Here is a 57,671-nt window from a genome sequence, read left to right on the forward strand (position 1 = left end):
TTGCGTTCAAGCGAATGATTTGATCAACAACGCCATTTCAAAGCCTAGTCAAGGCTTTGCGAAACATCAAAAAGATATGGCTGTCCTGTATTCCTTGCGTTGATTGCCTTGTTATAAGTATTTATCCACGATCTAACGTTACATTATTTGAGAAATGTGTGTACCTGTGAATTTGGTCAAGGATCAAAAAGCCTACAATTGAAGAGCTCAGCGTTAAAGCCGACTCTCCAACAGAACCATGAGAAAGCGAATTTCTACTAACAAAGTCACTCTCGACATCAGGGTCAAAATCTTTGAAATATGACTTGAGAATATACTCACTAAATTTCTCAGGAAAATAACGACTTAGTTGATGCGAGTAACCAGTAATATTAGTTCCTATGTGGTTAGCTAGAATCTGTTGCTTTCTCCCTTGCATACCTGGGTTCTTCGAAATGAAGTCTTCTCGCAACAGAGCTTCTAGCCTTGGGTAAAGTATATGTATAGCCGAGTCATAGTCACCATTCACGTGATGGGTGAGCGCTTTGCTAACCAAGTTAAGATGTTTGCTAAGAGCTTCGTTGGCATTCAAAGCTGCCAGCCATTCGTCTTTACCACCAATAAAAGTATCGTTTATACCCTCAATAATAGCGCTCAAGTCCCAGTCATACTTTATGTGATTAATCAGGTTTTCTTGTTGTTCATATGTCATATATGAAAACGGAAACCAACCTGTATTAATAATTTTCTCCCACTCTGTTGACGACAAGTCAAACATTTCAAAGAATAGAGACGCTGATAAACCGAGCCCCAAAACTCTGTTTACATCATAATCTATTAGCTTCCGGTCATCAGAACCGATTGTAGGACCAAAATCATAGTAAAAAACCCTATCCCAACCATTAGTAAGTAAAACAATATAGGAGCAGTCATTGGGAAAGTTAATATCTGATAGGTTCACGCTATGAATGTGATAAAGGTCATTTTTGGTAACAGGATCGCCCTTGTTCACGCTTTTACTGACAACAGCACTCGCCATTACATCACACTCGTTTATATAAACGTCAGCCTCTAAATTCTGTTTTATGATAACAACCAACGTTTTGACATCATTAGGACTTATAGACACTGGCAATTTGCTAAGTATTCTATTAACAACACCCTCGGCTTTTCTTATAAACTCTCGTCCCTCAGATTGGAGGACAAAACCTCTATATTGAACAGAAACCAGTTCATCACCTTGAGATGTGCTCAAACTATAGCCAGCAAGAATTTCATCTAATTTTATTTGATACATACATCTCCAAATACTTATAACAGCTGTATAGTGCGCATGCGCGTTTTAGTCCTCGGAGGAGTGTAAACACGCATAGCTATCTATTTGTATTGGCTGGATATAATACCATTTAGTCCAAATATCCCTTGCAGCTAAACGCGCATGCGCGGTTTCCAAACCTATTATCTACCAGCTGTATTTTTTAACTTTATGAATTTAAATCTATTTTCTAAAATGTTACAGAAATAACGCGCAAGCTTAGCTGCAAATTCCCGGCATTTTGTCGAGAAGAACAATAATACTGTATAAAAAATCAGTTCTGAGGTGTTTGTCATGAGCGCGCCAAGCCGTACAACCGAGAGCCCTACAACCCAGGCCTTACAAAAAAAAGTTAAGTAAAGCCATGGCTACCGCACGGGTCCAAACTCTGTTCATCCCAGAGTTCCGCTGAAAACAAAAAAGTGTTACTGCTTCCAGCCTTAAGCTTAAGGAAGCGCTAAAGCTAAGCGATTGAATTAGTTATACAATACCCAGTACTGAATGTTAAAACAATTAGCCAAAGGTCAAGTTTTTGACAAAGGCCACAAAACCCTGATTTGGCTGATTTTTGCAATAGAATTGACTGGCTTTGAAATCTAAAGCGATTTTCCCTGTTAATGGGCCTGATTCAGTCACGCTGGCTGGTGTCGAGCACACTGGTATTATGGCCTGGAACTTTAGCCTTTGAGCCCGATACGGGCGAAATAGATGGCGGTTTTGCCCTCATGGCTTGAGTAATACACCAGCTTGAGTTCATCGCCGTCCAGCTCGATACCGGCGTAGCTGGTATCGCCGCCGGATGGCAGGGTTAAAAGCTCGGTGACCTTGGCTGTGGCGCTATCGATTTCCACCAGCGAGGTGCGCACCTTATTATCATAGAGGCGCACCACGGCCAGCAGGCGGTCGTTATAGAAAAAGGCCACCGGACCACCGATACGGCAACTGAGCTGCTGCCATTGCCAGGTTTTGAAAGGAGCCTTGGCCTTGCCGAGCAACCCGGTTTCTTGTGCGTCCCACACAGGATCGCGCCTTAGTAGGCAAAGCGCTTCTGTGTTTGAAGAGGATTGATTAGAGCGAGTATGCTCGCCGCCCCAAAACAACAGTGATGATTCATTGACATAACCGTCATTTTGCAAGGGGGCGACCCAGGGCGTAAATTGCAGTTTACCGGTTTGTGATGCTTGCAGGCGCTCACTACGATAGAGCCTGACATCACCATCGGCGCCTGGGCGATAACCCACGCCGTAGAGGCCATCTTCAGCCTCGGTCACCCGCCAGAGCCAGTATCCGGTATCGGCGACTTTTTCGGGGGCCGACCAGTTGATGCCATCCAGCGAGTGCCACATCAAGGACTGCAGCGGCGCCTTGCCATGTTTGGAGGCTGCGCCAAAAAGCCATAAACGGCCAGCATGGGCGAGCAGTTTGCCGTCGCGCAGATCGCCAAGCTCGCTTTGAATAAGCGCCTCGGCCTGCCAACTTTGACCGTCGTCGCTGGATTTAAGCACTCTCAGTGCACCATCATCAGACACATGGGCCTGGCCCTCCCGAAAGACGCAGTAGAGCGCCCCCTGCCAGCGGCATAGATCGCAAAAGGCGTTGTGTTCGCCTTGGTCCCAAATTTTTGTGTGTGAGATCAGCTGCATGCCTTGGCTCCCTGAGTTGCTGTTCCTTTATCTTATACCATTACTGAACTGCGCCAAGGTAAGTGGACTTTCTTATGGTAAAAAGTGATGGTAAAAAACTTTGGTAAAAAGCTATGGCAAAAACAACGACAAAAACTATGCAAAAGCAGCGAGAAACAGTGCAAAAAAGCTTAGAAAAACAGCAACAAAAAAGGCCGCCGCGGCGACCTTTCATTGCATTGGAATCACATCTTTAGATGGGATTAGATAGGCTATCGACAAGCTGTAACACACTGCCGATAAGGCCTTGGCGGCATCAGCTGCGCTGCCGGGTTGGCTTGGGCTTGCCCGCCGCCGTCTTGTGTTTACGCACGGCGCGGCGCACCTTGGCACTGCGTACCTTGTTACGGGCCACGCTGTGTTTGTCGGCGCCCAGCATGGAGCGGGTTTCCGGATCCATGCCCGCCAATTGGCGCAGGTAGTTGACCTGCTCCAGCGGCAGTTCGACCCAGCCGCCACGAGGCAGGCTCTTGGGCAGTTCTATCATGCCGTAACGCACCCGAATAAGGCGGCTCACCTGCACTTCCTGGGATTCCCACAGACGACGCACTTCACGGTTACGCCCTTCACGCAGGGTAACGTGCCACCATTGGTTGATGCCTTCGCCACCGGCGGCCTTGATGTGGTCAAACTGGGCCGGGCCATCTTCCAGCATAACGCCGCTGCGCAGACGCTGCAGCGCCGCTTCCGGCACTTCACCGAAGGTACGCACGGCGTATTCACGCTCCACTTCATTGGAGGGGTGCATCAGGCGGTTGGCCAGCTCACCGTCCGAGGTGAACAGCAACAAACCCGAGGTGTTGATATCCAAACGTCCCACTGCAACCCAGCGGCTGTCACGGGTGCGGGGCAGACGATCGAATACTGTGGGCCGGCCTTCGGGATCTTTGCGCGAGCAGATCTCCCCTTCCGGCTTGTGGTAGGCCAGTACCCGGCAGATCACCTCATCGGCAGATTTCAGCGATACCGCACGGCCATCGATACGTACCTTGGCGTCGGCTTCGATGCGATCACCCAGTTTGGCGATTTCTCCGTCAATACTCACGCGACCTGCAGCAATCCATGCCTCCATCTCACGACGGGAGCCATGGCCTGCACGGGCCAAGACTTTCTGCAATTTTTCGCTCATTCAAGTTGACTCTTCTAAGGGTTCCGGCGGTGTTTTCATCCCCGAAAATACCGCCTCTAATGATTCGGCGTCAGACAGAGGCGGCAGATCCGCTATGCTGTCCAGACCGAAGTAAGCCAGAAACTCTGTAGTGGTGGCGTATAACGAAGGCCTTCCCGGCACCTCTTTGTGCCCCACAACGCGGATCCAGCGTCTGTCTGTTAAATTCTTGATAATCTGGCTGCCGACAGCCACCCCTCTGACCAGCTCAATTTCGCCGCGGGTCACAGGCTGACGGTAGGCGATAACCGCCAGGGTTTCCAATGTTGCCCTGGAATACTTGGGCGCCTGCTCCTGCCACAGAGGTTGCAGCAAGGGGCTGAGGCTATCGCGGGTCTGAAACCGATAACCACCGGCGACCTTGACCAGCTGTACTCCGCGCTCCTGATAATCCAGGGTCAATTCATCCACCGCGGCGCGAATACGCTCGCGGGAGACACTGAAATCGGCCAGCACGGTTTCTCTCAGCGCCTTCAAGGTCATGGGCTTGGCCAGCACAAACAGACTGGCCTCGATCAGTTGTTTCAGCTGAAGGTCGTTAATCTTCGCCAAGTCGGCTCCCGTCAGTACGCCTTGAGATAAATTCGCGATAAAGGTTCGGCCTGGATCAGTTCCACCAGCAGTTCCTTTACCAATTCCATCAATGCCAGAAAGCTGACCACCACTCCGGCGCGCCCCTCTTCCACCTTGAACAGAGCTTCAAAAGGGGTGTAATGCTCACTGGAGAGCATGGCCAGAATTTGGCTCATCCGCTCCCGGGTAGAAAGCTGCTCGCGCTGCACCTGGTGAGAAGTGCCGGCTTCCACCCGCTTGAGCACTTCGCCAAAGGCCCGGGCCAGTTCGGCCAAAGACACATCCGGCGGCACCAGCAAGGGCTTGATATCCGGTGCCTTGCCCGCCTTGGCCTGGAATACATCCCGCTCGAGCCTTGGCAGTTCATCCAGCCGCACCGCCGCCTCTTTGATGGCTTCATAAGCCTTGAGTTGGCGGATCAGCACGGCTCTGGGGTCTTCCTCTTCCTCGGCTTCCAGCTCCGGCCTTGGCAACAACAAGCGCGACTTGATTTCCGCCAATGTTGCCGCCATCACCAGATAGTCGGCCGCCAGCTCTACCCTGGCGCCCTGCAGCAGCTCGATATACTCAAGATACTGGGCGGTGATCCTGTGGATGGGCAGATCTACCACATCCATTTTTTGCTTGCGGATCAGGTACAAAAGCAAGTCGAGCGGCCCTTCAAACGCCTCAAGAAACACCTCAAGCGCCTCGGGAGGAATAAAGAGATCGGCAGGCAGCTCTCTAAGCGCCTCACCCCGCACTACGGCAAGCGGCAGACTCTGTTGAACGCCTTCACTCAAGCCGTTTTCTCTCCTCTGGCAGCATCTTTAAGGCGGCATAGGCCGACCAAACGCGCGATTATACCTTTATTGAGCGGTTAAAGAAATGGGCTGATATCGCCACTGCCTTCACGGACTATGACCATTTCGCCTTCAGACATGTCTATCACTGTGGTGGGCTTTTCGCCCAGGTAACCGCCGTGGAGAATGGCATCTACCTGATGTTCGAGAATATCGCGGATATGCTCGGGATCCGACTCGGTAAAGTCGTTGCCGGGCAAAATAAGACTGGTGGACATCAAGGGTTCACCCAGAGCTTCCAGCAGCGCCAGGGCGATAACATTGTTCGGTACCCGAATACCTATGGTGCGTTTCTTTTCGTTCTGCAGTCTTCTTGGCACCTCTTTGGTGGCCTTAAAGATGAAGGTGTAACAACCCGGCGTGTTGTTCTTCAGAATGCGAAACGCCTGGTTATCGACTCTGGCATAGGTCGACAGCTCAGATAAGTCGCGGCACATCAGCGAAAAGTTATGATCATTGTCTATCTGGCGAATTCTGGCGATACGGCTCATGGCGTCTTTATCGCCAATCATACAACCCAGCGCATAGCCGGAATCTGTGGGATAAACTATGACCCCGCCGCTTTTCAGAATGCTCACCGCCTGGCTTATCAGACGGGTTTGAGGATTCACCTCATGTACGTAGAAAAATTGACTCATTTAGTTATTGTCCATTGCTTGCATTGCCAGACCCAGTTCAATCCCTGGGGCCGATACAGATTCTTGCCCAGTTCCAGCCAGCGGCCGGGAAAGTGGAAATCGGATCCCACCGAGGCGTAGAGGCCGTTGAGAGTGGCCAGCGCCCCTAAATTATTTCTGTCGTCTGTGGTTTGCTGCCCGAGCACCACCTCCATGGCATCGCCACCGGCGGCCTTGAATTCGCGTACCAGGCGTTTGAGCCACTTGGCCGACAGTTGATAGCCACTGGGGTGGGCCAACACGGCCACTCCACCTGCGTTGTGGATCACCTCTATGGCCGTCGCCATCTCACCCCAGTTGTTGGGCACATAGCCCGTCTTGCCGCGGCCAAGAAACTTCTTGAACACGCTGGCGCTGTCCGGCGCGTGCCCCTGCTCGGCCAGGAAACGGGCATAATGGCCACGGCTCAGCGCCGCATCACGGGCGAGCGCCCTGGCGCCTTCATAAGCCCCGGGAATACCGGCCTTTTCAAGTCTTGCGCCTATTTCGCGAGCCCGCTCTTCCCTGAGCTCACGTTGACGCTCGAGAAAGGCAAGCAGGTTTTCGTCATGGCGGTCGATATCCAGCGCCACGATATGAATATCATAGGCGTGCCAACGGGTAGAGATCTCAACCCCATCCACCAAAGTCAAAGGCGCGCTCTGCCCGGCATTGAAAGCATGGGCCTCATCCAGCCCGGCGACTGTGTCATGATCGGTAATCGCCAGCAGCTCAACCCCCTTTTCCAAGGCGCGCTCGAGCAGCTGAGATGGTGTCAGTTGGCCATCTGAGGCTGTAGTATGGCTGTGAAGATCGGCCAAAGTATTTTCAGTTATCATAACGCTATTGTACTTGGTTTTGTTGGTAAAATGCGATTTATCTCCGCTGGGCGACGGCAAATTGGCATAAATTTGCATAAATTAAAAATATTCAATTGACATTGGCGGGCAGCTGGGTTTCTCTATAGGTCAAACGTCGAGAGGACAAATTTTCAATGACACACTTCAACGCTTCACTCAACATCATCTGGTGGTGGCACTTCCCTTAACGCGGGTAGTGTGAAGCGCTGTGCACGATTGAAAATAACGCAGCCAAATTCAACAAAAAGCCCGCAAGAGATTGCGGGCTTTTTTGTGCTTAACGGTCAGGAAAACCCCGCAGCCAGGCTAAACAGCGGAACAACAGGAAGAACAGATGAACAGAATCGAGCCAATCGCCAGAGTACACCGCCAGACGCGGTCACTGCCCTATTACGACGATCCCCTGAAACTGTATCAGCAACTGACGCGGGACAAGCCTCACAGCATGTTGCTGGAGTCGGCCGAAATCGACAGCAAGGATCACCTGAAAAGCATTATCCTCAGCCACGCGGCGCTGGCCATTCGCTGTGACGGGTCGACCTTGAGCTTCGAGGCTTTAACAGACAACGGCGCCGGACTGCTGCCCGCGATTCACGACTTCTTTAACTCGCGCGGTGAAGTCAGCCTGGAGCAGCAGAGCCTCAAGGTCGTGCTGCGCCCGATCACTGCCGAGCTGGATGAAGATGCCAGACTCAAGGCAGGCTCGCCGCTCGATGGCCTGAGATTACTGCAGCAGGGTCTGGTTGATGAAAAAGAGAGCCAGTTTGAAACCGGATTTCTGGGCGGCGTTTTAGGGTACGACCTTATCGCCAGCACAGAGCCGCTGCCAAGCGTAAGCCAGGGCGCGAACCACTGCCCCGACTATCTGTTTTATCTGGCTGAAACCCTGATAACGGTAGATCACCAAAAGGGCTGCGCCGAAGCCGTGGTGATGGAGTTTAATGGCAACAGCAAGGTGCAGGCCGAGCTTGGTGCCAGACTGGATGCCATAGAAACCAACTGCCAGTTGCTGGAAGATGTTGCCCCTTTGAGCGGCGTACATGCCGAGGCCAGCGTCAATATCAGCGACGCCGATTTTTGCCGCCAGGTGAGCCGCCTCAAGGAGCATATCTGCGCCGGTGATATCTTTCAGGTTGTGCCATCACGCAGTTTCAGCCTGCCCTGCCCCAATACTCTGGGCGCCTATCGGGCACTGAGACTGACCAACCCCAGCCCCTATATGTTTTACCTGCGCAGTGCCGACTTCACCCTGTTTGGCGCCTCTCCGGAAAGCGCCCTCAAGTATGAAGCCAAGGGCAATCAGGTTGAGGTTTACCCCATCGCCGGTACCCGCAAACGCGGCAAGACCCCGGATGGCGAGATAGATTTCGATCTCGACAGCCGCATAGAGCTGGAGCTGAGACTCGATAAGAAAGAGCTGTCGGAGCACATCATGTTGGTGGACTTGGCCCGCAACGATATCGCCCGCATCAGCCAGAGTGGCAGTCGTAAAGTGGCCGAGCTGCTGAAGGTAGACAGATACTCCCATGTGATGCATCTGGTCAGCCGAGTAACCGGGCAGCTTAGGGAAGATCTCGACGCCCTGCACGCATATCAGGCCTGCATGAACATGGGCACCCTGGTGGGTGCCCCCAAGGTGCGCGCCGCCCAACTCATTCGTGAAACCGAGCAGCAGCGCCGCGGCAGCTATGGCGGCGCCGTAGGTTATCTCAACGCGCTTGGCGATATGGACACCTGCATAGTGATCCGCTCTGCCTTCGTCAGCGAAGGCATGGCGCACATCCAGGCCGGGGCCGGAGTGGTCTATGATTCAGATCCCCAGGCCGAGGCCGACGAAACCGCGCAAAAGGCGCAGGCAGTGATCAGTGCAATCAAGATGGGAGGTGGCCTGTGAAACTCTATCTATTGGATAACTTCGACTCCTTCACCTACAACCTGGTGGATCAGTTCCGCAGCCTGGGCTTTGAAGTGCTGGTGTACCGCAATAATGTCAGTGCCCAGTTGCTCGCCGAGCGGATGCTGGCGGAACCGGGTCAGGCAGCGCTTATTTTGTCTCCCGGCCCGGGTGCCCCCGGAGAAGCCGGTTGTATGATGGAGCTTATTGCGCTGCTGGCCGGCAAACTGCCGATTCTCGGTATCTGCCTTGGTCACCAGGCCCTGGTTGAACATTACGGCGGCAAGGTTGAGCGTGCCCCCCAAGTGGTACACGGTAAGGCCAGCCCGGTAGAGCACAACTGCGATGGCCTGTTTGCCAACCTACCATCCCCCTTGCCTGTGGCCCGCTACCATTCACTGGTGGCAACCAAGGTGCCCGACTGCCTGGAGGTGATTGCCACCACAGAAGGTATGCCTATGGCCATCAGCCATCGCTGTGATGCCGCCGTCGGTTTCCAGTTCCACCCCGAATCGATTCTCACCACCCTTGGCAGCACCTTGCTGGTGCAAACACTGCAATACCTGACCATGAGCCGCGAGGAAACCTGCCATGACTGAACTGCAACCTCTGTTTGACCGCCTGTACCGGGGCGAGTCTTTGAGCCGTAGCCAGGCCGCCAGCCTGTTTGCCGAGCTTATCGACGGCAAGCTCAGTGAAAGCCAGATGGCGGCCATGCTGATCGCGCTCAAGCTCAAGGGCGAAACCATAGACGAGATCAGCGGCGCCGCCGATGCCCTGCTGGCCGCCGCCAAGCCGTTTCCGCACCAATGTCAAAGGGTAGTGGATATTGTCGGCACCGGCGGTGACGGCCACAACACCATCAATATCTCTACCACGGCCGCCTTTGTTGCCGCCGCAGCCGGAGTCAATGTTGCCAAACATGGCAACCGCGGAGTGTCCAGTAAGTCGGGCTCTTCCGATCTGCTGGCACAGTTCGGCATAGACTTGACCATGTCGCCCGAGTGCGCCGCCAAACACTTGGCAGACAACGGCCTGTGTTTTCTGTTTGCACCCCATTATCACGGTGGAGTGCGGCACGCAGTGCCTGTGCGCCAGGCGCTCAAGACCCGCACCCTGTTCAATGTACTCGGCCCGCTGATTAATCCGGCTCGCCCCGACTATATGCTGCTCGGGGTCTACAGCCCGAGCTTGGTTCGCCCCATCGCCGAAGTGTTGCGGGCCCTTGGCGTCAAAGGCGCCATGGTCGTTCACGGCAGCGGCCTGGATGAAGTGGCACTGCACGGCGCAACCCAGGTGGCTGAACTCAAGGGTGAAGAGATAGTGGAATATCGCCTCACCCCTGCAGACTTTGGCGTGCCGCAGGCTACGCTGGCCGAGCTGGAAGGCGGTACCCCGGCAGAAAATGCCCTGATTACCCAAGCGCTGTTTGCCGGTAAAGGCAGCGCCGCCCAGCGTCACGCCGTGGCTATCAATGCCGCCTGCGTGCTCTATCTCGCCGGCAAGGCTGACAATCTCAAGCAGGCCACCCAACTGGCACTGGCCACCCTGGATGATGGCCGCGCCTGCGCCAAACTCAATGCCCTGGCGGACAAGGCCCACCAAACCCAAACTGAAAACAATGACGCCAACTCACCACAACCCAGCAAGGCAGGAGCCATATCATGAGTAACGTGCTTGAGCGTATCGTCGCCACCAAGCAGCAGCATATTGAAGCCCTAAAGCTGCGTTTTCCCGAAGATAACCTGACGCCCAAGACGTCGGATCGCAGCCTGTATCAGGCACTCAGTGCAAAAGGCGCCGGCTTTATTCTGGAATGCAAGAAGGCCAGCCCCTCCAAAGGGCTTATCCGCAAAGACTTCGATCCGGTTGCCATTGCCGATGTTTACAGCCGCTACGCCTCCGCGGTGTCGGTACTGACAGACGAGGCCTTCTTTCAGGGTGACTTTCGTTATTTGCCCAAGGTGCGGGCCAGAATCAAACAGCCGGTATTGTGCAAAGATTTTTTTGTTTCGCCTTATCAGGTTAAGTTGGCGGCCCATCAGGGTGCCGATGCCATCTTGCTAATGCTGTCGGTACTGAGCGATGAGCAGTATCGATTGCTGGCGAGCGAAGCCGAGCAATATGCCCTCGACACCCTCACGGAAGTTTCCAACGAGGAAGAACTCAAGCGGGCGCTGGCTCTGGGCGCGCCGATTATTGGCATCAACAACCGCAACCTCAGGAATCTGAGTACAGATCTGGCGATGACAGAATACTTAGCCCCCAAGATCCCCGAGGGGACACTGATCATCAGCGAATCCGGGATCTACAGCCGTGAGGATGTACGCCGCCTCAGCCCGCTGGTCGACGGCTTTTTGGTGGGCAGCTCGCTGATGGCCGAGGCCGATTTGGATCTGGCCTGTCGCCGCCTTATCTATGGCAACAACAAGGTGTGTGGCCTGACCCGGGAGCAGGATCTGCTGGATGCGGCAAAATCCGGCGCCGTCTATGGCGGCCTCATCTTCGCCGCCAAGTCCCCCCGTTGTGTCAGCCGTGCCCACGCCGCCGAGCTGTGCCGTTACAACGCCGAGCAGCCGCGTAAACTGGCGATGGTGGGGGTATTTGTCAATGAATCACCGGCGCAGATGGCCGAGCTGGCCAATGAACTGAAACTGAGCGCGCTGCAGCTTCATGGCAGTGAATCAAGCGAAGATATTGCCAAGCTCAAGCAGCTGCTTGAGCAAAATGGGCACCAGGCCGAGATCTGGAAGGCTGTTCCGGTCAATGTCGACGGCGGCGAGCTGCCGACCTTGCCGGAAGGCGCCGACCGCTATCTCTATGACAGTAAAAGCGGCGACAGCTTTGGTGGTACCGGCAAACATTTCGATTGGCAGCAAAGGCTTGCCCAGCGCGAGCGCGCCATGCTTGCCGGTGGCCTGGGTCCGGAAAACGCCGCCTTGGCTGCCACCCAGGGCTTTTTCGGGCTGGACTTTAACTCAGGGGTGGAAAGCGCCCCAGGCATCAAAGATAGAGCAGCACTGCAGGCGGTGTTTAAGCAACTCAAAGCCTGACAAGAACAACAGTATTCGCCTGTCAGACAGGCGCAACAAGTATCCTAAGGAAAGCAGTATGAGCGAGTTAAAACTCAACCCTTATTTCGGGGAATACGGCGGCATGTATGTGCCGCAGATTTTGATGCCGGCACTGAAGCAGTTGGAAAGTGCCTTTGTCGAGGCCCAGAATGATCCCGCCTTTCAGGCCGAGTTCACCGAGCTTTTGAAAAACTATGCCGGGCGTCCTACCGCCTTGACCCTGACCCGTAACCTGTCGCCCAATGACAAGGTGAAAATCTACCTCAAGCGGGAAGATCTGCTGCACGGCGGCGCCCACAAGACCAACCAGGTGCTGGGACAGGCGCTGCTGGCCAAGCGTATGGGTAAAAAAGAGATCATCGCCGAAACCGGCGCCGGTCAACACGGGGTGGCCACCGCCCTGGCCTGCGCCCTGCTGGGTCTTAAATGTAAAATCTACATGGGCGCCAAAGATGTGGAGCGCCAAAGCCCTAATGTGTTCCGCATGCGTTTGATGGGCGCCGAGGTCATTCCTGTCACCTCAGGCTCGGCCACTCTCAAAGATGCCTGCAACGAGGCGATGCGCGACTGGTCCGGCAGCTATGAAAAGGCGCACTACCTGCTGGGTACCGCCGCCGGGCCTCACCCCTTCCCCACCATAGTCAGGGAGTTCCAGCGCATGATAGGCGCCGAAACCAAGGCGCAGATCCTCGAGCGTGAAGGCCGACTGCCGGACGCCGTCATTGCCTGTGTTGGCGGCGGCTCCAACGCCATAGGTATGTTTGCCGACTTCATAGATGAAGCCTCGGTGCGCCTCATAGGGGTCGAGCCGGCCGGGAAAGGCATAGATACGCCGATGCACGGCGCGCCGCTGCGGCACGGCAAGACTGGCATCTTTTTTGGCATGAAGGCGCCCTTGATGCAGGACAGCAACGGCCAGATAGAAGAGTCTTACTCCATCTCTGCCGGGTTGGATTTCCCCTCTGTGGGCCCGCAACACGCCCACCTCAACGCCACCGGACGCGCCACCTATGAGTCGGCCACCGATGAAGAGGCGCTGGAGGCCTTCCAGTTACTGGCCCGCTGTGAAGGGATTATTCCGGCGCTGGAGTCGGCCCACGCGCTGGCCTATGCCATCAGGCTGGCCAAAGAGTGCCGCGAAGAAACCATACTGGTGGTTAACCTCTCCGGCCGCGGCGATAAAGACATATTTACCGTTTCCGATATCCTGGCAGAGCGCCAGGCTGCATCTGCGCAGTCAGATAAATCACAGGAGTCACAGGCATGAGTACACGTTATCAAACCACTTTTGCCCAGCTGCAGGCCGAAGGCCGCGGCGCCTTTGTTCCCTTTGTGACACTGGGCGATCCCGGCCCTGAGCTGTCGCTGCAGATTATCGACACCCTGATTGCCCACGGTGCCGACGCCCTCGAGCTGGGCTTCCCCTTTTCCGATCCGTTGGCCGATGGCCCGGTGATCCAGGGCGCCAACTTACGGGCGCTGGCGGCAGGTACCACGCCGGCCAAGTGCTTCGAGCTTATCGCCGAGGTACGCAGCCGTCATCCCGAGTTGCCCATCGGCCTGCTGTTGTACGCCAATCTGGTATACGCCAACGGCATCGACAACTTCTATCGCCGCGCCGCCGAGTCCGGGGTGGATTCAGTGCTGATAGCCGACGTGCCGGTTGAGGAAGCTGCGCCTTTTATAGAAGCCGCCAAGGCCCATGCCATAGCGCCTATCTTTATTGCGCCGCCCAATGCCGATGATGATACCCTCAAGGCGGTGAGTGAAGCCGCTGAAGGCTACACCTATCTGCTGTCCCGCGCCGGGGTAACTGGCGCCGACAATAAGGCAGGTATGCCGGTGGATGAGGTACTGGCCAAGCTTAAAGCCTTCGATGCACCGCCTCCACTGTTGGGGTTCGGTATCGCCGAGCCGGCTCAGGTCAGCGCCGCAATTGCCGCCGGCGCCGCCGGTGCCATCTCGGGCTCTGCCGTGGTCAGGATCATTGAGCAACACCAAGACGCACCCGATATGCTACTGAGCACTCTGGCCGACTTTACCCGTACCATGAAGGACGCCAGCTAAGGGAGGACTTATTCGCCCCTCCCTCTTTAATCCTCGAGCCAGGGTATTCCCTGGCTTTTTTATGTCACGCACAACCCAACACACTCATTTACACTTGATTTTCAATTGAGCAACGGGATATCTTCAAATATCATCTTTTGTAAGACAAGCAAAATAAAAGAGTCATTTTTTTAACACCTTAGGGTACTTGGTCTCACACTGTTTCTTAAAGTTATAGGTTAAGCACTCTATTAATGCTCCCAAACCTTGGGAAGGTGCAGGGCCAAAGTATCAATATAAAATGTGAACATTAGCCCACAAAAAAAATATTCACATTAAATAAACTTACGTTGCAAAATGTAACCAATAGATTAAGGAACCCAAAAATGAAACGCAGTTTATTTACTGCCGGTACACTCGCTTTAGCTCTAGGTGGATGCGCAACCCAATCTCCACAAGTTGAGTCCCAGGAAAGCCCTCACTCTCAACAAGCTCAAATTGAAGCACAAAAAGCAGCCATGGAGGCATCGGTTACTAATCCTATCCTAAAACGTAAATTAGCTCTTGGCCGAATTACTAATGAAACCATCTACGGCAAAAGTCTTTTGCGAGATGACAAAGGCGATGTACTTGGGAAGCAAGTAACCGACATGTTATCAAAAGCTCTGACAGAGTCAGGCCAATATCTCGTGTTTGAGCGTCCAGATATTGAGCGCCTTAAAGATGAGGCAAAGCTCACTGGACAAAAGCTAAATCTAGTAGGTGTTGATACTTTAATAATCGGCTCTCTCACTGAATTTGGCCGTAAAACAGAAGGGAAAAGTGGATTCCTTTCTTCCACTAAAAAACAAGTCGCCTTTGCTAAAGTTGACTTACGCTTAGTCGACAGCAAAACTGGACTGGTTTACCACTCTCTATCAGGAGCTGGGGAAAGTAGTTCTGAGGCCGCTTCGGTTGCAGGCTTTGGTTCTAAAGCTGCCTACGATGGAACACTCAATGATGCTGCGATATCTAACGCGATATCCGATGCTATCAGCAAATTGACCGCCGAAATGCAAACCCGTCCTTGGCAAACCGATATTCTAGCTGTTGAAGATGGGATGATTTACATCAGTGGCGGTAAGTCACAAGGAATAAAGCAAGGAATGAGTTTTAATATCGAAACTCAGGGAAAAGTCATAAAGTCAAAACAAACTGGTTTCGATATTACATTACCAGGAAAGAAAGTCGCTACTGTTTCAGTAATACAGCTTTTTGGTGACAATGAAACAAATGAAGGCTCAATAACCAGTATTTCCAGCGGTTCAATTGATGGTCTTAAATACACAGAACTTAATGTGGTGGAGGCGAAACAATGAAGTTGAAATTAGCCCTGATACTGAGTGTGTTATCCCTCAATGTAGGTTGTGTACAAATGCCAACCACTACTAGTTCAACTGTAGACAATCGTCCTCAAATTGTATTTAAAGTAAGCGATACTTCTGATGTAGAAGGAATGCGTGTAATCGTTGACGGACTCGACAATGGCCCTGTCGCACCATTCACTAATGGTACTCAAGCTTTGCGTATTCTTCCTGGTACTCACATTATTAAAATCCTGAATGGTGATACTGTTATTTCATCGCAGAAAATCTATGTATCCGATGGCGTGACAAAAGAGGTCTTGATCAAATGAACCGTATCAAACTTGGCCTATGTGTATTGGTAATGCTTGGCTTAGCTGGCTGTAAATCGACAACTTTATATAACTGGGGAGTTTATGATGAAGGCCTGTACGAATACTATCACGATCCCGTCGCAGCTAAGGAGTTCCCTATAGCACTTGAAGATCACCTGAAACAAATTGAAGATAATAAACAACGACCAGCACCTGGGTTATATGCTGAAGTCGGAACTTTCAAGCTCAAATCAGGTGATATAACCGGAGCAATATCCTTTTATGAAAAAGAAGCGAACACATGGCCGGAAAGCGCAGCCTTAATGAAGACTCTAGTGCAAAACCTTCAACGTCAAAACGGTAATAAGCAATGAAATTTATCAAATTAACTTTTTCAGTTGCGTTAGTTGCCTTACTTTCCGCATGTCAAACAACGACAGCTCCACGTCAAACTGGTTTTGAAGAACACAATCCAAGCTCAATTCTGATACTCCCAGTCATAAACCACAGCGTTGATGTCGATGCGCCGCTTGCGGTGTATAGCTCTTTACCTGTAATGCTTGCAGAGAAAGGTTACTATGTCTATCCATCGAATACAGTGAAGACAATTCTTGAATATGAAGGTCTTTACGAGCCTCAAGAGATACATCAGCTACCCGTGACCTCTTTGGTACAAATGTTTGGTGCAGATGTGGTTCTGTATGTCACGATAGAGCGGTGGGATACCACATATATGCTTATTTCAAGTACGACAGAAGTAGAGTTTACATACGCATTCAAAAACAAAACCGGGGATACGATTTGGCAAACCTCAAAAAAAATGCAATATACGCCCCAAAATAGTTCTACCGGTAACCCGTTGGCCGATCTCATAGGGGCTGTCATCACAGCAACAATTAACCGCGCGGCTCCCGATTATATGCCTCTGACCCGGATGGCTAACTACCAGGTTTTCTATAGCGATCAATCGACCTACTTACCTAATGGTCCATACAAACCCAAAGAGATTAAGTAGCTCAAAAAATCAGTTAAGCTTTTTTCTTGCTCAAGCCAGGGTATTCCCTGGCTTTTTTAGGCATCGCAAACGACAAAAGCCTAAGCTGGTTTCAATCCGGGGCGTTTTCTGAACCATGCAAACCTTGTCGAGAGCTCTGCACCGCAGCCGGAACAGTATTAAACAAACATCTGAATTTTATTAGATTTTTACGCATTTCCGCCCAAACAATGGATACTTTACGATATTAATTGAGCGAATTTCTCAACTGAGTCTTTGGGGAGATGATTAAGTCAGAGAAAATGATTAATTGGAAGCAAGCTGCTTCCGGTTTTATCCAAGCAACCAAGATGGAAGACTATTTCAGAGCAAGGTACTCACTGATAAAAAGGCCATCTTTGCAGATGGCCCTTTATTAAATATTTACAGTTAAAAAAGCTTACTTATAAAAGGCTTCTACTGTGCCTTTGATGGTCATCAACAAGGGCTGGCCACGGCGGTCGAGCGCTTTGTGAGAAGCAACTTTAATCCAGCCTTCGCTAATACAGTACTCTTCCACGTCATTGCGCTCTTTGCCATTGATGCGAATGCCCACATCGAACTCAAACACTTCAGCCACATGGTGTGGGCTGCGTGGGTTGATAGAAAGGCGATCCGGCAGAGCAGGTGGTACTTTGGTATCGGTCATAATCTTCATCTTGGGTAAATAAAACTCGCGATATTGTAGGCAATCCCCCAATCCACCTCAATAGTGGCGAATAGCTTTATCCACACGGATTATACCCTTTTTATCAATCCAATCAGCCAATTTGGTTGTTTGGCCATGAGCTAAACTTTATCTGACTCTATAGCACGCCCGTTGATAAGCGAATCAATAGAGTCAGGTTCCAAAAAATTAACTGCGTATGCAACGAGCCGGCAGCTTAAGTTGGGTATTCGGCCAAATACCTCATCCTCAAACCCAATGGAAATGGCATTTGGAAAAATCCAGCAAAAAACGGCGCAAAGCCAAAGCCTGCGCCGATTTCATGGGATGGTTATCCCCCTATGACTTGTTTACATCAGCCGTCAGCGATTACTGCAAATCGAACCTATCCAGCTCCATCACCTTGGTCCAGGCTTTGGCAAAGTCCTCAACGAAGCGGGTCTTGCCATCGTCTGCGGCATACACTTCAGCAACGGCTCTGAGTTCTGAATGGGAACCAAACACCAAGTCGACAGGCGTAGCCGTCCATTTGAGTTTGCCGGACTGACGATCAAGCCCCTGATAGAGACCTGGCTCCTCGCCCTTTTCCCAACGAGTAGACATATCCAGCAGGTTAACGAAGAAATCGTTACTGAGCTTGCCGGGGCTTTGGGTGAACACCCCATGCTTACTACCGCCACTATTGGCATCCAGCACTCTGAGACCGCCAACCAATACCGTCATTTCAGGAACCGTCAGGTTAAGAAAGTTCGCCTTTTCAATCAGAGCTTCGGCCGGTGATGCCGGGCTTTGATCACTGAAATAGTTTCTGAAACCATCGGCCTTGGGCTCTAGCACGGCAAAGGAGTTCACATCCGTTTGGGCCTGAGTCGCGTCCATCCGCCCGGGATGGAAGGCAAGATTGACTTTAACCCCGGCATCGGCTGCGGCTTTTTCTATGGCGACACTGCCGCCCAATACAATGAGATCAGCCAGCGACACCTTTTTACCGTCCTTGGCTTTCTTGTTGAAATTCTTTTGGATTTTCTCAATTTTACCAATGACTTTCGCCAATGCCTTGGGATCATTAGCCGCCCAATCGCGCTGGGGCTTCAGGGCGATTCTGGCACCATTGGCGCCGCCACGCATATCTGTGCCACGAAAAGATGACGCCGCGGCCCAGGCGGTTTTCACCAGTTCAGGCACGCTGAGGCCTGAATCCAAAATAGCCGCTTTCAGTTGTTTGGTATCGGCCGCGTCGATCAGTTGATGATCGATGGCTGGGATAGGGTCTTGCCAGATCAGATCTTCATAAGGCGCATCTTTACCCAGGTAGCGGCTCTTCGGCCCCATATCTCTATGGGTCAACTTGAACCAAGCCTTGGCGAAGGCCAGTTCAAACTCGGCCGGATTATTGAGGAAACGGGTCGTGATCTCGCGGTAAATAGGGTCTTCCTTCAGCGCGATATCACTGGTGAACATGATAGGAGCATGACGCTTGTCGGGAATATGGGCATCTGGCACCAAATTGGCGGCCTTACCATCGGCAGGGATCCATTGAATGTGGCCGGCCGGACTCTTGGTTTGTACCCAATCGAAAGTATAGAGCCAGGTTAAGTATTCCATGGTCCACTTGGTGGGATTGGAAGACCAGGCGCCTTCCAGGCCGCTGGAAACCGTATCTTCCGAGTGACCTTTACCGCAGCGGTTTTTCCAGCCAAGGCCCTGCTCCTCTATTCCGGCGGCAGCGGGTTCTGCGCCGACACACTTGGCTGGGTCATGGGCGCCATGAGCCTTACCGAAGGTGTGACCACCGGCGATCAGCGCCACGGTTTCTTCATCATTCATGGCCATACGGCCAAAGGTATCGCGTATTTCCTGGGCAGATGCCAAGGGATCGGGCACGCCATTGGGCCCCTCAGGGTTCACATAGATGAGTCCCATCTGGGTGGCTCCCAAAGGTTTTGCCAACTCACCTTTTTCATTGTGGCGTTTATTGTCGAGCCACTGTTTCTCGGCGCCCCAATTAACCTTCTCGGCTTCCCAGTCATCAGTGCGGCCACCGGCAAAACCGAAGGTCTTAAAGCCCATGGACTCCAGGGATACGTTACCGGCCAGTACCATGAGATCGGCCCAGGAGATCTGGCTGCCATACTTTTGCTTAATTGGCCAAAGTAAGCGGCGAGCCTTGTCGAGACTGACGTTATCGGGCCAACTGTTGAGAGGCTCAAAACGTTGCTGACCACCACTGGCACCGCCGCGACCGTCAAAGATGCGATAAACACCGGCACTGTGCCAGGCCATACGGATAAAGAAAGGGCCATAGTGACCATAGTCGGCAGGCCACCAGTCCTGGGAAGTGGTCAACGTGGTTTTGATGTCGGCTTTAACGGCGTCCAAATCCAAAGAGCCAAAAGCCTTGGCATAGTCGTAATCGGTGCCGTAGGGATTGGATTCAGCGCCGTGCTGACGCAGTGGCGATAGATCCAGTTGCTGCGGCCACCAGTAGGCGTTGGTTGTTGCGGCCTGAGGCTGAGCGGCCGATGGCGACTGCGCCGCTTGGGTACTGGCTGCGCCAAATACCATGGCAACAGACAGCGCCACCGCGGTCAAAGATGGGATACTTGATTTCATGTTGGAAGTCCTCTTCCTTGGTGAAGGGGGTGGGATAAGCCACTCCCCCGATTCAAGTGCCGCGAATGCCGGCGCCTTTGGTTAGCGCGCCTTAACAAACGGGCACAGTTAAGCAGCGACGGATACGGCCTGTCGCTGCTTATTCCAAGGTAGTGAGGAAACCTATTCGCGACTAACGATTAAATTAGATTATTGTAATCTAAAAAGAAGCGAATACTAATTTAGGGGGCGGCATTCTGTAGTTGTCCAACCATTTTCTAAGCCAAAGATTGGAAGTCAGTGGTTGCTATCAAATGTTCGTTTTCAAGCCCAGTGTTGAGCGCTAAAGGGCTTGGCCTGTCTGTCTTTGGCTGAGAGTAATGGCTCACCCAGTGCGATATTCAGCGGCCAGTCAATCGCTAACTCGGCATCGTTCCAGACAATGGCGCCTTCATCGCCAGGTTGGTAATAATCACTGCACTTGTACAGCACCTCAGCTGGGCCCTTGGTCACATAAAAACCATGGGCAAACCCCGGTGGGATCCATAACTGGCAGCGATTTTGTGCCGATAAAAGCAAACCGTGCCATTTACCAAAGGTGGGAGACTGGGGACGAATATCGACGGCGATATCGTATATCTCACCGCTGATAACCCGAATCAACTTACCCTGGGGATATTGGCGCTGAAAATGAAGCCCCCTAAGCACGCCCGTGCCAGAACAGCTGTGATTCTCCTGCACCAGAGTGACTGGATCTTGGCCGGAATCCATCAAGGCTTTTTCAAAGACAGAGGCTCGAAAGCACTCCATAAAATAGCCCCGAGCATCACTGAAAATCTCGGGCGTAAACAATATCAGACCGGATAAAGGGAGAGATTGAACTTTCATTAAGGTACACAAAAAACATTAATTGATGAGGATTGTAGCAGGAGTCAAAGCGGTAAGACGATAGCCTTTCGATTGCATTGCTTAAACAAGCCGGTTACGTGACTGAATAGGCTCTGAACCATAACCAAGATGGTGTGACAAAAGCCTTACACCCGGTAAAACAGCTGTGCTAGCCTGAAGGCCAACTTAGGTAACTTAAGGGAATAAACCATGAACAAATCCACTATTTTTGCGCTGTTGATGACAAGTGGTATGGCGCTGGGTCTGGCTGCTTGCCAAGATCAGGAAAGCCAATCTCCAGGGACAAACGGCCCAGCAGAAACCGCTACGGCCCCGGCTGAACAAACAGCCCAAATACCAATGGGTGATACCAGTCAAAACTCGCTGGACTGGGACGGAAGCTATAAAGGACTGCTGCCCTGTGCAGATTGCTCAGGAATAGAAACTACGCTGACGCTCAAAGAAGATAACAGCTATCGCCTGCAGCAAGTGTATCAGGGTAAGGACGAGAGCATATTCAGCGAAACCGGCAAGTTCACCTGGGATGCCAGCGGCAGCAAAATCACCCTGGAGGATGGCAGTAAATATCTGGTAGGGGAAAATCAGCTGTTTATGCTGGACAGAGAAGGCAACCGCATCACCGGCAGCCTGGCTGATAACTACAGGTTAAATAAAGAGAACTAAATACGCCGCATGAATACTGCAAAATGATGAGATAAAGCCATAGCGCGTTTCAGTTCTGAAGCGCGCTATGGCTCTTTTATCAATAAAAGGCTTTATACCAATCGGCAAAGGCTTTGACCCCTTCACGGATCCCAACTCTAGGCTTATAAGCCACGGCACTATATAGATCTTCGGTATCAGCCCAAGTGGCCTGGACATCACCATCTTGCATAGGCAGCATAATTTTTTCAGCTTTTTGCCCGAGCGCTGCTTCAAGCTCACTGATAAAATCCAATAAACGAACCGGGCTGCCATTACCTATGTTATAAACACGATATGGCGCACTGCTGGTTGCCGGGGAGCCCTGTTCTACCGTCCATTCGCTCTGCCGTATTGGCACTTTATCTGCCACTCTGATGATGCCTTCGACGATATCATCGATAAAAGTAAAATCACGGCTCATATTCCCCTGATTGAACACCTTGATGGGCCTGCCAGAAGTAATGGCATCGGCGAACAGCATAGGTGCCATATCCGGGCGTCCCCAAGGGCCATAGACAGTAAAAAACCTCAGTCCAGTTGTGGGCAAGCCATAAAGATGCGCATAGCTATGTGCCATCATCTCATTGGCTTTCTTAGTCGCCGCATAAAAAGACACCGGATGGTCGACCGAATCATTCGTCGCGAATGGCATCTTCTTGTTGAGGCCATAAACCGAGCTGGAAGAGGCATATACCAGATGTTCAATGCCATGATGACGGCAGCCTTCCAACACAGTAAGCGTACCGATAAGATTACTGTCCGCATAAGCATAGGGGTTTTCAATTGAATAGCGAACCCCAGCCTGAGCCCCCAAATGGATGACCCGCTTAAAACCACCTTTGGCAAAGAGTTCAGCCATAGCCTCCCTGTCAGCCAAATCAAGCTTTTGAAAATGGAAATGGTTAAAGTCAGCCAGTTTTTGCAATCTGGCCTGCTTTAAACCGATATCGTAGTAATCATTGAGATTATCGATACCAAAAACTTCAAACCCCGCTTCACACAAACGTTCGCAGACGCGGGCCCCGATAAAACCGGCTGCGCCGGTAACCAAATATTTCATACCACTGTTCTCATTTAACTTTCAGCATGGGAAGCCGCTTTCAATCGTTACCAAAGAGATCCCGGGTATAAACTTTATCCGCAACATCTTTTAGTTCATCAACCATACGGTTCGAAATAATGACATCTGAAACTTTTTTAAATTCAGTAACATCGCGTATCACTCTAGAGCGGAAAAACTCATCACTTTCCAGCACAGGTTCATACACCACCACTTCAATCCCTTTGGCCTTAATTCGTTTCATCACACCTTGCACCGCCGAAGCGCGGAAATTATCAGATCCGGACTTCATGATCAGTCGGTATACGCCAACTACTTTGGGTCTTTTGGCAATGACGGAATCTGCAATAAAGTCCTTACGGGTTCGGTTGGCATCAACGATTGCCGCTATCAGGTTGTTGGGAACCTGGTTGTAGTTAGCCAGTAGTTGTTTGGTATCTTTAGGCAAACAGTAGCCACCGTAACCAAATGAAGGATTGTTATAATGACCGCCAATACGGGGATCCAAACACACCCCCTCTATTATCTGCTTTGGATCCAGGCCATTGGTTTCCGCATAAGAGTCAAGTTCATTGAAATATGCGACTCGCATAGCTAAATATGTATTGGCAAAGAGCTTAATAGCTTCAGCCTCCGTACTACCGGTAAAGAGCACGGGAATATCTGGCTTTAACGCTGCGTCAACAAGCAATTGAGCAAATCGTTCGGCTCTCTCTGAGCGTTCACCAACAATAATTCGAGAAGGATAAAGGTTATCGTACAAAGCCTTACCTTCTCGCAAGAACTCAGGTGAGAATATGATATTGGCCGTACCATGCCTGTTTCGCAATGCTCTGGTAAAACCAACAGGCACAGTAGATTTAATGATGATACAAGCGGCAGAATTAACCGCTATCACATCTTCTGCCACGGCTTCTACTGTGCTGGTGTCAAAGTAATTGGTCTTGGGATCGTAATCCGTTGGCGTAGCAATAATCACATAATCTGCGCCCCGATAGACCTCTTTGTCCGTTGTAGCAGTTAACTGCAACTTATTGCTCACCAAGTATTGCTCAATAAGCTCATCGGCTATGGGCGAGCGACCGGCATTGACCATTGCCACTCTTTCTGATGAGATGTCCAACGCCCACACCTGATTATGTTGTGCCAGCAAAACTGCGTTTGACAGGCCAACATAACCTGTTCCAACAACCACTATCTTCATTTTTTCCCCCAACTGCTTACGCTGTACGCTAACTTAACACAGTGGTGAAACCAGAGATATACACAACGAGTCTAGCCCCTAAGGGGATTAGACTGGTGGCTGCTATGCTAATTATTGACAAACACCGTCCACTTACGCCATGGCACAGCCGGGATAACCGAACCATAGCGCAGCAATGAGCAAGGACTTTGCATAAAGAGAAGAAAAATCTCCCTATTACAGGGTTGAAGCTGAAAGCACGGAACTGATACTTGTCGTCAGTCTATAAAACCGGCTCAGACCGAAGACAAGGCTTTCATGCAGCGGTTTCAGCGCAGCGGCAATTCGACATCAGCAAACATCTGTTCTATCAGCTGTGCATCACGCAGGGCCACTGCCTTCTCCACTACATCCCGGGTCAGATGCGGCGCAAACCGCTCAATAAAATCATACATGTAGCTACGCAGGAAACTGCCCTTTCTAAAGCCTATCTTGGTGGTGCTGTGGGCAAACAGATGGCTGGCGTCTATGGCGACCAGATCCTTATCGATTACAGGGTCGATCGCCATGGAGGCGATTACGCCCACCCCGAGTCCCAATCTGACATACGTCTTGAGCACGTCGGCACTGGTGGCACTGAAAACGACCCTGGGCTCAAGCCCCGCCCCATGAAAACCACGCTCAATTTCCGAGGCCTTATCAAAACCAAACACATAAGTGACCAGAGGGAAGCGCGCCAATTCTTCAATGCTGATCCGGCTACGGCTGGCGAGCGGGTGATCCCTGGATACCACCACAGAACGATTCCAGTGATAACAAGGCAACATGATGAGGTCGGAATAAAGATGCATCGCCTCGGTGGCAATGGCAAAGTCGGCATCACCACGGGCAGCTGCTTCGCTTATCTGTGAAGGCGTACCTTGATGCATATGTAGATTCACCTTGGGGTAACGTTCGATAAAATGCTGGATAATCTGTGGCAAAGCGTAGCGGGCTTGGGTATCTGTGGTGGCAATGTTCAGTTCCCCCTGATCCGGCTTAGTGTATTCTTCAGCCACCTTCTTGATACTTTCGACTTTACCCAGGATATCGTTGGCAATTTTAATGACCAGCTCGCCGGCCGGTGTCACATGAGTCAAGTGTTTGCCGCTGCGTCCGAAGATCTGGATCCCCAGTTCATCCTCCAGCATGCGTACCTGCTTACTGATCCCTGGCTGAGAGGTGTAAAGGTTCTCAGCGGTCGCGGAAACATTGAGGTTATGATTAACCACTTCTGCAATATATCTGAGCTGTTGCAGTTTCATCTTTAGATCCTTGAACTTCAGCCCCATTCAGGAGCAGAATTGAGTGTTGGAATACCGGACATCTATAATTAATGGTTATAGTATAAAGCAATAACTAAATCAAACAGGAATATAGCCGCGAATGCGAGCTATCTTCAGGACAGATACCTGGTGCTGGGCTAAGATAACTAGGCTAGTTTATTGATTTATTGTAGCATTAACATAATGATAAAATTTACGGACAGGCTATGGCATTTACTCTCGTACTGCTGCTGATAGGTGCGCTTCTTTTGCTGGTTATCGGTATCAATGTTATTCAGCAACAAAAAGAGCGAGTCGAGGCCGAACGTCGTACTGAGTTGGCTCGTCAACGAGCGATTTTGGACGAAACTGAAGAAGTTCTCTCCAATACCGGCATGTTTCCATGCTCTTCACAAATCGTTTTGGTGCTCTACAAGCGCATTCAGGATGCCGCAAGAATTGCCGTTACCCTGAGTAAAGCCAACCAAAAGAGTGACTATGAACGACGGCTGACCGACCTTGACGCGCTGATCACCAATCTGCAAAACAGTCCCCAACAAACACCTGCGATAGAGAGTTTTCGTCTGCCGGACAACGACCGTCAGGTATTGGTACTGGTACAGACTTTGAAAAAGCTCAAGGCGATTTTGCGTGCCGAGCATAACAAGGGCAAAGTCGATCCTACTGTTTTTTCCACTGAAGAAGGCCGTATCGATAGCCTGCAACTCAGGATCAATGTCGAGAGTATGCTATCCCGTGCCCGTGCCGCCAGTTATATGAAACAATATGGCTCATCGAGGCAGATGGTGACCAAGGCCCTCGGCACCTTGCATACCATCAAGGCGCAAACCCCAAACGATCCTTTCATTGCCCGCAAAGTGGATGAAGCCAAGCAACTACTCGATGAAATCATGGGGGCACAAAAGATGGCTCAGCCCAGTGCCCCAAAAACCAAAAGTGATGAAGATGATATCGATGTGTTGTTCCAGCCTAAGAAGAAATGGTAAGCCGTCAACTTGACCTAAAGTAGCTTCAGGCAAGCACAGTTCAAAAAGCGCCTTCAGGGTGCTTTTTGGCTTAATCCTGTCCAATCAAGACCCTATTCTCCGATTACCTCTCAGCCAAATCCATCTTGAATAATCCAAGCGGGTAACAGTTGTTTCCAATGACGACCAAACATAGGCCTCCGGAAACAAGAAAGCCCTGCAACGGCAGGGTCTTCTTCTTAACTCAGGTCTTTACCTGAAACTTAACTCTTGGCTTTCTTTTTCTTGGTGTTTTCAGCAAACCACTTGCCATCACGATAATGAGCAACCCAGCCGGTAGCCTTACCGTCAACTTCGCTGGCCACATACTGCTCTTTAGTCTTGCGACTGAACTTCACCAGAGTCGGATTACCTTCATCATCTTTCACCGGCGCATCGGCCAGGAACTGATATTTGGGCCACAGCAACTCGCGATACTCCACCAGCTCAGAGACCAATGGTGCACGGGTTTCGCGGGATCTCGGGAAAGTACTGGCAGCCAGGAAGATGCCTGAAGCCCCATCACGCAAGACAAAATGAGCGTCTGACTTGCTGCACTTGAGCTCAGGTAAGGGAATAGGATCTTCCTTAGGCGGCGCCACTTCACCATTTTTAAGCAGCTTACGGGTATTTTTGCACTCACTGTTGGTGCAACCAAAATACTTACCGAAACGACCGTTCTTTAGCTCCATATTACTGCCGCAGCGGTCACATTCTATTACAGGGCCTTCGTAGCCCTTGAGCTTGAACTGTCCCTTCTCGACTTCATATCCAGGGCAAGCAGGATTGTTACCACAAACATGCAGCTTGCGAGTTTCATCCAACAGATAGCTATCCATGGCAGTACCACAGATGCCACAGCGATGCTTGGCTCTGAGTGCCTCGGTTTCGGCATCTTCACTCTCGCTAATCGCTTCTTCACCCGGAGTCAGGTTCAGCGTGGTCTTACAACGCTCTTTGGGTGGCAGCTCATAGCCGGAACATCCCAGGAACACACCAGTAGTACCAGTTCGGATCCCCATTTGGCGACCACAAGTAGGACAAGCTATATCTGTCAGCACCATCTGGTTGGGGCGCATACCGCCCTCTTCCGGTGGCAGCTCAGCATGTTGCAACTGCTTGGTAAAATCTTTGTAGAAGCCATCAAGCACCTGTTTCCAGTCGAGTTGCCCCTGAGCGACGTTATCCAAGGTCTGCTCCATACCGGCGGTAAAGTCATAGTTCATCAGGTTGGAGAAGTTTTCCACCAGACGTTCACTGACAATTTCACCCATCTTCTCGGCGTAGAAACGGCGGTTTTCCACCTTCACATAACCACGATCCTGGATGGTGGAAATAATAGTGGCGTACGTAGAGGGGCGACCTATGCCACGCTTTTCCAATTCTTTAACCAGAGAGGCTTCACTGTATCGCGCCGGTGGCTTGGTAAAGTGCTGTTTGGGATCCAGTTGTTTCAGATCCAGTTTATCGCCCTTGGCCAGATATGGCAGAGTGACTTCTTCTTCATTCTTGCGCTTGACGGCAGATTGTACCCGGGTCCAACCATCGAATTTCAGGGTGCGACCGCTGGCTTTCAGCTCAAACTCACCGGCCTTGACCGTGAGTCTGGTGGCATCATATTGAGCAGGAGTCATCTGACAGGCAACAAACTGGCGCCAGATAAGCTCATAGAGCCGCTGAGCGTCACGCTCCATGTCGGTCAGTGACGCAGCGTGCACAGAGACATCTGAAGGGCGAATCGCTTCGTGAGCTTCTTGTGCGCCCTCTTTGCTGCCATAACGAATCGGTGCATCCGGCAGGTACTTGTCGCCGAACTCTTTGGCAATCATGGTTCTGACGTTATCCAGCGCTTCCTGGCTCAGATTGGTAGAGTCGGTACGCATATAAGTGATATGACCCGCCTCATAGAGACGCTGGGCCATCATCATTGTCTTCTTCACTCCAAAGCCGAGACGGGTACTGGCAGCTTGTTGCAGTGTCGAGGTAATAAAGGGAGCGCTGGGCTTGCTTTGAGTGGCCTTATCTTCGCGGCCAATTACCTCATAACTGGCCGATTGCAGTGCGGCCACCGCGGCCAGCGCCTGGGATTCATTAACCGGCTCAAATGCTTTGCCGTTTTGCTTGACCACTTGCATGGTCAGGGCATCATCGGTAGCAGTCGCCAATTGTGCATGCAGATCCCAGAACTCTTCCGGCACGAAGGCTTTGATCTCGGCTTCCCGCTCAACCACCAAACGCACGGCTACCGACTGAACCCGCCCGGCAGAAAGGCCTCTGGCGACCTTTTTCCACAGCAGTGGCGAAACCATAAAGCCCACGACTCGGTCGAGGAATCTCCGCGCCTGCTGAGCATTGACCATGTTGTTGTCAAGATCACTGGGTTTGCTGAAAGCATCCTGAATAGCGCTCTTGGTGATCTCATTGAACACCACCCGCTTATAACGCGAATTGTCGCCGCCTATTACCTGCTGCAAGTGCCAGGCAATCGCTTCCCCTTCTCTATCCAAATCCGTCGCGAGATAGATTTCATCGGCAGAATCGGCCAGCGCTTGTAGTTCTTTTACCACCTTCTCCTTACCAGGCAGAATTTGGTAGTTGGCTTTCCAGCCGTGCTCAGGATCAACCCCCATACGGGCGACCAGAGCCTTTTTCTCTTTCACCTTCTTGTACTTGGCCTTTTCTTCAGGTGACATCTTACGCACTTCAGCGGCGCTTTTGGCCTTGCCGTTGGCGTCGGCGGAGGAGGAAGTCGGCAAGTCACGTATGTGACCCACACTCGACTTAACGATGAATTCTTTACCAAGATATTTGTTGATAGTCTTGGCTTTGGCCGGCGATTCGACAATAACTAGCGATTTACCCATAGTGTGATTTGCGCCAAACGATCTCAGAACGGTGAAAATTGGCACCATATATAGAGGGTTGTCCACGGACTTTCAAGTTAATCCCTCTTTTATGTGTACCGGCGACTCAATTTTTAAGCAGGGTTAAAAAATTGTACAAAATAATATTGCGTAATTAAAAACTAATATTTCATTATTTCACGGCAAGCAAGTAATAGTTATGCATTTGTGATGAAAAAGCACTTTTTGCAGCCTTCCTGGTCGACTTGTGAAGCCTTGGGGCTCAAGTATACTGGAGCAAGTCCAAGGCCTGGATTGGGCCTCTATAACAACCTCAAATACCCCAAAAGGACAAGCAATGAAGCATTTTGAAGCGAATTTTGACGGATTGGTGGGCCCCACCCACAACTATGCAGGCCTGTCGTTCGGCAATGTCGCCTCCCTGAACAATGCCGCCCAGGCAGCCAACCCCAAGGCGGCGGCCAAACAGGGCTTGCAAAAGGCCAAGGCCCTGGCCGACATGGGGATGGTCCAGGGCATTCTGGCGCCGCAGGAACGCCCTGATCTACATACACTGCGCAGAATAGGCTTCAGTGGCACTGATAAAGAAGTGTTGCAAAAGGCAGCCGCGCAGGCACCTGCTGTTCTCAGAGCCTGTTGCAGTGCTTCCAGCATGTGGACCGCCAATGCGGCAACCGTATCCCCAAGTGCCGATACCCATGATGGCCGCGTGCACTTTACGCCGGCCAACCTGGTGGATAAGTTGCATCGCTCAATCGAGCCGCAAACCACGGGCAACATTCTCAAGGCCATTTTCAGCGACAGTCGCTATTTTGTACACCACCAGCACCTGCCGGAACACAGCAGTTTTGGTGATGAAGGCGCTGCCAACCACACCCGCCTGTGTCAGGAATATGGTCATGCCGGAGTCGAAGTCTTTGTTTACGGCCAGGAAGCTACCAACCCTCAGGCCATAAGACCGAAGAAGTTTCCCGCCAGACAAACGCTGGAAGCCTCGCAGGCAATCGCCCGTTTACATCGTCTCGATGAAGACAACACTGTCTTTATTCAACAAAATCCTGAGGTGATAGATCAAGGCGTATTCCATAATGATGTGATCGCTGTCGGTAACCGCAATGTGCTTTTCCATCACGAGCAGGCCTTTGTCGATACCAAGGCCAAGCTGGCAGAGATCCGCGCCAAGTTGGAAGGTGATATCCATTTCATTGAAGTACCGACCGCCAAAGTCAGTATTCAGGATGCGGTCAAATCCTACCTGTTTAACACTCAGCTATTGAGCATGAGTGACGGCAAGATGGTTATCATAGCGCCAACCGACTGTGCCGAGAATCCAGCGGTAAAAGCCTACCTGGATGAATTGCTGACTCTGGATACACCAATTCAGAAAGTTGAATACTTTGATGTTAAACAAAGCATGCAAAACGGTGGTGGCCCAGCTTGCCTTCGCCTGAGGGTGGCTATGAATGATGCCGAGTTGGCAGCCATCAATCAGCACGTTCTGCTCGACGATAACCTGTTTACTCGCCTCAACGCCTGGGTGGACAAACACTACCGCGATCGCTTGTTACCCGCAGACTTGGCCGACCCACAATTGATAGTCGAGTCCCGTACCGCACTGGATGAACTGACTCAGATAATGAAACTCGGCAGTGTTTATCAGTTCCAGAGATAAGTTTTAGCTTAATTTCTACATTTCAAATCACTTCCGCACAATATCGGCCTCTGTTCTTGAGGCCGACTTTTTGCAACTAAAAAATTTCCGTCAGGCACTTGGGGCTCTTGTCAGAGCGCCATCTATATCCTTGATGAGTAACCAAAAGAATAATCGGCAGGTGAATGATTAATCCGTTAGAAGTCGTGACGTTAATCAGTAACCTGCCGGCATCTGTCTATTCGGCACCAGCAACCGCCACTCAGCACTCCGTTGCGCTATTTTGATTGGTTCACCTCAGGTAATCAAAATGCATAAAAATCCCCCAACCTAGGTTGAGGGATTTATCGTTAATCAATTAAATATCCTAATTGAGGGAGTTAACTGCCAGCGGATCCTTTGTTGGCTTGCTCAACTTGAGTTGGTCTAGTGTACTAAGACCTTTATGGCTGATCCCACCACTGTACACTTTGCTCCCATCCGGGTTGGTCATAGAAGTTTCACCAACATTCCAAGTGGTAAAGAAGTCACGTAAGTCGTAACCGGACACGTATGAGCTGCATACCATCATAAGATCACCGTTAGATAAGCCCGTTGCCTGTGAACTACAGTAGTTTATACCGCCATTATCACCTTGCACGTCGCCACGAGCCTTACGATGCATCAACTTGAACATATTCCAACCTTCATCTGCACCATAGATGGATGGTTTATCCTCCGAATCTGAGTACCAGTCATCAATTTTAAAGTGTGCTTTGGCCCAAAGTTTAAGTTGACCGAACATCACCAAACGCATCCCCGCATCACCATGGGACCAGGCATGACCGGCATTGCCATCAAGCCACAATGGCGCTTTTTGGATATCAGCCGCTATACGATCCATTCGAGGATTGTCATTACGGCCCTCAAGCTCCTGCATATACAACGCCAACAGGTTATTGGTAACTTCTGTACTGCCGGGAGCATTAAAAGGAGCAGAAGCTAGGTTGTGCCCCACTTCATGCCACAGCAACCAATCATTTATGGCATTGGTTGGAACACTAGTGGCATCGGCGTTAAAGCCAGAGTTCATCACAGGGTAACCCGAGTGCGCAGCACCAATGGAGATCTGCACATCGTTAACAAAGCGATGACGGAACTCTTTCAGATCTGTGTAGGTAAAGCGGCGATGCCGGCCTTCATCAGTTCTTTCATCACGACCATAGAAATCGCTTGCTGCCTCAGCAAAACGGTTCATATCCGCAGCGAATTTATCGACATTCATCAACTGCACATTCTGTACCGGCGTAGTGTAAATAAATGACCCGGTATCAATTTCAGCAATAGGTGCCGTTGCGGACTCCAAGCTGTGTATCCATTGCCCCTCCTTCCACCATGCTGCGGTTTCTACTCCTTCCAGGTTAAAGGTAACTTCGCCTAGCCCCTGCTCTTTGGGCTGAATATAAATCAAACCACCATAAGGCGTTTTAAAGGACTTACGTACACCATTATAGTCGTAGCTGGTTTGCATCCGTGGTGGACGCTTTAAACCCAACTCATGGTTTGGCCTACCCGTTAGATCATCTGCCATCATGACAGTAATGGTCGCTTCCACTCCCCCGGTAATGGTCACCTCTTGCAGTTGAGGAGCCCAGTAACCTGTGGATTGATTATTACTTGCAGAGTAGGTGACAGCTTTACCATCCGTTTGAATGTGAGCTGTGCCGTTAGACACCACCCCGGGGGTGCGTCCCGGATATTGAGTGGTATCGACAACAATGTCATGATCCCAGAATGAACGTCCCAACATGATTCGGGTTAATGGTTTTTCCATATAGTTCAATGGATAACTGGGATTCATTTGACCTTCGAGGTCACCAGCACCATAGATCATGCCGTTACTGACCAGGGAGGCTTTCAAATCCAGCGGACATTTGGCTTCCTGGGTATCAGCTTGATGCTTATCGTCCGTGTAACAGTTCAGGAACTGCACCGCTTGTTTAAAGCCCAGTTCATCTTGAATTTCTGTCTCATAACGGTAAGGGTTGTCATTCCACATCCAAATCGCCAGATTATCGTAAGTTTGATTCAGCTCGGTCGCTGATAAACGACTACCTTGTTTGCCTTTGGTGCGGTAGTAAAGCTCATGCTTGTATAATGCGGTAAAGTTCGCGCCCAGGTTTGCGGCTTTCACCATACTTTCGACAACATCTTTACTCACTTCATAACGGTCAAAATCCGGCCGGTGATAGGCACCACGAACTGTGTAACCATGCCCGGAACGAGTTTCAATACAGTTAAACTCATACTCGTAGGCATTGTTACACACAGGCGTGCCTTCAAAGGCAGCTTGAAGCTCTGCGATTGCCGCTTCACGTTCTTCAGCTGTATTGACAAAGATACGAGCATGTTTTTTCAACATTACAGGGTTGCCCTGCGGATCAAACTCTGGATTACCGTCGGCATTTAACTTAGGTACCTCGTAGGTCGGGATCTCAAATTTGATCTTGGTTTCATCTTTGAGCCACTCGACAGTGCCATCCTGATTGACAGTAAATGGCTGCTTACCCTCATGGTCTTGAAAGCGCTCCAAAACCACCATCTCGGAACCACCTTTTACATGCAGGTTTGGATAGGCTTCCTGACAATAATAAGAACTGCCACAAAATGCTTGATTTGTCGGGGTCACATTTTGGCCGCCGACAGAGATACCCGCCGCATCGGCCAATCGGCCAATCGGCTCTGGGTTTGCGGTTTGAATGGCATCCATAAACAAGATATTACCGCCGTCATTCACATACTTGATTAGTGCCGTAACATCACTTTGAGTCAGGTTCGGATTATCCAAATCTGCCACGAACTGATTTGTCATCCCATCTTGGATCAGTTTTGGTGGATATGCCTGCAAAATCAAAATCGGGGTGGCTTTGGCTGAAATATTGTTAAAGCTACCTTTACTCAGTTGAGTAAGCTCACCAAAACCGAAATCAGGACTAACAAAAAAGTCATATTGCATCCCTAAGCCACTATTGGCATGAGCAAAATATGCTTTATCTATGTTAGTACCAATAGCGATACCTTGTGTTGGGTTATTATTATTAAACCACTGGAACAAGTTAACAAAGAACTGCTTCATACTGCCATGGTCATCATGCTTTGGGTTTTCAACCTTAGTGGAAGTACAGCTCTTAGCCGAACTGTCGATCTTAACAGAACGGTTATTCCAATAATTGTCCGGGCATGAAAGAATGCTTGGGTACAATCCATTTCCCATCATCACAATCTTACCTTGGCCAATCTCACCTGCTGTAACAAATGGGAAGCCAAAGGTTGCGTTGTCTTTACTCACTGTTGGAATCGCAGGCATATCAATACCCGGCCAAGTCGCGATATAAGGGCGCCCCTCGCGGGTCCACGCTTGTGGTTCACCAAAATCAAGTTCACGGTTTATATCAGAGCGCGGCATCATCACCGGAAACGCGCGATTGGAAAGATTCAATGCCCGCATGCCGCGAGTATAGCCGGTTGCACCGTAAAAACTGCCGTTATCATTAAATACATGGAATGTATTTACATCGCGAAAAATGGCGTTTAATGATTCAGTTACGTATTTACTATTATCTAACGAAAAAACCTGTGGTTGAGATTGCGAATAACTGAATGCCATCGGCTGACGTAATTCTTGATCTATACCGGCAGTCAAACCTTTACTGAACTGTTCTTCGAACTCATTAGGCAAATTAAAGTCAGAACCCTCAAGCTTTCCGCCATTTGGCAGTGAAAGGTTGATAAGCTCATTAATTACGTTTGGATACATTGCAAACGTATCCCTGATCTCTTTGGTAATTTCAAACTTACCATTCAAGTTTACAGCATAACGCTCAATGAGTGCCTGAATATTGGCTTTCGTGACATCATTATCCGTTACATCGGTTAGCTTATAGTCTACTTTATTACCGACAACCTTACCAAATTCAAAAGTGTCAATACCAAAGGTTAAGGTATCACCCCAAAGGTATTCAAACTCACCATTATCATCCGTTAAACCTATAGAGTTTGCGGAGAAATAACTTACACCAACAAGAGGTTGACCATTTATATCCGTCAGCTTACTGCGGGTAAGAACTTTGCCTTCTGCAGTTGGTTTATAAGCGTAGCTCGACTCAGCATTAGCAGATACAAACTTTGCATTCAGATCGCTATCAGCATCTGCGTCAACCGCTGGTGTCACTTTGTTATCAACGTGAGAGCTTGGCGCCTTACCGACTTGGTCCGTGGCCGCCTCCTCTTTCGAGGCAAAGTAGGCATCAATGACTTCATCACTTAGACCTTGACTAAACACTTCTTCGATATCAAATGAATCAATCTCTGTTAAACAGATTGCATCTTCATTCTCGCAAGCATCGATTGATTGTAAGACTTCAGTGACCCGCTTACCGTGCAGGCGAGTCAGTTCAAAAGAGGTTTCTATCTTGCCATTTTGGATCTGATCACGAGTCTCATTCGGAAATGGAGCGGTAAATTCACCAAGAACAACATTGCCCACACGACAGTCAAAGGAAATCCCTTGAAGGACTTCGAATCTACCATCAATAACTCGCTGCCCATTACAGTCCACTTCACCTTTAATGAGTTGTCCTGATGATTGGAGCTGACCTATATAAGTTATTGGTGGAATGATCTCTGTAGGTGGAACCACATCTGTCGGAGGAATAACCTCCGTAGGTGGCACCTCACCCAATGAATCATCATTATTGCATCCTGCCAGCATCGCAGATAAAACCATTATAGAAATAATACTTTTCTTCATTTAGTTTCTCTAGAGATTATTGACAAAGTACTCGCTCGCCTTGCATTAAAATAAGGCTTACTGAAACAACAAGCTTCATTTACCTCTTGGCAAGAAAACCTTGTTATTGAACAGTAACAAATATTGACGACCTATTTAAAACCCATAAAAAACAGTTAAACCAACTTTATCGAAACATATTCAAAGCCAACCAACCTCAAGACGCAAAACGTTTGATAGCAGTCGCCTTTTGGCTTAGTGATAAATTATATTAACTCATCAGTTAACCCGAGCTCTAACTGGCTCTGCGAACAGAAATTTTGACCCAAAAACTATCGCAGAAAACCAGGCGCGCGTAATTTAATAAAACTATTTGGCCATGTCGATAACTTCTTTACCGCACATCCGATTTTTGACTAGACTTCAGTTGTAGAATCGTACTTATTGTCACAATCGCACATGCATTTGTTAAAGACGCAACATCGGAAAAGTGGTTTACAACAAATATAATACCCCACGTTTATCCCCTCCAATTACCTCTTACCTTGTGGCGAATAAAGGGTTCTCTTTACGCACCTGTGTTATCCAATACTTGCCACCTTCATCAAAGAGCAACCACTACCGACTGAGTGAGGTTTAGAAACAAAAAAGTCCGCAACGATGCGTAATGCCGTTCACTTAGTGTGAACGGCATTTTCTCTATACAAAAAATCCGATGACATAAGGTCTTCCGATTTTGATCCTTTCAATTAGATCGTCAAGCGTTCTGTCTTAACTAATCGCCATTAGACGTAAGGCATACACCTTTTGCTATCAACTATTTAGCTTTATCAACTGCCAAGCTATTGAATGACACTAAGCGCTACTCCCAATCCAGAGCCTCAACCACTCTGAGCAGGTTGTTTACCTTGTACTCCTTCCCGTAGCGGTCGAAGGTAATTGAGCCATGGGGATGCCCCAATAACCCGGCGACCAAATCAGAGCTAAACTCCTTGCGCTTCAACTGGGTTGCCACCGCATGGCGTATACCGTGCAAGGTCTCTCGCTCTCCCCAGTCCAGTTTCCTTTTGAAGTTGTGGAACCACTTAGAAACAGCATGGGAGTAACCCCGAGCCTCCTGTTTAGGCAACTCAGGGAACAGGCGCTGATGACCTAGGCTTCGCTGTCTCTCAACAAAATGCAGGAAGCCCAGAGCTATCAGCTTAGGGTGAATGGGGATGGCCCGCTCGCTGCTTGAGGTCTTAATTGATTGGTCTGGGTGACTGGCTCGGATAAGGATGCACGGATGACCATCAATTACCGTGAAATCATCCAGATACAACTGAGCCAACTCCCCGACTCTGGCCCCAGTGTACGCCGCAAGCCGAGGCACCCAGTACCTGTAGGCGTACCTTTTAGCGTTACCTATGGGCAGTGCTTGAAATAGCTGCTTGATTTGGAATGGAGTCAGCGCCTCCCGCTCTTTAGACACCTTCACCTTTGCCGACACACGAATGCTCATTCCTGCCATGGGATTAGGTGTTCCATAGTGAACAGGTGTCACATAGTGAGCTGAGGCCCACTGTAACAAGGCGGTGACCCGAGTCAGGTACTTGTTGATTGTCGCGACAGACAGGTCAGTCTTGGCACTGTAGTGCTGCTTATACCTCTGAGCCAGCTCCTTGGTGAACTGGTCAATCCTAAGGTCGCCCAGCAAGGCAATCATGTCTCTGAATGTCTTGCGGTTGACGCTCTCAGTATGTTTCGACCATGCACCACCCAAGACCTTTTCCCGGCTGTATTCATCCGCTATCTGGCTCAACTTAGGTAACTGGGGGGATACGGGGGGAATCTCTGGAGGGACTGGAGCCGATACCACAGCACGACCTTGAGAAGACTCCAAGCTGGCTGACGGGGATTGTGTCGCCGATGCATTGCCTTTAGCCAAGGCATGCAGAGCCTTGAGCACATCCCAAGACCTCAGGACAGCCTCGCGCTTGTCTTTAGTGGCAAGTGTCTTGCGGAGTTCACGTTTCCCTATGGCATCTCTACGGTCTTCAGGAACGACTACACGGGCATACCAAATACCATGCCGGGACTGGAAGAGATAAGGACTGGATGATGTTCTGGCCGAGCTCAAAGTGGACCACCTTGTGTACCACCAAGGTTTATCTCAAGCTAACCATTTGAAAAGGTTTGGAATTGGAGGTTCCCCCAGAGCCACACCCCGGCACATGAGTCACTTGCTACGGTTGCTCCCTTCCGGGCCTGGCCGGGTTCACAAGTTATCATTGCGGGGGGACCCTGGGGTCACCACAGATTTGCAGCCTTGCTGCAACGCCGTGGATTATCCATCATGCCCTCGTCTGGATCAAGGGAAATAACCTCCGTTTGGCCGCGATTGCTTTTAAGTGAACATAAGATAAACAAAAGCTTGTGTTTCTCTTATGGTCAAAGTACCAATAGATGTTTATTCTGTTCGACCAGTTTAGGCCCAATCCCCTTTACCTGAGCCAACTCATCAATGGATTTGAATTTTCCTTGGCTGCTGCGATATTCCACAATCGCTTTGGCCTTGGCCTCTCCTATCCCTTTCAGTAGCTGCAACTCAGATTCCGAGGCAGTATTAATATTGATTTGGTGAACCTGTGCTTGTCCGGCTGGTGACGTTTGTGAAGTTTTGTCTTTAGTGGGCTCTCCGGCGTACAGGGGGAAACTCAGACTGGTTGCAAGTAATAAAGCATAGAATGGTGTTTTCATTGAAGACTCCTTGTCATGGTCATTGAGGCCGAGATCCCTTTCCTTGGCCTAAAAGAAATGTAGACCAGCGCACGGATATTGCCAAATTATTGCAACTAGACATTAGTACAACAGCCTAATGTGACACAGATCACCGTTTCAAACTTTCATTCTCTTTCAGTAATATAAAGGCAACGCCTCTTAGCTAACCGTTTGAAACAAAAAAACGCCCAAAGGCGACAAATTTAAGTGATCCAGCTCTCCAATTTACCAATTTCGTGATAGATTCCTCATACAAATGTATTAGGCAAGGTGGTTAAGTTACCCAATAAAGCCCTTTGCCAAATGTGAGCTATACCCTAAATTGCTTGCCATAAAAACAAGACGAGGAAGTTAACAATGTCTTTAGAACAAACGGAAAGCTTACCCCCTTCGCAGACAGAGAAGAGCACCCAACAACGTAACATGTTGATTTTGGCCGCAGATATCTTGCTGCTTTTTCTATTGCACAATTTTTTACCTTTTGAACCCGGGGTAAATACCGGTCTGTCTATCTTGGTATTTGCCGCTGTGCTCTGGCTTACTGAAGCCATTCATCTGAGTATCACGGCGATACTCATTCCGGTTCTGGCGGTATTTTTCGGTGTGTTTGAAACCAAAGCTGCCATGAGCAACTTTGCTAATCCAATTATCTATTTGTTTTTTGGTGGTTTTGTATTGGCTGCAGCCCTGCACCATCAAAAAATCGATACCCTTATCGCCCAAAAGGTGTTACTGGCTTCCAAGGGTAAACTCAGTATCGCCTGTATGATGCTGTTCGGGGTAACCGCGTTGCTGTCTATGTGGATCAGCAACACAGCCACCGCAGCCATGATGTTGCCTCTGGCGTTGGGAATTTTGCAGCAACTGGATAGAGAGAGCCAGCACAACACCTATGTCTTTATGTTGCTGGGTATCGCTTATTCGGCCAACATTGGTGGCATAGGTACTCTGGTGGGCAGTCCGCCAAACGCCATCGCCGCCGCCCAAGCCGGCTTGAGCTTCAGCGACTGGCTGGAGTTTGGCCTCTTGACCGTGGCTTTGATGTTGCCAACCATGCTGATCGCCCTCTATCTGTATTTCAAACCGGACTTATCGGTGGAATGTAAACTGGATATCGAAGATCAGAAACTGAGTTTTCAGGGAAAACTGACTCTGCTTATTTTCCTGGCCACAGTTTGCTGCTGGATCTTCAGTAAGCCCTTATCAGAGGCGCTCGGTGGTATCAGCCAGTTTGATACCATAGTCGCGCTTTCTGCAGTGGTTTTGCTGGCAGGACTTGGCTTGGTTGGTTGGAAGAAGATAGAAAAAACCACCGACTGGGGTGTACTGATACTGTTTGGCGGCGGTCTAACCCTGAGCGCCGTACTGAAAACCACGGGTACCAGCGTCTTCCTGGCACACTGGATGACAGACATCTTCGGCAGTACCCATATGTCGCTGTTCGTGTTCGCGGTCATTTTCTTTGTGGTGATGCTGACCGAGTTTGCCAGTAACACCGCCAGTGCCGCTCTGCTGGTACCTGTGTTTGCTGCCATAGCCGAAGCATTGGGGCTATCGCCCGTAATGCTGTCAGTGCTCATAGGTATTTCGGCATCCTGCGCCTTTATGCTGCCGGTGGCCACGCCCCCCAACGCCATAGTCTATGGCTCAGGCTACATAAAGCAATCTGAAATGATGCGAGTCGGTGTTATCATCAACTTCATCAGTATGTTGGTGCTCTATATCATAGCCCACACCTTCTGGGGCATTTGATTCTCTAAAGCCCGAAAAACAAGGCGAGCCATGCTCGCCTTGTCTCTTTTAACTGATCACTGTCAGTGCCTGCTCCAGATCAGCTATCAGGTCATCCACATCCTCAAGCCCGGCCGAAATTCGCAGCAGACTGTCACCTATACCGGCTTTAATACGCGCCTCCTGGGTATAGGGTGAATGGGTCATGGACGCCGGATGCTGAATAAGTGACTCACAATCCCCCAGACTCACAGCAATTTTGAACAGTCTCAGTCGATTGACAAAGGCCATGGACTGCTCCAAATCGGCCTTAAGCTCAAACGCCAACACCCCACCGGCCCTACGCATCTGCGAGCCGATAAACTGATGGCCCGGATGGGAAACCAACCCGGGATAATGTACTTTGGCCACGGCTTGATGGGATTCGAGATACTGCGCCAAGCGCTCGGCATTATCGCAATGACGTTCGAGTCGCACCGAGAGGGTTTTCAGGCCTCGCAAAATCAACCAGGCATCGAAAGGCGATAGCACGGCACCAATATCTTTTAGCTGTTGTTGCTTGATGGCCGTTATCGCCGCTTGCGAACCACAGATGATACCGGCAATAACATCGCCATGGCCATTGAGATACTTGGTGGCGCTGTGAACCACAAGATCAATCCCCAACTGCAGAGGCTGCTGCAACAGCGGGGTCATAAAGGTGTTGTCCACTATGCTGGTCAGTTGATGGCGCTTGGCAATAGCGGCTATGGCACAGAGATCATATACGGCCAGATGCGGGTTCACCGGGGTTTCACAGAAAATCACCCGAGTGTTGGGACGAATAGCCGCCTCGACCGCCGCGAGATCGGAAAAGTCCACCAGAGAAACCTCAATACCGAAGCGGGCAAACTGCTCTGTCATCAAAGAAAAAGTACAGCCATAGACGGCCGAGGAAGCCAGCAGATGATCGCCACAGCTCAAGTATCCCAGCAAGGCCGCCGATACCGCCCCCATGCCGGACGCGGCAGCAGCTGCTGCTTCAGCGCCTTCAAGCAACGCCAAACGCCGCTCAAGCTCGGCAACCGTCGGGTTACCCAAGCGGGTGTAGATATAGCCCTCTTCTTCACCGGCAAAGCGGCGACCACCGCTTTGGGCGGTATCAAAACAGAAGGTGGCACTCTGATATAAAGGCGATACCAGTGCCCCGGAAGGCTCGCCAGAGTGGCCGCCATGAATAGCCAGTGTGGCTGAGTGCAGTGCTTTTGGCTGCTTGTGTTGCATGCTTAACTCCCCATGTCAGTCCGACCATCCCTTATATTGTTATTCGGCTTATCGCCCGGGATGATTCAGTTGTCCTGTCACCAACATACTGAGTCAGCAAGACTTGCCCAAATCGGCAAGCAAAAATCATTACTCCTTGGTTGTAAAATCTTTGTTACGTTCGGGTTTCCTCACCAGCACAGAAGCGGAAAAATCCTTTAGCTCCAACAGCAGTTCTTTATGGATCCGCGACAGTTTGGGCTTGCTGGCACTGGAAAATGCCAGCGGCCGACAAAGCGCCATCGCCTGATAGCCAAGTCTCGCCGTCAACAAACCGCCCCCCAGTCCCTGACCGAGCCGCGCCGAAAGCTTGCCGGACATCTCTACCGACAGCAATTGGGTACCCAAGTCGGTGGCAAGCTCTGTGGTGCCGGCATAGAGAATATTGACCAGGATCCCGCGGATCAGCCGAATACGGCTCCAATAACCCAGTTCAACCCCATAACAGCGGGCAATATCCTGGATCATCTTCTGATTACGCCAGAGGATCAGCGCCATATCCAGTACCGCCAGCGGGCTGGCCGCCAGCAATAGGGCCGATTCGGCCGCATAACGGCGCACCAGCTTCATGCCAACCTTGTCACGCTCGGTCAGCACTACCTGATCAAACAGCTGCAACTGCTCGGCGTCATTCTGCTCCGGATTCAGCAGCGACTGCAGCCTGTCCTGCTCCGGCCCCTTGGGCATCTGCTTGCAAATACCATAGATAAAATCGCGCGCTTCGCCCATCTGCATACTGCCGAGCAGGCGTTGCCCGGTTTGCTGGGTATCTTCCACCTGGCGCAGGCGTTTGAGTTTGCGCCATTCCCCGAAACAAAGCTTGCCTACCCAGGCCAGCACCAAAGCGAGCACCAGGCTGTAAAAACCAAACAGCCAAGGGCTGTCGCGCCAGGCATCGATAAGACCCAGCAGTGTCTGCAGCACCACTGCCGCCATCACGCCCAACAGGGCCAAACGCGCCAACCAGGACCAGCGTTTGGGCTTGAGGGAGATGAGTTCATCCGCCTTGGGCTGTGCACTCAGCACTTGTTCCAGTTCGGCTTCTGTGGGGTATTCAACAAAGTCATCGCCTTGGAAATCCTTGGCCGCGGCCAATTCGGCGGCGGATTCCGGCTGATGACTGAAAATTCTCTGTGGCGCCAACTCTGTGGTTTGCGCCTCATCAGCGTGACTGCCGTTGTCGGCAGCATTATCAACACGCTTTTCTGAACTGTGTTTTGCCACGACTTACCTCAACTTGTCGCCCAAAAGAAACTCCAGCAGGTGATCGAGCCGGATATGTTCATAGCCTTGTTCCGGTTGACTGTCGGGCGGCGCAAACTCACAGAAATGAAATCCCTGCCTTTGCCAGAACGCTTTTTCAGGCAAGGCTCTGGGCACCTCGCCCGGATACAGGGTCACCTTCTGTCCATCGCTCATGCGCCGGCCACAGACCACTTCCACCTCCACGCCATCGGCATCTTTGACCATACCGTGACGAGTCGCCTTGATGGCGCTGATGGCCATGGTTTCAACCCGACTGCCGGCAAATCCGGCCTGTTGCCGACTGGGTGCCAACATAGCGCTGAGCAGTGACAACACATTGCCCTGCTGATCCCGGGTCACCTGATCGACTTTACTGGCAGCAAACAGCAGGGTATCTATTCGGGGAGCAAACAAACGTCGCAGCAAATTGGACTGCCCATACTGGAAGCTGGCACTGATGGCATTGAGAGCTTCGGCCATATCTTCAAACTGCGCCTTGCCACGATTAAGGGCGCTGAAGCAATCCACCAGAATTAACTGACGGTCGAAACCGGCAAAATACTCCTGATAGAAGGGCTTGACCACCTTGGCCAGATATTGCTGATATCTGTGCTTGAGCACCTGATAATTACTGCGACGTCCGGCCGATGCCAGTTGCTGCTTGTCTTTGAGTTGCTCGGGTAACAGGGGAAAAAAGGCCAAAAGTGGCGTACCGGCCAGCTCTCCGGGCAGCAACATTCGCCCCGGCTGTGCCTGATAAAACCCCTGTTGATGCACCAGATCCAGCAGTAGTAACCGATAACTTTCGGCAATGGCGGCCAGCGCCTGATCGTCGGCATCGGCGTACAAATCCAGCGTCGCCAGCGCTGCAGCAAATTTAGGGTAAAGAGGCGAGGATTCCAGGGTTGATTGCCGGGCAAAGCGGGTTTCAGACCAGCGGTTAAAGTCCTGGCTCAACATGGGCAAATCCAGCAACCACTCCCCGGGATAATCGACTATGTCCAGATGCAGCTTGGCGCTGTCGGCCAATTTTGCCAACATCCCTTTGGTAGGCACATATTTGAGCGTCAGCCGCAGCTCACTGATGCTGCGGGTCGATGCCGGCCAACTGGGCCTGGCCGCGGTCAAACTGGCAATCGCCGCATCAAAATCAAAACTGGCTATGGTCAAATCCGGCTGCAGCTCCCGCCTTACCCCGAGTAACCGTCCGTCGCGGCACACCTGAAATAGGGGTAAGCCCCTGCCATCAGGCTCGGTGCCTGCGCGCAACAGTCTATCCACCAGCGCGGTAATGAAGGCCGTCTTGCCGGCGCCGGAAAGGCCGGTAACCGCCAACCTAAGATGCCTGTCTGTGGTGCGCTGTGCCAACTCACGAGTTTTGTGTTTGAGTTTGCCGAACTCTTGCCTGACGCTTGCCATAATTCTCCTGATACAAACAAACGGGGCGGTAAGCACCGCCCCTTGAACAAGGATTTATAGGTTGTTGAACTGTCTTTTCAACTCGAATTGCTCAGAGGTGACATGTTGTTCGAGTGCCCTGAGCCTATGCTCCAGCGATTGAAAGCGATTGCTTACATCTCTGAGCGCTTGCCCGGCGGGTTCCCCGGCTTGCCAGACCTTTTTCTTGACCCCAATGTCCTTATGGGTGTCTTTGGCTGTCCAAGGTTTGACATCCAGTATCATCCACAGCACCAGATAGGTGATAATCACCATTCCATAGCCACCGAGTAAAAGGATTGAAACCGTAGCGACCCGAACCAACCAAGGTTCCAGATTAAAGTACTCGGCTACCCCGGCACAGACCCCGGCTATCTTCCTTTGCTGGGGAATGCGGTAAAGAGTACGCTTGCCTGATTCAGTCATGACGTTGCCTCCATTCCGGGGACTCGGCATCCAGGATGGCTTCCAGTGTTTCAATCCTTTGGCCCATCTTGTCAGCTGTGTCTATCAAGTCGTTAAGCTGTTTGAACTCTGCCTCGGTAAGCCCCTGGCTCACCTGACGTTTACTGCGGTAATGCAGAATCAACCAGATTGGCGCCACAAAGATCATGAAGATAATCAGGGGTGCCAGCAGTAAGTCCATATCCATAAATCACCTCTGAGTCTGTATTATTTTTTGGTTTTGGCGCTATCGCCTTTCACCTTGGCCTTCAAGGCTTCCAGCTCGGCGCTGACAGAATCTTCGGCCTTGAGTGCCGCAAATTCCTCTTCCAGACTGGACTTCTTGCCACCCAGATCATAGGACTCAACTTCAGCCTCCAGACCTTCGATGCGACGCTCATACTGTTCAAACTTGAGCATGGCATTGTCGATTTTGCTGGAATCCAGCTGCTTTTTCACTTCCAGGCGTGAAGAAGCGGTTTGCTTGCGCATTATGATGGTCTTCTGGCGAGCCTTGGCATCGGCCAGCTTTTCCTGCAGTTGACCCACTTCCTCTTTCAGGCGGGCGATATGCTCTTCAACTACCTCGAGCTCTTGCTCCAGGGTTTGCGCCAGCGCTGCGGCTTTTTGCTTTTCAACCAGCGCGGCCTTGGCCAGATCTTCCCTGTCCTTGGTCAGTGCCAGCTCGGCCTTTTCCTGCCAATCCTGCACCTGAAGTTGCACTTTGCCAATACGGCGGAGTAACTCTTTCTTCTCTGCCAATACTTTAGCCGAAGTAGAACGTACTTCAACCAGGGTATCTTCCATTTCCTGAATGATCAGGCGCACCATTTTTTCCGGATCTTCTGCCTTGTCCAGCAAGGCACTGATGTTGGCATTAATGATGTCGGCAAAACGTGTGAAAATTCCCATAATCCTGTCCTCTACATTTATTGTGGGTCTCGACTCTTGTAATACAGATCCCGTGCCAACTTTTAATTTATCAATAATATCAATGGCATAATATAAAACTTAACTTTTACTTTATTTATTTAACCTACCCGCATATTATGATTTTCACCAATTATTAGCGTTTAAGACTAACTGTTATCGTGGCCAATCCCTATCAACAAGACAATCTTATCGGTCAATCCAATGCCCTGTTGGAGGTGTTGGAGCACGTTTCCCAAATCGCACCTCTGTCCAAACCTGTGCTTATCATAGGCGAGCGGGGGACGGGTAAAGAGCTGATCGCCGAACGTCTACACTATCTTTCCCAGCGCTGGGATCAGAGTTTTATCAAACTCAATTGTTCCTCTCTGAGTGAAAATCTACTGGAAAGTGAACTGTTTGGCCATGAGTCCGGCGCATTTACCGGCGCCAAGGGGCGTCATGAAGGCCGCTTCGAGCGCGCCGACGGCGGCACCCTGTTTCTCGATGAACTGGCCAATACGTCCGGCCTCATTCAGGAGAAGCTGCTGCGGGTCATTGAATATGGCGAATATGAAAGGGTGGGCGGCAGTAAAACCCTCAATGCCGATGTTCGACTTATTTGCGCCGCCAATGAAGACTTACCCAGTCTGGCGGAAGCCGGCGAGTTTCGAGCCGATCTGCTCGACCGTTTGGCGTTCGATGTGATCACCCTGCCGCCGCTGCGCTGCCGCCGGGAAGATATTCTGCCATTGGCCGAATACTTTGCCGTGGGGATGGCGCGTCAGCTCAAGCTGGAGCTGTTTACCGGTTTTGCCGCCGAAGCCGTGGCGACCATGATGGATCACAGCTGGCCGGGTAATATTCGGGAGCTGAAAAACGCCATAGAGCGCAGCGTCTATCGCCATGGTCATAACCCCGAACCGATTGAGAACATAGTGCTCGACCCTTTTGCCTCGCCCTACCGGCCCACCAAGCGGGTCAAGACCCATAGTCGCCAGCTGGTGACCGCTGAAGTTGACAATGAAGTCCTTAACGGCAGTGCCGCCGCAGCGACAAACGATAGCCCGGAACCTTCGGCAAACCAGATACAGTTCCCGGTGGACTTCAAACAGTGCTGTGAAGACTTCGAGACCGACCTGATTCAACGTGCGCTCAGTGCCAGCCAGTTCAATCAAAAGAAAACCGCCGAACTACTGGGACTTAGCTACCATCAGCTCAGAGGCATACTGAAAAAATACAATTTGCTCGATAAGGCATAAGCCGATTGCCCAGGTAACGGCTGCACTGCTAAAATGTTCGGTCAACATCTGAATAACTAACGATTTTGCAATGAATCTGCTGACGTTACGCCCCGGGCGAAGCTCTGAAGCAATAGCGCAAGTCTCCAGGAGCAAGCTCTACGGAGATCTTGTGGCAGGGCGATTATTCCGCTCATGCCGGCGCCTGAAGCTGACCGGGAGCATATTGACCGGCCTGGCTCTGACAATGCTGCTTGGCGGCTGTGGTCAACAGAAAGTGCCCTCCGGCCTGGTATACTGCTCCGAGGGCAATCCCGAGTCCTTCAACCCACAGCTGGTGACCTCAGGAACCACTATCGATGCCACCTCGCACCAGATTTACAGTCGCTTGGTGGATTATGATCCCGAGAACGGCGATATCACCCCGGCACTGGCAACCGAGTGGCAAATAAGCGAAGATGGGCTCAGTTATGAGTTTGAGTTGCGCCAGGGTACCCGGTTTCACGAGCAGCCCTACTTTCACCCCAGTCGGCCTTTTAACGCCGATGATGTACTATTCAGTTTCAATCGCATCATAGACAAACAGCACCCTTTCCACGACGTGGCCCAAGGCGGTTACCCCTTTTTCCAAAGTATAGGCTTTGCCGGGCTGATAAAATCCATCAGCAAACTGAGCGAATACAGAGTCAGATTTGAACTCACCCAGCCCGATGCCTCATTCCTGTCCAACCTGGCCACCGACTTTGCGGTGATCCTTTCCAAAGAATATGCCGATCAGCTTCTCGCCCAAGGCAGCCCGCAGCAATTGGATAACCAGCCGGTTGGGACAGGCCCCTTTATGCTGGTGCAGTATGTTAAGAATGAATATATCCGTTATCGACGCCACCCAGGTTACTGGGGCAATATGCCGCAGTCTGAAATGTTGGTGTTCGATATCACGCCGCGAAGTACCACCCGCCTGGCCAAGCTGATCACCGGCGATTGCAGCGTCTCGGCCTTGCCCAAGGCCGGTGAGTTGCCGGTGATTGAGCAGCACGACAACCTGGTTTTGGAGAGTCGCCCCGGAATGAACGTGGCCTATTGGGCCTTCAATACCCAAAAGCCGCCATTCAACGATGTCAGGGTCAGACGGGCGCTGGCTTACGCCATCGACAAGCAAAACCTGCTAAGGGCCGTTTATCAGGACACCGCCGTCGAGGCAACCGGTATACTGCCGCCCTCTTCCTGGGCTTATTCCGACTCGGCCAAGAGTTATGACTATGCCCCGGACAAAGCCAGGGCGCTGCTGGACGCAGCCGGCATAGAGAAACTGGAACTGGATATCTGGGCTATGCCTGTGGCACGAATTTACAACCCCAATGCGCTGAAGACCGCCGAGCTGATCCAGGCCGATTTGGCGACCATAGGTGTCAAGGTCAATATCGTCAACTACGATTGGAGTGTCTTTACCCAAAAACTGGCACGCAGTGACTATGACTCGGTACTCATCGGCTGGAACGCCGACAACAGCGATCCGGATAACTTCTTCACCCCCTTGCTCAGTTGTGGCTCCATCGCCTCCAACAACAACCGTTCCCGCTGGTGTAACCCCAGATTTGACGCCCTGCTCAACCAGGCCAGACGCGTGACAGACAGAGAAAGTCGCAGTTTGTTGTACCGCCAGGCCGAGGCGATTCTGGCACAAGATATGCCGCTGGTCAGCCTGGCACATGCCAAACGTATGGCGCTAAAAAATGCCAGTGTAACCGAAACCAGCCTAACGCCTTTTGGCGGCATCGCCTTTGCCAATATAGGCCACAGCAATAAAGCGGCAGCAGATGCCCCAATGCCGCCCGCCAAGGATCAAGAATGATGGCTGCTTACCTATTGCGCAGACTCAACCTCTTTGTCGCCACCTCTCTGTTGCTGATTGGTGTACTCTTCTATGCCACCAGTTTGTTTCCGGTTGACCGCATTTACGCCCTGACCGGGATCCAGGCACCGAGTGATACCCAGGAGGCGCAAATCATCGCCGATTATCATCTTGATGGCGGCTCTTTGGCCCAGTTTATGGGGTATTTAACCCAGAGACTCAGTGGCGATCTCGGTATTTCGGTGACCTCTCAAAGGCCGGTAGCAGAAGAGCTGTTGGCGGTACTGCCGGCCTCTTTCGAGCTGGCAACTGTATCCGGTTTATTTGCCATCATCTTCGGGGTACCGCTCGGAGTGCTGGCCTCGCTGAGTAAACAGAAACTGACCCAAAATGCCATCATGGCGGTAACACTGACAGGTTACTCGATTCCGGTATTTTGGCTCGGGCTGTCCCTATCACTTTGGTTCGGGGTCAGGCTGGGTTGGCTACCAATTTCAGGGCAGATAAACCTGCTCTATGAAATAAAGCCTGTGACTGGCTTTATGCTGATAGATACCCTGCTGTCCGACTCGCAATATCGCTTATCCGCCTTTAAGGATGCCGCCTTGCACATAATCCTGCCGGCGCTGACCTTGTCTGTGTTGCCCTTTACCGTGGTGGTACGTATTACCCGCTCGGCGATGATGAATGTGATGAACCAGACCTATATCCGCGCCGCCGAAGCAAGAGGCCTGCCAACCAGTAAAATCGTATTGCGCCACGCCCTGCCCAACGCCTTGATCCCCCTGCTCAAACACTTGGGACTTATGCTGGGGCCATTTGCCAGTTATGCCATAGTGGTGGAAGTGATCTTCAGTTGGCCCGGGGTAGGCTCCTGGCTGGTATCTGGTATCTATCAGCGGGATTACACTGTGATCCAGGGCGGCACACTGGCGGTGGCGCTGCTGATTATCTTTCTGAGCATTTTGATTGAAGTGCTGCACACGGCCACCAATCCGCTCAGCAGGAAGGAACTCTATGCCTCAAATTAAGATTTATCAGGAAGACGATATTCCATCCCCCAGCCTCAAGCTCTGGCGTACCTTTGCCGCCAATCCTTTTGCGCTTGCCGGGCTTTGGGGCGTGCTCTGTCTGCTGATCCTGACAATGTTCGGGCCCATGATGGCCCCCTACCCGGCCGATTTTCAAGATCCCAATGCCCTGTTACTACCGCCATCCTGGGACGATCTCGGCACGGTTGAGCACTTTCTCGGTACAGATGATCTCGGCCGGGATATCTTTTCCCGCCTGCTACACGGCACCAGCTATACCTTCGGCATGGCACTGGCAATTGTCGCCACCGCGCTCCTGGTCGGATTTATCATAGGTTCATTCTCGGGGATGATGCGCGGCCTCAAGTCCAGTATCCTAGGGCACCTACTTGATGCCTTGCTGTCGATTCCATCACTCTTGATGGCTATTCTGGTGGTCGCGGTAATGGGCCCCGGGCTGATGAACGTATTCTGGGCCGTGGGGATTGCACTCACCCCTCAGTTTGTGCGCGCCATACATCAGGCCGTGCATGAAGAGTTACAAAAAGAGTATGTCACCGCCGCCAAGTTGGATGGCGCAAACGGTCTACAGATATTCTGGTTTGTGATTATGCCCAATGTCTGGGAGACTGTGATTATTCAAACAACGCTGGCAATTTCAGCGGCCATTTTGGATATCGCCGCGCTGGGATTTCTCAACCTCGGCGCCCAGGCACCCAAATCCGAATGGGGCGCCATGGTATTCCAGGGACTGGATAATCTGCTGACCGCCCCCTGGACTGTGACCATTCCGGGAGCCGCTATCCTGTTGAGTGTGTTGGCCGTCAACCTGGTTGGCGATGGACTGAGATCGGCGCTTGCGCCCATCAGAAACTGATTATGCCGTTACTCGATATACGAAATCTCACCATAGAACTGGACACGCCTCAGGGACGAGTCAAGGCGCTGGAAAAAGTCAGCCTGACGGTCAATGCCGGTGAAATCCATGGTCTGGTCGGTGAATCCGGCTCGGGCCGTTCTCTTATGGCACGGGCCATTCTCGGGATCCCCGGCCCCAACTGGACTGTCACCGCCGATCGCATGATGTGGGATGGCCGCAACCTGATGGAGATGACCCAGTCGGAGCGGCGCAGCCTTATGGGCTCTGATATGTCGATGATATTTCAGGACCCCTCCGGCAGCTTTGACCCGGCACTCACTGTGGGCAGCCAATTGATTGAAGCCATGCCGTTAAATAGGCAGATACCTTTCTTTCGCCGCGGTAAAGAGCGACGCCTCACTGCCCAGAAATGGCTGCACAAGGTGGGAGTCAAGGAACCGCGGCGGGTGCTGGGCAGCTATGCCTGGGAGCTCTCCGAAGGTGAATGCCAGAAAGTGATGATCGCCATGGCGCTGGCCAACCGTCCCAAGCTGTTAATTGCCGATGAACCCACGGCTTCGATGGAACCCAGTACCCAGGCGCAGATATTCCGCCTGTTGACCCAGCTCAATCAGTTGCAGAACGTCGCCATCTTGCTGATCAGCCACGAGTTGGACACACTGTCGAACTGGTGTAACCGGCTAACAGTGCTCTACAGCGGCCAGGTGATGGAATCCGGACCTACCGCAGAGCTACTTGAACAGCCTTATCATCCCTATACCAAGGCGATGTTGGACAATATGCCGGACTACTCCGGTCCTGCAGCCCACAAAACACTGATGCCGACTCTGCCGGGCTCGGTACCGGCGCTGCAACATCTGCCGATAGGCTGTCGCCTGGGGCCTCGCTGTCCGGAAGCCCGTAAACAATGTGTGGTGCAACCGCAGCTGAGCCATCATAAAGACAGATACTACGCCTGCCATTTCCCCTACCAGAGTGAGCCTATTGATGACGACTCCCTTGCTTAAAGTCACGGACCTGAGCAAACGCTATTTCAGCGGTTACAAGGGCTTTCGCCGCCAATATACTGAGGCCTTGGCGCCCATTTCTTTCGAACTCAACAGTGGCGAAACCCTGGCTATTGCCGGTGAAGCCGGCTCAGGCAAGAGTACTTTGGCCCGCATTTTGGTCGGCGCCGAGTATCGCAGCGGCGGAGAAATTCTGTTCAATGGCGAGCCTCTCGACAGCCATGATCTGAAACACCGCTGCAGACTTATCCGGATGATATTCCAGGATCCCAACACCTCACTCAACCCAAGGCTAACCATAGGGGAACTGCTCAATGAGCCGCTGAGGTTCAATACCCGGCTGTCGGCCCATGCCCGTAGCGAGCAGGTGGTTGAGACTTTACGTAAAGTGGGCTTGCTGCCGGAACATGTGGAGTTTTACCCCCACATGATTTCCGAAGGCCAGAAGCAGCGGGTGGCGGTGGCTAGAGCCTTGATGCTCAACCCAAGGATCATTATCGCCGATGAAGCTCTGACAGCCCTGGATCTCTCGGTGCGGGCCCAGATCCTCAACCTGCTGCTCAAGCTGCAAAAAGAGATGGGGCTTTCCTATATATTTGTGTCCCACAATCTCAATGTTATTCGTCATGTCAGCGACAAGATCATGGTGCTACACAAGGGCGTAATGGTGGAAAAGGCCGCCACCGAGACCCTGTTCAATGATCCGCAACACGAATACACCCAAAGATTGTTGCAGGAGCAGGCACAATTGACCCGCAAGCGTTGAGAATAAGTCAAACTGCTCCAACCACTACCCTGTTGGCAGGCTTTTTGAAAAAATCAGTACCAATTCAAGTTGAAATACTTATCCTAATGACAGTTTTCGGAAGAAGAAGCTAAGACATGATTATTAAACCTAAAATTCGTGGTTTCATTTGTACCACTACTCACCCTCTGGGCTGTGAAGCCAACGTGCTGGAACAGATCAACACCACCAAGGCCAAAGGCAAGATAGCCAATGGCCCCAAGAAAGTACTGGTGGTAGGTTCTTCCAGTGGTTATGGTCTCTCCTCCCGTATTGCCGCCGCCTTTGGTTCCGACGCTGCCACTATCGGGGTCTTTTTTGAGAAACCCGGCACTGAGACCAAACCCGGCACAGCCGGTTGGTACAACTCGGCGGCGTTTGACAAGTTTGCCAAGGCTGAAGGCCTGTATTCCAAAAGCATCAACTGTGATGCCTTCAGCCATGAAGCCAAAGCCAAGGTAATTGAGCTAATCAAGGCCGATCTGGGCCAGATAGACATGATAGTTTATTCACTGGCCTCACCCGTGCGTAAACTGCCTGACAGCGGAGAAGTGATCCGCTCGGCCCTCAAGCCTATCGGCGAGTCATATCGCTCTACCGCGGTAGATACCAACAAAGACACCATCATTGAAGCCTCGGTTGAGCCGGCCACAGAGCAGGAAATCAACGACACTGTTACTGTGATGGGGGGGCAGGATTGGGAACTGTGGGTAGATGCCCTCGACAAGGCCGGTGTGCTGGCTGATGGCTGCAAAACAGTTGCTTACAGCTATATAGGTACAGAGCTGACCTGGCCTATCTACTGGCACGGCGCTCTGGGTAAAGCCAAGATGGATCTCGACCGCGCCGCCAGTGAGCTAAACCAAAGACTGGCCGCCAAGGGTGGCAGCGCCAATGTCGCTGTGCTCAAGAGTGTGATCACTCAGGCCAGTTCGGCTATTCCGGTAATGCCACTGTATATCGCCATGGTATTCAAGAAGATGCGCGAAGAAGGCCTGCATGAAGGCTGCATGGAACAGATTTACCGTATGTTCAGTGAGCGCCTTTACAAGGCAGATGGCAGTAAACCAGAAGTAGATGATGCCAACCGCCTGCGCCTGGACGATTGGGAACTGAGAGAAGACATCCAGCAGCATTGCCGTGATCTCTGGCCACAAATCACCACAGAAAACCTCAGTGAGCTGACCGATTACCGTGAGTACAAGGCCGAATTCCTTAAGCTGTTTGGCTTTGGTATCGAAGGCATAGACTATGATGCCGACGTTAATCCAGCCGTTGAGTTTGACGTGATTGAACTCTAAATTGAAACAATAACGCTGACCGAAAAACGCCGCTATCAAGCGGCGTTTTCTTTTACCACCACAAGTAAAGGGTAAATTATAAGCTTTCAGGCGATGAATCGACTGTGGGCATTTTACCTATGGTTGCAGAATCAGCGCTTGGAGCCCAAATTTGTCGCTTAGGCATCCATCTTGAAGACGATTGAGTTTATACTCTTTACCTTGCTAATTATTCTTCCAGGAGAAAACCATGAAAATCAGTGCACGCAACTGTCTTGGCGGTACCATCAAAGCCATCGAAGAAGGCTCTGTAAACAACGAAGTCACCATTGAACTGGCTCCGGGTGTTGAGCTAACCTCTGTGGTCACCAAAGCCTCCTGTGAGCGTTTGGGGCTTAAAGTAGGTGACAGTGCATACGCACTGATCAAAGCCAGCAGCGTAATGCTGGGTGTTGACGAATAATCAATGAGCAGCGCCGCAAGGCGCTGTTTTTTTGTTATATATACGGATATCTATTGGGCCAAAGTAGTGGGCCCTGAAAAACAACAAGCCTATTTTCAAGAGACGCTGGCCTATATCAACGCCGAGCGTGCCCGGGGAAAGGTCATCAACCCTCCCAAAACTAACACCTTCAACGCTCTGCGTTATACGCCATTATCAGAAGTCAAAGTAGTGCTCCTGGGACAAGATCCCTATCATGGTCCATCAAGCCCACGGCCTGTGCTTCTCAGTGCCCAAAGAGGTGGTGCCACCGCCATCATTACAGAACATATTTCAGGAGCGGGCCAATACTGTCCCGGGGTTTAGGGGGGGCGAATAAGTCCTCGTGGAACTCTCGCTTCATGGTAACCCTAGGAGATAAATGCCAGACATAAAGAAGCCGGTCATTTGGACCGGCTTCTAGGCTAAATCATTGAAGTTATTTACTCATCGCTTTCAGGGTAAACAATTTCAGCTTTGGCCTTCAACATATTGATAACGGCGCGATAGTCATTCTCACCGTACTGACTGTTAAGACCTTGCTTGATGGCCGCAACCTGATCGGCCGGTGTACTTTCTGCATCATGAATGGCATCCAGTACCACCACGGCATAACCGGTCGCCAGCGACACAGTATCAACGCTCAAACCCTCTTTGGCCTTGGCCATCTGGAATGCCTTGCTCACCAAAGCCGAATCTACATCCTGGGTGAAACGTCCTAAGTTGGCATGGCTCTGCAGCGCGATATCAGCATTACCTTCTTTGAGCTTGACCATGTATTCCTGCGCCTTGTCACGAGCAATCTCATTGGCTTTTTGCTGCTTGAGACGTACTTCAATGGCAGGCTTAACCTCGGCGAACTCAAGTGTGCCGGCTTGCTGATGTTCCTTAACGCGGATAACCACGACATGGTTGCGCTCCACTTCCAGCAGCTCACTGTTCATACCTCCCAGTACATCACTGGAGAAGGCGGCTTTGGACAGTTCCGGCTTATCGAAAGGTGCTGGCGCGTTGTCACGGCCGAACAGTCGGGTAGTCTTGATCTCTGCACCAACAGCCTTGGCCGCTTCTTGCAGGTTATCAGGGATTTCATAGCTGGTATCGGCCAATTTCTGCTGCAGACCATAGAATTGGCTGACTGCTTCATCTTGCTTGAGCTGCGCGACTATCTTGTCTTTCACTTCGGCGAAAGGTGCAGTCTGACCGCTCTGGATATCCAGCAGCTTGATGATATGGAAACCGAAAGGCGTCTTGACCACTTTAGAGACATCACCCTTGCTCAGTGCAAACAGGGCGTCATCAAAAGCAGGATCCATCACACCAGGCTCAAACCAACCCAATTCCCCGCCCTTCTCACCGCTCAGGGTATCCTGAGAGTCTGACTTGGCCAGCGCAGCAAAATCAGCGCCGTTTTCCAGTTGCTTGTGAAGATCCTCAGCCTTGGCTTCGGCGTTGTCGGTCGAGGCATCGATCAGAATATGGGCTGCCAGACGCTTTTCGGCTGTCTGATATTGATTCTGATGCTCATCATAGTAAGTCTTGGCTTGCTCATCACTGACCTGAATGCTATCGGCCAAATCTTTGGCATCAAGCTCAACATATTCCAGGCTGATCATTTCCGGACGTTCAAATTGGGCCGGATTGGTGTCGTAGAATGATTTAACTTCCTCTTCGGTCACTGTCGCTTGGTCCAGGAAAGGCTCAGCGTCAACCAGGAGATAGCGAATATCACGGGTTTGTCCCTGCAGCTTAGCCAGAGCTTCGGCTTCACCGTTGAGAACAAACTCGCTGCCAATCAAGGCACTGATCAGCTGACGACGAGTCATATCCACCCGCATACTTTCACGGAAAGTCGCTTGTTGATAGCCCAGTTGGCGCAGAATGGCTTCGAAGCGATCATTGTCAAACTTGCCTTCAGTCTGGAAGGCCGGCTCTTGTCTAATGGCTTCTGCAATTTGAGCATTGGACACTCGCAAGCCCATTTCAGCGGCGGCTTGATCCAGCAGCTTTTGCGCTACCAGACGTTCAAGCACGCCTTGCTTGATACTGGCCAAGTAAGCATCATTGGCCGCCAGGGCGTCAAACATCTCACCCAACTGTTGTTCCAGACGGGCACGCTCGCTTTGATAGGCCTGGTCCAGTTCGGTTGTGGAAATCTCTTCACCATTGACTGTGGCGGCCGGAGCCACTGAGGAGGAACCCAGGTAACTGCTTACACCAGCAAATGCAAAGGAAAGTATCACCAGCACCAAAATAGCTTTGGCTATTACGCCCTGTGACCCTTCGCGAATCTTCTCTAACATCAGACGTCTCGCTTAGCGATTAATAGTAAAAAAAAGGCGCATCTCTTGTGGGATGCGCCTATCTGTAACATGAATGGAGTCTGCAGACGCTACTTCAGCCTATCCTCACACTCCGAAACGTCGGCTAATCCGGCGTTTCTCAATCCGTAAAAAGCACTGCCTGGCAGTGCTTAATCTTTACGAAAGCCTACAAAGGCTACGATGTTAATTAGTTAACAGCGTCTTTCAGAGCTTTACCTGCCTTGAATGCAGGGATTTTAGCTGCAGCGATTTTGATCTCTTTCCCGGTCTGTGGGTTACGACCAGTGCGCTCAGCGCGCTCACGCACTTCAAAAGTACCGAAACCAACAAGAGAAATTTTGTCGCCTTCTTTCAGACCATCAGTCACAGCTGCGATGAAAGAGTCCAGTGCGCGGCCGGCAGCGGCTTTAGAAATGTCAGCACCAGAAGCGATTTTCTCGATTAGTTCAGATTTGTTCATGTCATCCCCTTGAATGTAGTTTTCGCGCCGCAACCAAATCCTTCTCTAGAGCGGTCTGCGGAGGCTTTTATAACAAGCTTGATACCAAAGTTCAAGCTCAGTTGGAAAACCAAAGAATTTAAATTGGATACAGCTCAAAGCCAGTTGCCCCAAGGGCTTGGCACAACTGGCTCTCCACAGACCTAGGCTACCACAGGTCTGGGTTTTGTTAAGCCCCTTTTTTCATTTTTTTTAGTGGCATAGGACATTTTCTTGCGTTAGCCCAAATTTTTTACCACTTCAAAGCCTTCGACTGGTCGCTCAAGCGCCAATTGCAGCACTTCGTCTATCCAACGAACCGGACGAATTTCCAAGTCTGCCACTACGTTAGCCGGAATTTCTTCCAGATCCCGTTCGTTCTCCTTGGGTATCAATACCAGTTTAATACCACCTCGGTGGGCCGCCAGCAGTTTCTCTTTCAGGCCACCGATTGGCAGTACTTCACCTCTCAGGGTAATTTCACCTGTCATGGCGACTTCACCCTTGACCGGGTTACCTGTCAGGCTGGAAACCAAGGCAGTACACATAGCGGCACCGGCAGATGGACCATCTTTCGGGGTTGCCCCTTCGGGTACGTGCACATGGATATCACGCTTCTCGTAAAAGTCAGGGTTGATCCCCAACTGCTCGGCGCGCGCCCGAACCACAGTCATAGCGGCCTGGATAGACTCCTGCATCACATCACCCAGCGAACCTGTATAGGTGAGTTTGCCCTTACCGGCCACTGAGGTGGCTTCGATGGTCAGCAAGTCGCCGCCCACTTCGGTCCAGGCCAAACCTGTCACCTGGCCAATCTGGTTCTTGGATTCTGCTTTGCCATAGTCAAAACGCTGTACCCCGAGGAAAGACTTGAGGTTGTCCTGATTGACATCCACATGCTTGGTGTCTTTCTCCAGCATGATCTGCTTCACCACTTTACGGCAGATCTTTGACAACTCACGCTCCAGTGCCCGCACCCCGGCTTCACGGGTGTAATAA

General features: G+C 51.1%; 49 protein-coding genes, 1 other RNA gene, 1 pseudogene and 1 other annotated feature (1 of these 52 running past the window's edge). Of the genes and pseudogenes, 23 read left to right on the top strand and 28 right to left on the bottom strand.

Annotation, left to right across the window (positions count from 1 at the left end; all coding sequences use genetic code 11):
* Window positions 1–121: 121 nt before the first annotated feature.
* From AYI96_RS04850 to rnm, 7 genes are all read right to left on the bottom strand, one after another.
* The gene (locus tag AYI96_RS04850) at window positions 122–1,276 is read right to left on the bottom strand and encodes a hypothetical protein (protein ID WP_144361105.1); all 1,155 of its coding nucleotides are present in this window, start codon (window positions 1,274–1,276) and stop codon (window positions 122–124) included.
* Window positions 1,277–1,971: 695 nt separating this feature from the next.
* Window positions 1,972–2,937, bottom strand: coding sequence for a sialidase family protein (locus AYI96_RS04855; protein ID WP_144361106.1), 966 nt, complete (start codon window positions 2,935–2,937; stop codon window positions 1,972–1,974).
* Between the two features lie 295 nt (window positions 2,938–3,232).
* Window positions 3,233–4,105 carry a 23S rRNA pseudouridine(2605) synthase RluB gene (gene rluB, locus AYI96_RS04860; RefSeq protein WP_144361107.1) on the bottom strand — a complete coding sequence of 291 codons (873 nt, stop codon included), beginning with the start codon at window positions 4,103–4,105 and terminating at the stop codon, window positions 3,233–3,235.
* On the bottom strand, window positions 4,106–4,696 hold the full coding sequence (scpB, locus tag AYI96_RS04865) for an SMC-Scp complex subunit ScpB (protein ID WP_025010666.1): 591 nt from the start codon (window positions 4,694–4,696) through the stop codon (window positions 4,106–4,108).
* Between the two features lie 11 nt (window positions 4,697–4,707).
* The gene (locus tag AYI96_RS04870) at window positions 4,708–5,499 is read right to left on the bottom strand and encodes a segregation and condensation protein A (RefSeq protein ID WP_025010667.1); all 792 of its coding nucleotides are present in this window, start codon (window positions 5,497–5,499) and stop codon (window positions 4,708–4,710) included.
* 77 nt (window positions 5,500–5,576) lie between these two features.
* Window positions 5,577–6,197: an L-threonylcarbamoyladenylate synthase gene (locus AYI96_RS04875; RefSeq protein ID WP_025010668.1), complete on the bottom strand. Its 621-nt coding sequence runs from the start codon at window positions 6,195–6,197 to the stop codon at window positions 5,577–5,579.
* Window positions 6,194–7,054: an RNase RNM gene (gene rnm, locus AYI96_RS04880; protein WP_144361108.1), complete on the bottom strand. Its 861-nt coding sequence runs from the start codon at window positions 7,052–7,054 to the stop codon at window positions 6,194–6,196. The genes AYI96_RS04875 and rnm overlap by 4 nt, the downstream gene beginning before the upstream one ends.
* Before the next feature lie 182 nt (window positions 7,055–7,236).
* Window positions 7,237–7,350 (top strand) — a sequence feature (Trp leader region).
* Window positions 7,351–7,409: 59 nt separating this feature from the next.
* Here rnm and AYI96_RS04885 point away from each other — a divergent pair.
* From AYI96_RS04885 to AYI96_RS04930, 10 genes are all read left to right on the top strand, one after another.
* On the top strand, window positions 7,410–8,969 hold the full coding sequence (locus AYI96_RS04885; RefSeq protein ID WP_071477070.1) for an anthranilate synthase component 1: 1,560 nt from the start codon (window positions 7,410–7,412) through the stop codon (window positions 8,967–8,969).
* A complete protein-coding gene (locus AYI96_RS04890) occupies window positions 8,966–9,568 on the top strand; it encodes an aminodeoxychorismate/anthranilate synthase component II (protein WP_071477071.1) in 603 nt (200 codons plus the stop codon). Before AYI96_RS04885 ends, AYI96_RS04890 begins: the two co-directional genes overlap by 4 nt.
* Entirely contained in the window at window positions 9,561–10,637 is a 1,077-nt protein-coding gene (trpD, locus tag AYI96_RS04895; protein WP_144361109.1) for an anthranilate phosphoribosyltransferase, read from the top strand. Before AYI96_RS04890 ends, trpD begins: the two co-directional genes overlap by 8 nt.
* Window positions 10,634–12,022 (top strand): bifunctional indole-3-glycerol-phosphate synthase TrpC/phosphoribosylanthranilate isomerase TrpF, encoded by a 1,389-nt coding sequence (gene trpCF, locus AYI96_RS04900; RefSeq protein ID WP_144361110.1) that lies wholly within the window; start codon window positions 10,634–10,636, stop codon window positions 12,020–12,022. Before trpD ends, trpCF begins: the two co-directional genes overlap by 4 nt.
* Window positions 12,023–12,080: 58 nt before the next feature.
* On the top strand, window positions 12,081–13,310 hold the full coding sequence (gene trpB / locus AYI96_RS04905; RefSeq protein WP_144361111.1) for a tryptophan synthase subunit beta: 1,230 nt from the start codon (window positions 12,081–12,083) through the stop codon (window positions 13,308–13,310).
* Window positions 13,307–14,110 carry a tryptophan synthase subunit alpha gene (gene trpA, locus AYI96_RS04910; RefSeq protein WP_144361112.1) on the top strand — a complete coding sequence of 268 codons (804 nt, stop codon included), beginning with the start codon at window positions 13,307–13,309 and terminating at the stop codon, window positions 14,108–14,110. The genes trpB and trpA overlap by 4 nt, the downstream gene beginning before the upstream one ends.
* A gap of 365 nt (window positions 14,111–14,475) precedes the next feature.
* The gene (locus AYI96_RS04915) at window positions 14,476–15,447 is read left to right on the top strand and encodes a CsgG/HfaB family protein (protein WP_071477075.1); all 972 of its coding nucleotides are present in this window, start codon (window positions 14,476–14,478) and stop codon (window positions 15,445–15,447) included.
* Window positions 15,444–15,764 (top strand): hypothetical protein, encoded by a 321-nt coding sequence (locus tag AYI96_RS04920; protein WP_144361113.1) that lies wholly within the window; start codon window positions 15,444–15,446, stop codon window positions 15,762–15,764. Before AYI96_RS04915 ends, AYI96_RS04920 begins: the two co-directional genes overlap by 4 nt.
* Window positions 15,761–16,120: a DUF4810 domain-containing protein gene (locus AYI96_RS04925; protein WP_071477077.1), complete on the top strand. Its 360-nt coding sequence runs from the start codon at window positions 15,761–15,763 to the stop codon at window positions 16,118–16,120. The genes AYI96_RS04920 and AYI96_RS04925 overlap by 4 nt, the downstream gene beginning before the upstream one ends.
* Window positions 16,117–16,761: a DUF799 domain-containing protein gene (locus AYI96_RS04930; RefSeq protein ID WP_071477078.1), complete on the top strand. Its 645-nt coding sequence runs from the start codon at window positions 16,117–16,119 to the stop codon at window positions 16,759–16,761. The genes AYI96_RS04925 and AYI96_RS04930 overlap by 4 nt, the downstream gene beginning before the upstream one ends.
* 418 nt (window positions 16,762–17,179) lie before the next feature.
* On the opposite strand, the gene AYI96_RS04935 is transcribed toward AYI96_RS04930, so the two are convergent.
* The 3 genes from AYI96_RS04935 to rfbC all read right to left on the bottom strand — a co-directional run bounded on the left by AYI96_RS04935 (window position 17,180) and on the right by rfbC (window position 20,926).
* Entirely contained in the window at window positions 17,180–17,428 is a 249-nt protein-coding gene (locus tag AYI96_RS04935) for a DUF3297 family protein (RefSeq protein ID WP_025011888.1), read from the bottom strand.
* A gap of 387 nt (window positions 17,429–17,815) precedes the next feature.
* Entirely contained in the window at window positions 17,816–20,059 is a 2,244-nt protein-coding gene (katG, locus tag AYI96_RS04940; protein WP_144361114.1) for a catalase/peroxidase HPI, read from the bottom strand.
* A gap of 303 nt (window positions 20,060–20,362) precedes the next feature.
* A complete protein-coding gene (rfbC, locus tag AYI96_RS04945) occupies window positions 20,363–20,926 on the bottom strand; it encodes a dTDP-4-dehydrorhamnose 3,5-epimerase (RefSeq protein WP_039035867.1) in 564 nt (187 codons plus the stop codon).
* A 210-nt stretch (window positions 20,927–21,136) separates the two neighbouring features.
* Here rfbC and AYI96_RS04950 point away from each other — a divergent pair, with 210 nt between their 5' ends.
* On the top strand, window positions 21,137–21,610 hold the full coding sequence (locus AYI96_RS04950; RefSeq protein ID WP_039035868.1) for a copper resistance protein NlpE: 474 nt from the start codon (window positions 21,137–21,139) through the stop codon (window positions 21,608–21,610).
* A 79-nt stretch (window positions 21,611–21,689) separates the two neighbouring features.
* Here AYI96_RS04950 and AYI96_RS04955 read toward each other — a convergent pair whose 3' ends face one another.
* The 3 genes from AYI96_RS04955 to cysB form a co-directional block, all read right to left on the bottom strand.
* A complete protein-coding gene (locus tag AYI96_RS04955; protein WP_144361115.1) occupies window positions 21,690–22,691 on the bottom strand; it encodes an NAD-dependent epimerase in 1,002 nt (333 codons plus the stop codon).
* A 40-nt stretch (window positions 22,692–22,731) separates the two neighbouring features.
* A complete protein-coding gene (locus AYI96_RS04960; RefSeq protein WP_039035870.1) occupies window positions 22,732–23,895 on the bottom strand; it encodes a nucleotide sugar dehydrogenase in 1,164 nt (387 codons plus the stop codon).
* A 308-nt stretch (window positions 23,896–24,203) separates the two neighbouring features.
* Window positions 24,204–25,178: an HTH-type transcriptional regulator CysB gene (gene cysB, locus AYI96_RS04965; RefSeq protein WP_039035871.1), complete on the bottom strand. Its 975-nt coding sequence runs from the start codon at window positions 25,176–25,178 to the stop codon at window positions 24,204–24,206.
* Window positions 25,179–25,405: 227 nt separating this feature from the next.
* On the opposite strand from cysB, the gene AYI96_RS04970 reads away from it, so the two are divergent.
* Window positions 25,406–26,185 (top strand): hypothetical protein, encoded by a 780-nt coding sequence (locus AYI96_RS04970; protein WP_039035872.1) that lies wholly within the window; start codon window positions 25,406–25,408, stop codon window positions 26,183–26,185.
* Between the two features lie 242 nt (window positions 26,186–26,427).
* On the opposite strand, the gene topA is transcribed toward AYI96_RS04970, so the two are convergent.
* A complete protein-coding gene (topA, locus tag AYI96_RS04975; protein WP_039035873.1) occupies window positions 26,428–29,067 on the bottom strand; it encodes a type I DNA topoisomerase in 2,640 nt (879 codons plus the stop codon).
* Between the two features lie 337 nt (window positions 29,068–29,404).
* Here topA and astB point away from each other — a divergent pair, with 337 nt between their 5' ends.
* On the top strand, window positions 29,405–30,739 hold the full coding sequence (astB, locus tag AYI96_RS04980) for an N-succinylarginine dihydrolase (RefSeq protein WP_039035874.1): 1,335 nt from the start codon (window positions 29,405–29,407) through the stop codon (window positions 30,737–30,739).
* Window positions 30,740–31,085: 346 nt separating this feature from the next.
* Here the strand turns inward: astB and AYI96_RS04985 are convergent, their stop codons facing one another.
* The 5 genes and pseudogenes from AYI96_RS04985 to AYI96_RS05000 form a co-directional block, all read right to left on the bottom strand.
* Window positions 31,086–35,507 (bottom strand): SslE/AcfD family lipoprotein zinc metalloprotease, encoded by a 4,422-nt coding sequence (locus AYI96_RS04985; protein WP_144361116.1) that lies wholly within the window; start codon window positions 35,505–35,507, stop codon window positions 31,086–31,088.
* Window positions 35,508–36,348: 841 nt separating this feature from the next.
* Complete coding sequence (locus AYI96_RS04990) at window positions 36,349–37,287, bottom strand: site-specific integrase (protein ID WP_144361117.1); 939 nt, start codon at window positions 37,285–37,287, stop codon at window positions 36,349–36,351.
* A gap of 138 nt (window positions 37,288–37,425) precedes the next feature.
* Window positions 37,426–37,605: pseudogene (locus tag AYI96_RS20700) on the bottom strand (DUF6538 domain-containing protein); the annotation flags it as partial.
* 71 nt (window positions 37,606–37,676) lie between these two features.
* Window positions 37,677–37,773: signal recognition particle sRNA small type (gene ffs / locus AYI96_RS04995), an RNA gene on the bottom strand.
* Between the two features lie 143 nt (window positions 37,774–37,916).
* A complete protein-coding gene (locus AYI96_RS05000) occupies window positions 37,917–38,225 on the bottom strand; it encodes a ComEA family DNA-binding protein (protein ID WP_039033902.1) in 309 nt (102 codons plus the stop codon).
* Window positions 38,226–38,603: 378 nt separating this feature from the next.
* On the opposite strand from AYI96_RS05000, the gene AYI96_RS05005 reads away from it, so the two are divergent.
* Window positions 38,604–39,998 (top strand): DASS family sodium-coupled anion symporter, encoded by a 1,395-nt coding sequence (locus AYI96_RS05005; protein ID WP_039033901.1) that lies wholly within the window; start codon window positions 38,604–38,606, stop codon window positions 39,996–39,998.
* Window positions 39,999–40,046: 48 nt separating this feature from the next.
* Here the strand turns inward: AYI96_RS05005 and AYI96_RS05010 are convergent, their stop codons facing one another.
* The 6 genes from AYI96_RS05010 to pspA form a co-directional block, all read right to left on the bottom strand.
* The gene (locus AYI96_RS05010; protein WP_039033900.1) at window positions 40,047–41,240 is read right to left on the bottom strand and encodes a trans-sulfuration enzyme family protein; all 1,194 of its coding nucleotides are present in this window, start codon (window positions 41,238–41,240) and stop codon (window positions 40,047–40,049) included.
* Between the two features lie 129 nt (window positions 41,241–41,369).
* On the bottom strand, window positions 41,370–42,503 hold the full coding sequence (locus tag AYI96_RS05015) for a TIGR01620 family protein (RefSeq protein WP_144361118.1): 1,134 nt from the start codon (window positions 42,501–42,503) through the stop codon (window positions 41,370–41,372).
* 3 nt (window positions 42,504–42,506) lie between these two features.
* The gene (locus AYI96_RS05020; protein WP_144361119.1) at window positions 42,507–43,943 is read right to left on the bottom strand and encodes a YcjX family protein; all 1,437 of its coding nucleotides are present in this window, start codon (window positions 43,941–43,943) and stop codon (window positions 42,507–42,509) included.
* A 54-nt stretch (window positions 43,944–43,997) separates the two neighbouring features.
* The gene (gene pspC / locus AYI96_RS05025) at window positions 43,998–44,387 is read right to left on the bottom strand and encodes an envelope stress response membrane protein PspC (protein ID WP_039033898.1); all 390 of its coding nucleotides are present in this window, start codon (window positions 44,385–44,387) and stop codon (window positions 43,998–44,000) included.
* Window positions 44,380–44,613 carry an envelope stress response membrane protein PspB gene (gene pspB / locus AYI96_RS05030; protein WP_025011223.1) on the bottom strand — a complete coding sequence of 78 codons (234 nt, stop codon included), beginning with the start codon at window positions 44,611–44,613 and terminating at the stop codon, window positions 44,380–44,382. The genes pspC and pspB overlap by 8 nt, the downstream gene beginning before the upstream one ends.
* 20 nt (window positions 44,614–44,633) lie before the next feature.
* On the bottom strand, window positions 44,634–45,317 hold the full coding sequence (gene pspA, locus AYI96_RS05035; RefSeq protein WP_039033897.1) for a phage shock protein PspA: 684 nt from the start codon (window positions 45,315–45,317) through the stop codon (window positions 44,634–44,636).
* A 179-nt stretch (window positions 45,318–45,496) separates the two neighbouring features.
* Here pspA and pspF point away from each other — a divergent pair, with 179 nt between their 5' ends.
* The 9 genes from pspF to AYI96_RS20380 all read left to right on the top strand — a co-directional run bounded on the left by pspF (window position 45,497) and on the right by AYI96_RS20380 (window position 54,197).
* Window positions 45,497–46,576, top strand: coding sequence for a phage shock protein operon transcriptional activator (pspF, locus tag AYI96_RS05040; RefSeq protein WP_144361120.1), 1,080 nt, complete (start codon window positions 45,497–45,499; stop codon window positions 46,574–46,576).
* Between the two features lie 226 nt (window positions 46,577–46,802).
* Window positions 46,803–48,407, top strand: coding sequence for an ABC transporter substrate-binding protein (locus AYI96_RS05045; RefSeq protein ID WP_226683883.1), 1,605 nt, complete (start codon window positions 46,803–46,805; stop codon window positions 48,405–48,407).
* Complete coding sequence (locus AYI96_RS05050; RefSeq protein ID WP_039033913.1) at window positions 48,407–49,438, top strand: ABC transporter permease; 1,032 nt, start codon at window positions 48,407–48,409, stop codon at window positions 49,436–49,438. Before AYI96_RS05045 ends, AYI96_RS05050 begins: the two co-directional genes overlap by 1 nt.
* Window positions 49,425–50,315 (top strand): ABC transporter permease subunit, encoded by an 891-nt coding sequence (locus AYI96_RS05055; protein WP_039033894.1) that lies wholly within the window; start codon window positions 49,425–49,427, stop codon window positions 50,313–50,315. Before AYI96_RS05050 ends, AYI96_RS05055 begins: the two co-directional genes overlap by 14 nt.
* 2 nt (window positions 50,316–50,317) lie before the next feature.
* Complete coding sequence (locus AYI96_RS05060) at window positions 50,318–51,325, top strand: oligopeptide/dipeptide ABC transporter ATP-binding protein (protein WP_039033893.1); 1,008 nt, start codon at window positions 50,318–50,320, stop codon at window positions 51,323–51,325.
* The gene (locus AYI96_RS05065; protein WP_039033892.1) at window positions 51,306–52,091 is read left to right on the top strand and encodes an ATP-binding cassette domain-containing protein; all 786 of its coding nucleotides are present in this window, start codon (window positions 51,306–51,308) and stop codon (window positions 52,089–52,091) included. Before AYI96_RS05060 ends, AYI96_RS05065 begins: the two co-directional genes overlap by 20 nt.
* Window positions 52,092–52,207: 116 nt before the next feature.
* Window positions 52,208–53,410, top strand: coding sequence for an enoyl-ACP reductase FabV (gene fabV, locus AYI96_RS05070; RefSeq protein ID WP_039033891.1), 1,203 nt, complete (start codon window positions 52,208–52,210; stop codon window positions 53,408–53,410).
* A gap of 229 nt (window positions 53,411–53,639) precedes the next feature.
* Window positions 53,640–53,852, top strand: a complete 213-nt coding sequence (locus AYI96_RS05075; protein ID WP_025010701.1) for a molybdopterin-binding protein — start codon at window positions 53,640–53,642, stop codon at window positions 53,850–53,852.
* A gap of 3 nt (window positions 53,853–53,855) precedes the next feature.
* Window positions 53,856–54,197, top strand: coding sequence for a hypothetical protein (locus AYI96_RS20380; RefSeq protein ID WP_071476452.1), 342 nt, complete (start codon window positions 53,856–53,858; stop codon window positions 54,195–54,197).
* 116 nt (window positions 54,198–54,313) lie between these two features.
* On the opposite strand, the gene AYI96_RS05085 is transcribed toward AYI96_RS20380, so the two are convergent.
* The 3 genes from AYI96_RS05085 to lon form a co-directional block, all read right to left on the bottom strand.
* Complete coding sequence (locus tag AYI96_RS05085; RefSeq protein WP_071476453.1) at window positions 54,314–56,173, bottom strand: SurA N-terminal domain-containing protein; 1,860 nt, start codon at window positions 56,171–56,173, stop codon at window positions 54,314–54,316.
* 208 nt (window positions 56,174–56,381) lie between these two features.
* Window positions 56,382–56,654, bottom strand: a complete 273-nt coding sequence (gene hupB / locus AYI96_RS05090) for a nucleoid-associated protein HU-beta (RefSeq protein WP_025010704.1) — start codon at window positions 56,652–56,654, stop codon at window positions 56,382–56,384.
* A 257-nt stretch (window positions 56,655–56,911) separates the two neighbouring features.
* Window positions 56,912–57,671, bottom strand: the 3' portion of a protein-coding gene (gene lon, locus AYI96_RS05095; RefSeq protein ID WP_144361121.1) for an endopeptidase La. 1,598 nt of this gene lie beyond the right edge of the window; only the last 760 of its 2,358 coding nucleotides appear in the window; the start codon falls outside the window, past its right edge; it ends in the stop codon at window positions 56,912–56,914.

The organism is Shewanella sp. MSW (assembly GCF_007636515.1).
In the GTDB taxonomy this organism is placed as follows: Bacteria; Pseudomonadota; Gammaproteobacteria; order Enterobacterales; family Shewanellaceae; genus Shewanella; species Shewanella indica.

What these genes read in the sequence shown, in the direction of transcription:
- AYI96_RS04850 (WP_144361105.1), bottom strand. Translation starts at nt 1,276, where the DNA reads ATGTATCAAATAAAATTAGATGAAATTCTTGCTGGCTATAGTTTGAGC.
- AYI96_RS04855 (WP_144361106.1), bottom strand. Translation starts at nt 2,937, where the DNA reads ATGCAGCTGATCTCACACACAAAAATTTGGGACCAAGGCGAACACAAC.
- rluB (WP_144361107.1), bottom strand. Translation starts at nt 4,105, where the DNA reads ATGAGCGAAAAATTGCAGAAAGTCTTGGCCCGTGCAGGCCATGGCTCC.
- AYI96_RS04875 (WP_025010668.1), bottom strand. Translation starts at nt 6,197, where the DNA reads ATGAGTCAATTTTTCTACGTACATGAGGTGAATCCTCAAACCCGTCTG.
- rnm (WP_144361108.1), bottom strand. Translation starts at nt 7,054, where the DNA reads ATGATAACTGAAAATACTTTGGCCGATCTTCACAGCCATACTACAGCC.
- AYI96_RS04885 (WP_071477070.1), top strand. Translation starts at nt 7,410, where the DNA reads ATGAACAGAATCGAGCCAATCGCCAGAGTACACCGCCAGACGCGGTCA.
- trpD (WP_144361109.1), top strand. Translation starts at nt 9,561, where the DNA reads ATGACTGAACTGCAACCTCTGTTTGACCGCCTGTACCGGGGCGAGTCT.
- trpCF (WP_144361110.1), top strand. Translation starts at nt 10,634, where the DNA reads ATGAGTAACGTGCTTGAGCGTATCGTCGCCACCAAGCAGCAGCATATT.
- trpB (WP_144361111.1), top strand. Translation starts at nt 12,081, where the DNA reads ATGAGCGAGTTAAAACTCAACCCTTATTTCGGGGAATACGGCGGCATG.
- trpA (WP_144361112.1), top strand. Translation starts at nt 13,307, where the DNA reads ATGAGTACACGTTATCAAACCACTTTTGCCCAGCTGCAGGCCGAAGGC.
- AYI96_RS04915 (WP_071477075.1), top strand. Translation starts at nt 14,476, where the DNA reads ATGAAACGCAGTTTATTTACTGCCGGTACACTCGCTTTAGCTCTAGGT.
- AYI96_RS04920 (WP_144361113.1), top strand. Translation starts at nt 15,444, where the DNA reads ATGAAGTTGAAATTAGCCCTGATACTGAGTGTGTTATCCCTCAATGTA.
- AYI96_RS04925 (WP_071477077.1), top strand. Translation starts at nt 15,761, where the DNA reads ATGAACCGTATCAAACTTGGCCTATGTGTATTGGTAATGCTTGGCTTA.
- AYI96_RS04930 (WP_071477078.1), top strand. Translation starts at nt 16,117, where the DNA reads ATGAAATTTATCAAATTAACTTTTTCAGTTGCGTTAGTTGCCTTACTT.
- AYI96_RS04935 (WP_025011888.1), bottom strand. Translation starts at nt 17,428, where the DNA reads ATGACCGATACCAAAGTACCACCTGCTCTGCCGGATCGCCTTTCTATC.
- katG (WP_144361114.1), bottom strand. Translation starts at nt 20,059, where the DNA reads ATGAAATCAAGTATCCCATCTTTGACCGCGGTGGCGCTGTCTGTTGCC.
- rfbC (WP_039035867.1), bottom strand. Translation starts at nt 20,926, where the DNA reads ATGAAAGTTCAATCTCTCCCTTTATCCGGTCTGATATTGTTTACGCCC.
- AYI96_RS04950 (WP_039035868.1), top strand. Translation starts at nt 21,137, where the DNA reads ATGAACAAATCCACTATTTTTGCGCTGTTGATGACAAGTGGTATGGCG.
- AYI96_RS04955 (WP_144361115.1), bottom strand. Translation starts at nt 22,691, where the DNA reads ATGAAATATTTGGTTACCGGCGCAGCCGGTTTTATCGGGGCCCGCGTC.
- AYI96_RS04960 (WP_039035870.1), bottom strand. Translation starts at nt 23,895, where the DNA reads ATGAAGATAGTGGTTGTTGGAACAGGTTATGTTGGCCTGTCAAACGCA.
- cysB (WP_039035871.1), bottom strand. Translation starts at nt 25,178, where the DNA reads ATGAAACTGCAACAGCTCAGATATATTGCAGAAGTGGTTAATCATAAC.
- AYI96_RS04970 (WP_039035872.1), top strand. Translation starts at nt 25,406, where the DNA reads ATGGCATTTACTCTCGTACTGCTGCTGATAGGTGCGCTTCTTTTGCTG.
- topA (WP_039035873.1), bottom strand. Translation starts at nt 29,067, where the DNA reads ATGGGTAAATCGCTAGTTATTGTCGAATCGCCGGCCAAAGCCAAGACT.
- astB (WP_039035874.1), top strand. Translation starts at nt 29,405, where the DNA reads ATGAAGCATTTTGAAGCGAATTTTGACGGATTGGTGGGCCCCACCCAC.
- AYI96_RS04985 (WP_144361116.1), bottom strand. Translation starts at nt 35,507, where the DNA reads ATGAAGAAAAGTATTATTTCTATAATGGTTTTATCTGCGATGCTGGCA.
- AYI96_RS05000 (WP_039033902.1), bottom strand. Translation starts at nt 38,225, where the DNA reads ATGAAAACACCATTCTATGCTTTATTACTTGCAACCAGTCTGAGTTTC.
- AYI96_RS05005 (WP_039033901.1), top strand. Translation starts at nt 38,604, where the DNA reads ATGTCTTTAGAACAAACGGAAAGCTTACCCCCTTCGCAGACAGAGAAG.
- AYI96_RS05010 (WP_039033900.1), bottom strand. Translation starts at nt 41,240, where the DNA reads ATGCAACACAAGCAGCCAAAAGCACTGCACTCAGCCACACTGGCTATT.
- AYI96_RS05020 (WP_144361119.1), bottom strand. Translation starts at nt 43,943, where the DNA reads ATGGCAAGCGTCAGGCAAGAGTTCGGCAAACTCAAACACAAAACTCGT.
- pspC (WP_039033898.1), bottom strand. Translation starts at nt 44,387, where the DNA reads ATGACTGAATCAGGCAAGCGTACTCTTTACCGCATTCCCCAGCAAAGG.
- pspB (WP_025011223.1), bottom strand. Translation starts at nt 44,613, where the DNA reads ATGGATATGGACTTACTGCTGGCACCCCTGATTATCTTCATGATCTTT.
- pspA (WP_039033897.1), bottom strand. Translation starts at nt 45,317, where the DNA reads ATGGGAATTTTCACACGTTTTGCCGACATCATTAATGCCAACATCAGT.
- AYI96_RS05045 (WP_226683883.1), top strand. Translation starts at nt 46,803, where the DNA reads ATGCTGCTTGGCGGCTGTGGTCAACAGAAAGTGCCCTCCGGCCTGGTA.
- AYI96_RS05050 (WP_039033913.1), top strand. Translation starts at nt 48,407, where the DNA reads ATGGCTGCTTACCTATTGCGCAGACTCAACCTCTTTGTCGCCACCTCT.
- AYI96_RS05055 (WP_039033894.1), top strand. Translation starts at nt 49,425, where the DNA reads ATGCCTCAAATTAAGATTTATCAGGAAGACGATATTCCATCCCCCAGC.
- AYI96_RS05060 (WP_039033893.1), top strand. Translation starts at nt 50,318, where the DNA reads ATGCCGTTACTCGATATACGAAATCTCACCATAGAACTGGACACGCCT.
- AYI96_RS05065 (WP_039033892.1), top strand. Translation starts at nt 51,306, where the DNA reads ATGACGACTCCCTTGCTTAAAGTCACGGACCTGAGCAAACGCTATTTC.
- fabV (WP_039033891.1), top strand. Translation starts at nt 52,208, where the DNA reads ATGATTATTAAACCTAAAATTCGTGGTTTCATTTGTACCACTACTCAC.
- AYI96_RS05075 (WP_025010701.1), top strand. Translation starts at nt 53,640, where the DNA reads ATGAAAATCAGTGCACGCAACTGTCTTGGCGGTACCATCAAAGCCATC.
- AYI96_RS20380 (WP_071476452.1), top strand. Translation starts at nt 53,856, where the DNA reads ATGAGCAGCGCCGCAAGGCGCTGTTTTTTTGTTATATATACGGATATC.
- AYI96_RS05085 (WP_071476453.1), bottom strand. Translation starts at nt 56,173, where the DNA reads ATGTTAGAGAAGATTCGCGAAGGGTCACAGGGCGTAATAGCCAAAGCT.
- hupB (WP_025010704.1), bottom strand. Translation starts at nt 56,654, where the DNA reads ATGAACAAATCTGAACTAATCGAGAAAATCGCTTCTGGTGCTGACATT.